Annotated in this window: 51 protein-coding genes and 1 pseudogene (1 of these 52 running past the window's edge); 27 read left to right on the forward strand and 25 right to left on the reverse strand. The window is 68.0% G+C overall.

Annotated elements, in window-relative coordinates:
- Positions 1 to 123: 123 nt before the first annotated feature.
- Positions 124 to 750: an outer membrane protein assembly factor BamE gene (locus HTY53_RS01300; protein WP_174104574.1), complete on the reverse strand. Its 627-nt coding sequence runs from the start codon at positions 748 to 750 to the stop codon at positions 124 to 126.
- Between the two features lie 195 nt (positions 751 to 945).
- Between HTY53_RS01300 and fur the strand changes: the two genes are divergently transcribed.
- Positions 946 to 1377, forward strand: coding sequence for a ferric iron uptake transcriptional regulator (gene fur / locus HTY53_RS01305; protein WP_174104575.1), 432 nt, complete (start codon positions 946 to 948; stop codon positions 1375 to 1377).
- Between the two features lie 28 nt (positions 1378 to 1405).
- Here the strand turns inward: fur and HTY53_RS01310 are convergent.
- From HTY53_RS01310 to tkt, 3 genes and pseudogenes are all read right to left on the reverse strand, one after another.
- Positions 1406 to 2359 (reverse strand): annotated as a pseudogene (locus HTY53_RS01310) (LysR substrate-binding domain-containing protein); the annotation flags it as partial.
- Positions 2360 to 2659: 300 nt separating this feature from the next.
- Complete coding sequence (gene gap / locus HTY53_RS01315) at positions 2660 to 3670, reverse strand: type I glyceraldehyde-3-phosphate dehydrogenase (RefSeq protein WP_174104576.1); 1011 nt, start codon at positions 3668 to 3670, stop codon at positions 2660 to 2662.
- 87 nt (positions 3671 to 3757) lie between these two features.
- Complete coding sequence (gene tkt, locus HTY53_RS01320; protein ID WP_174104577.1) at positions 3758 to 5788, reverse strand: transketolase; 2031 nt, start codon at positions 5786 to 5788, stop codon at positions 3758 to 3760.
- Here tkt and HTY53_RS01325 point away from each other — a divergent pair.
- The 4 genes from HTY53_RS01325 to HTY53_RS01340 all read left to right on the forward strand — a co-directional run bounded on the left by HTY53_RS01325 (position 5787) and on the right by HTY53_RS01340 (position 8802).
- Positions 5787 to 6764, forward strand: a complete 978-nt coding sequence (locus HTY53_RS01325; protein ID WP_174104578.1) for a spermidine synthase — start codon at positions 5787 to 5789, stop codon at positions 6762 to 6764. The two genes, tkt and HTY53_RS01325, sit on opposite strands and share 2 nt — an antisense overlap.
- A gap of 162 nt (positions 6765 to 6926) precedes the next feature.
- Positions 6927 to 7370, forward strand: a complete 444-nt coding sequence (locus HTY53_RS01330) for a VOC family protein (RefSeq protein ID WP_174104579.1) — start codon at positions 6927 to 6929, stop codon at positions 7368 to 7370.
- 18 nt (positions 7371 to 7388) lie between these two features.
- Positions 7389 to 8135 carry a 16S rRNA (uracil(1498)-N(3))-methyltransferase gene (locus HTY53_RS01335; RefSeq protein WP_174104580.1) on the forward strand — a complete coding sequence of 249 codons (747 nt, stop codon included), beginning with the start codon at positions 7389 to 7391 and terminating at the stop codon, positions 8133 to 8135.
- A 94-nt stretch (positions 8136 to 8229) separates the two neighbouring features.
- Positions 8230 to 8802 (forward strand): YidB family protein, encoded by a 573-nt coding sequence (locus tag HTY53_RS01340; RefSeq protein WP_174104581.1) that lies wholly within the window; start codon positions 8230 to 8232, stop codon positions 8800 to 8802.
- A gap of 145 nt (positions 8803 to 8947) precedes the next feature.
- Here HTY53_RS01340 and HTY53_RS01345 read toward each other — a convergent pair whose 3' ends face one another.
- The 3 genes from HTY53_RS01345 to HTY53_RS01355 form a co-directional block, all read right to left on the reverse strand.
- A complete protein-coding gene (locus HTY53_RS01345; RefSeq protein ID WP_174104582.1) occupies positions 8948 to 9556 on the reverse strand; it encodes a barstar family protein in 609 nt (202 codons plus the stop codon).
- Positions 9553 to 9903, reverse strand: coding sequence for a ribonuclease domain-containing protein (locus tag HTY53_RS01350; protein ID WP_174104583.1), 351 nt, complete (start codon positions 9901 to 9903; stop codon positions 9553 to 9555). Before HTY53_RS01350 ends, HTY53_RS01345 begins: the two co-directional genes overlap by 4 nt.
- Before the next feature lie 354 nt (positions 9904 to 10257).
- Complete coding sequence (locus HTY53_RS01355) at positions 10258 to 12606, reverse strand: NADP-dependent malic enzyme (RefSeq protein WP_254599731.1); 2349 nt, start codon at positions 12604 to 12606, stop codon at positions 10258 to 10260.
- A gap of 315 nt (positions 12607 to 12921) precedes the next feature.
- Between HTY53_RS01355 and thiL the strand changes: the two genes are divergently transcribed.
- The 3 genes from thiL (at position 12922) to HTY53_RS01370 (ending at position 15181) form a co-directional block, all read left to right on the forward strand.
- Positions 12922 to 13935 (forward strand): thiamine-phosphate kinase, encoded by a 1014-nt coding sequence (gene thiL, locus HTY53_RS01360; RefSeq protein ID WP_174104584.1) that lies wholly within the window; start codon positions 12922 to 12924, stop codon positions 13933 to 13935.
- Positions 13936 to 14055: 120 nt separating this feature from the next.
- Positions 14056 to 14622 (forward strand): phosphatidylglycerophosphatase A family protein, encoded by a 567-nt coding sequence (locus tag HTY53_RS01365; protein WP_174104585.1) that lies wholly within the window; start codon positions 14056 to 14058, stop codon positions 14620 to 14622.
- 61 nt (positions 14623 to 14683) lie between these two features.
- Positions 14684 to 15181 (forward strand): CinA family protein, encoded by a 498-nt coding sequence (locus HTY53_RS01370; RefSeq protein ID WP_149316625.1) that lies wholly within the window; start codon positions 14684 to 14686, stop codon positions 15179 to 15181.
- Between the two features lie 24 nt (positions 15182 to 15205).
- Here the strand turns inward: HTY53_RS01370 and pyrF are convergent, their stop codons facing one another.
- A complete protein-coding gene (gene pyrF / locus HTY53_RS01375; RefSeq protein WP_174104586.1) occupies positions 15206 to 16048 on the reverse strand; it encodes an orotidine-5'-phosphate decarboxylase in 843 nt (280 codons plus the stop codon).
- 252 nt (positions 16049 to 16300) lie between these two features.
- Here pyrF and HTY53_RS01380 point away from each other — a divergent pair, with 252 nt between their 5' ends.
- Both HTY53_RS01380 and corA read left to right on the forward strand, forming a co-directional pair.
- Positions 16301 to 17197, forward strand: coding sequence for a DMT family transporter (locus HTY53_RS01380; RefSeq protein WP_174104587.1), 897 nt, complete (start codon positions 16301 to 16303; stop codon positions 17195 to 17197).
- 552 nt (positions 17198 to 17749) lie between these two features.
- Positions 17750 to 18712 (forward strand): magnesium/cobalt transporter CorA, encoded by a 963-nt coding sequence (corA, locus tag HTY53_RS01385; protein ID WP_174104588.1) that lies wholly within the window; start codon positions 17750 to 17752, stop codon positions 18710 to 18712.
- A 34-nt stretch (positions 18713 to 18746) separates the two neighbouring features.
- Here corA and mtgA read toward each other — a convergent pair whose 3' ends face one another.
- The 8 genes from mtgA to mpl form a co-directional block, all read right to left on the reverse strand.
- Positions 18747 to 19448, reverse strand: coding sequence for a monofunctional biosynthetic peptidoglycan transglycosylase (gene mtgA / locus HTY53_RS01390; RefSeq protein WP_174104681.1), 702 nt, complete (start codon positions 19446 to 19448; stop codon positions 18747 to 18749).
- 130 nt (positions 19449 to 19578) lie between these two features.
- Positions 19579 to 20463 (reverse strand): shikimate dehydrogenase, encoded by an 885-nt coding sequence (gene aroE / locus HTY53_RS01395; protein WP_174104682.1) that lies wholly within the window; start codon positions 20461 to 20463, stop codon positions 19579 to 19581.
- Between the two features lie 18 nt (positions 20464 to 20481).
- The gene (locus HTY53_RS01400) at positions 20482 to 21351 is read right to left on the reverse strand and encodes an energy transducer TonB (RefSeq protein WP_174104683.1); all 870 of its coding nucleotides are present in this window, start codon (positions 21349 to 21351) and stop codon (positions 20482 to 20484) included.
- 60 nt (positions 21352 to 21411) lie between these two features.
- Entirely contained in the window at positions 21412 to 23610 is a 2199-nt protein-coding gene (locus tag HTY53_RS01405) for a ribonuclease catalytic domain-containing protein (protein WP_174104589.1), read from the reverse strand.
- A 228-nt stretch (positions 23611 to 23838) separates the two neighbouring features.
- Complete coding sequence (gene fabG / locus HTY53_RS01410) at positions 23839 to 24579, reverse strand: 3-oxoacyl-ACP reductase FabG (RefSeq protein WP_174104590.1); 741 nt, start codon at positions 24577 to 24579, stop codon at positions 23839 to 23841.
- A gap of 48 nt (positions 24580 to 24627) precedes the next feature.
- Positions 24628 to 25254, reverse strand: coding sequence for a chorismate--pyruvate lyase family protein (locus tag HTY53_RS01415; protein WP_174104591.1), 627 nt, complete (start codon positions 25252 to 25254; stop codon positions 24628 to 24630).
- A complete protein-coding gene (locus HTY53_RS01420) occupies positions 25247 to 25912 on the reverse strand; it encodes a YqiA/YcfP family alpha/beta fold hydrolase (protein ID WP_254599732.1) in 666 nt (221 codons plus the stop codon). The genes HTY53_RS01415 and HTY53_RS01420 overlap by 8 nt, the downstream gene beginning before the upstream one ends.
- 14 nt (positions 25913 to 25926) lie before the next feature.
- Entirely contained in the window at positions 25927 to 27309 is a 1383-nt protein-coding gene (mpl, locus tag HTY53_RS01425) for a UDP-N-acetylmuramate:L-alanyl-gamma-D-glutamyl-meso-diaminopimelate ligase (protein ID WP_174104592.1), read from the reverse strand.
- A 211-nt stretch (positions 27310 to 27520) separates the two neighbouring features.
- Between mpl and HTY53_RS01430 the strand changes: the two genes are divergently transcribed.
- The 10 genes from HTY53_RS01430 to HTY53_RS01475 all read left to right on the forward strand — a co-directional run bounded on the left by HTY53_RS01430 (position 27521) and on the right by HTY53_RS01475 (position 35806).
- Positions 27521 to 28231: a UDP-N-acetylmuramate--alanine ligase gene (locus tag HTY53_RS01430; protein ID WP_174104593.1), complete on the forward strand. Its 711-nt coding sequence runs from the start codon at positions 27521 to 27523 to the stop codon at positions 28229 to 28231.
- Positions 28232 to 28280: 49 nt separating this feature from the next.
- Entirely contained in the window at positions 28281 to 28856 is a 576-nt protein-coding gene (locus HTY53_RS01435; RefSeq protein WP_174104684.1) for a TlpA family protein disulfide reductase, read from the forward strand.
- 274 nt (positions 28857 to 29130) lie between these two features.
- Entirely contained in the window at positions 29131 to 29574 is a 444-nt protein-coding gene (gene aroQ / locus HTY53_RS01440; RefSeq protein ID WP_174104685.1) for a type II 3-dehydroquinate dehydratase, read from the forward strand.
- A 176-nt stretch (positions 29575 to 29750) separates the two neighbouring features.
- The gene (accB, locus tag HTY53_RS01445; RefSeq protein WP_174104594.1) at positions 29751 to 30212 is read left to right on the forward strand and encodes an acetyl-CoA carboxylase biotin carboxyl carrier protein; all 462 of its coding nucleotides are present in this window, start codon (positions 29751 to 29753) and stop codon (positions 30210 to 30212) included.
- Between the two features lie 150 nt (positions 30213 to 30362).
- Complete coding sequence (gene accC / locus HTY53_RS01450; protein WP_174104595.1) at positions 30363 to 31730, forward strand: acetyl-CoA carboxylase biotin carboxylase subunit; 1368 nt, start codon at positions 30363 to 30365, stop codon at positions 31728 to 31730.
- 99 nt (positions 31731 to 31829) lie between these two features.
- Positions 31830 to 32741: a 50S ribosomal protein L11 methyltransferase gene (prmA, locus tag HTY53_RS01455; RefSeq protein ID WP_174104596.1), complete on the forward strand. Its 912-nt coding sequence runs from the start codon at positions 31830 to 31832 to the stop codon at positions 32739 to 32741.
- On the forward strand, positions 32725 to 33528 hold the full coding sequence (locus HTY53_RS25005) for a DUF3426 domain-containing protein (protein WP_174104597.1): 804 nt from the start codon (positions 32725 to 32727) through the stop codon (positions 33526 to 33528). Before prmA ends, HTY53_RS25005 begins: the two co-directional genes overlap by 17 nt.
- Positions 33529 to 33608: 80 nt before the next feature.
- Positions 33609 to 34109 (forward strand): thiol peroxidase, encoded by a 501-nt coding sequence (tpx, locus tag HTY53_RS01465; RefSeq protein ID WP_064577233.1) that lies wholly within the window; start codon positions 33609 to 33611, stop codon positions 34107 to 34109.
- A gap of 261 nt (positions 34110 to 34370) precedes the next feature.
- A complete protein-coding gene (locus tag HTY53_RS01470; protein WP_174104598.1) occupies positions 34371 to 35318 on the forward strand; it encodes a carbohydrate kinase family protein in 948 nt (315 codons plus the stop codon).
- 20 nt (positions 35319 to 35338) lie between these two features.
- Positions 35339 to 35806, forward strand: a complete 468-nt coding sequence (locus tag HTY53_RS01475; RefSeq protein WP_174104599.1) for a hypothetical protein — start codon at positions 35339 to 35341, stop codon at positions 35804 to 35806.
- 400 nt (positions 35807 to 36206) lie between these two features.
- Here the strand turns inward: HTY53_RS01475 and HTY53_RS01480 are convergent, their stop codons facing one another.
- The 3 genes from HTY53_RS01480 to HTY53_RS01490 form a co-directional block, all read right to left on the reverse strand.
- On the reverse strand, positions 36207 to 36806 hold the full coding sequence (locus HTY53_RS01480; protein WP_174104600.1) for a histone H1-like DNA-binding protein: 600 nt from the start codon (positions 36804 to 36806) through the stop codon (positions 36207 to 36209).
- 14 nt (positions 36807 to 36820) lie between these two features.
- Positions 36821 to 37135, reverse strand: a complete 315-nt coding sequence (locus tag HTY53_RS01485; protein ID WP_174104361.1) for a hypothetical protein — start codon at positions 37133 to 37135, stop codon at positions 36821 to 36823.
- 451 nt (positions 37136 to 37586) lie between these two features.
- Complete coding sequence (locus HTY53_RS01490) at positions 37587 to 38048, reverse strand: hypothetical protein (RefSeq protein WP_174104601.1); 462 nt, start codon at positions 38046 to 38048, stop codon at positions 37587 to 37589.
- A 147-nt stretch (positions 38049 to 38195) separates the two neighbouring features.
- On the opposite strand from HTY53_RS01490, the gene HTY53_RS01495 reads away from it, so the two are divergent.
- From HTY53_RS01495 to HTY53_RS01510, 4 genes are all read left to right on the forward strand, one after another.
- Positions 38196 to 39497, forward strand: coding sequence for an MFS transporter (locus HTY53_RS01495; protein WP_174104602.1), 1302 nt, complete (start codon positions 38196 to 38198; stop codon positions 39495 to 39497).
- Between the two features lie 7 nt (positions 39498 to 39504).
- Positions 39505 to 40767 (forward strand): metal-dependent hydrolase family protein, encoded by a 1263-nt coding sequence (locus tag HTY53_RS01500; protein ID WP_174104603.1) that lies wholly within the window; start codon positions 39505 to 39507, stop codon positions 40765 to 40767.
- A gap of 221 nt (positions 40768 to 40988) precedes the next feature.
- Complete coding sequence (locus HTY53_RS01505; RefSeq protein ID WP_174104604.1) at positions 40989 to 41903, forward strand: LysR substrate-binding domain-containing protein; 915 nt, start codon at positions 40989 to 40991, stop codon at positions 41901 to 41903.
- A gap of 88 nt (positions 41904 to 41991) precedes the next feature.
- On the forward strand, positions 41992 to 42825 hold the full coding sequence (locus HTY53_RS01510) for an aldo/keto reductase (RefSeq protein WP_174104605.1): 834 nt from the start codon (positions 41992 to 41994) through the stop codon (positions 42823 to 42825).
- Between the two features lie 69 nt (positions 42826 to 42894).
- Here the strand turns inward: HTY53_RS01510 and HTY53_RS01515 are convergent, their stop codons facing one another.
- The gene (locus tag HTY53_RS01515) at positions 42895 to 43371 is read right to left on the reverse strand and encodes an Lrp/AsnC family transcriptional regulator (protein WP_174104606.1); all 477 of its coding nucleotides are present in this window, start codon (positions 43369 to 43371) and stop codon (positions 42895 to 42897) included.
- Between the two features lie 220 nt (positions 43372 to 43591).
- Here HTY53_RS01515 and HTY53_RS01520 point away from each other — a divergent pair, with 220 nt between their 5' ends.
- Positions 43592 to 47245: an indolepyruvate ferredoxin oxidoreductase family protein gene (locus HTY53_RS01520; protein WP_174104607.1), complete on the forward strand. Its 3654-nt coding sequence runs from the start codon at positions 43592 to 43594 to the stop codon at positions 47243 to 47245.
- An 89-nt stretch (positions 47246 to 47334) separates the two neighbouring features.
- Here the strand turns inward: HTY53_RS01520 and HTY53_RS24675 are convergent, their stop codons facing one another.
- Positions 47335 to 47769 carry a hypothetical protein gene (locus tag HTY53_RS24675; RefSeq protein WP_174104608.1) on the reverse strand — a complete coding sequence of 145 codons (435 nt, stop codon included), beginning with the start codon at positions 47767 to 47769 and terminating at the stop codon, positions 47335 to 47337.
- 258 nt (positions 47770 to 48027) lie between these two features.
- Here HTY53_RS24675 and HTY53_RS01530 point away from each other — a divergent pair, with 258 nt between their 5' ends.
- Both HTY53_RS01530 and HTY53_RS01535 read left to right on the forward strand, forming a co-directional pair.
- Positions 48028 to 48624: a BPSL1445 family SYLF domain-containing lipoprotein gene (locus HTY53_RS01530; RefSeq protein ID WP_174104609.1), complete on the forward strand. Its 597-nt coding sequence runs from the start codon at positions 48028 to 48030 to the stop codon at positions 48622 to 48624.
- Positions 48625 to 48833: 209 nt separating this feature from the next.
- Entirely contained in the window at positions 48834 to 49733 is a 900-nt protein-coding gene (locus HTY53_RS01535; protein ID WP_174104610.1) for a recombination-associated protein RdgC, read from the forward strand.
- 115 nt (positions 49734 to 49848) lie between these two features.
- Here HTY53_RS01535 and HTY53_RS01540 read toward each other — a convergent pair whose 3' ends face one another.
- The 4 genes from HTY53_RS01540 to HTY53_RS01555 form a co-directional block, all read right to left on the reverse strand.
- Entirely contained in the window at positions 49849 to 50625 is a 777-nt protein-coding gene (locus HTY53_RS01540) for a pentapeptide repeat-containing protein (protein WP_174104611.1), read from the reverse strand.
- Between the two features lie 257 nt (positions 50626 to 50882).
- Positions 50883 to 52163, reverse strand: coding sequence for a DUF445 domain-containing protein (locus tag HTY53_RS01545; RefSeq protein ID WP_174104612.1), 1281 nt, complete (start codon positions 52161 to 52163; stop codon positions 50883 to 50885).
- 184 nt (positions 52164 to 52347) lie between these two features.
- Complete coding sequence (locus tag HTY53_RS01550) at positions 52348 to 53550, reverse strand: ribonucleotide-diphosphate reductase subunit beta (RefSeq protein WP_149316597.1); 1203 nt, start codon at positions 53548 to 53550, stop codon at positions 52348 to 52350.
- A gap of 154 nt (positions 53551 to 53704) precedes the next feature.
- On the reverse strand, positions 53705 to 56006 hold the 3' portion of the coding sequence (locus tag HTY53_RS01555) for a ribonucleoside-diphosphate reductase subunit alpha (protein WP_174104613.1). The gene runs 638 nt beyond the window's last position; the window shows 2302 of its 2940 coding nt (coding positions 639-2940); the start codon falls outside the window, past its right edge — the gene reads right to left on this strand; its stop codon occupies positions 53705 to 53707.

The following is a 56006-nucleotide window of genomic DNA, read 5'->3' on the forward strand; positions in this document are numbered from 1 at the left end:
GGAAGACAGCAACGATGGCGGGCGCTGCGTGGCCGGCCACGCCGTGACGTGGTCCGATGGCAGCCGCCGCGCGCGCCGGCGCAATGGCGTTGGCAAGGGGCGGTGGCCCCCCGCGCCGGCGATTTACTTGACGGTGTCGGTCGGGCTGGCGCTGGCGGCGCGCTCGCTGGCGGGCTCGGCTGCGGGCTGCGAAGGCGCCGTACCGGCAGGCGCTGCGGCGGCCTCGGGCGCAGAGGCGGGCGGCGCGGCATCGGCAGGGGCCGGAGGCTGCTGGGCCTGCTGAGCCTGCTGTTGGCCCTGCGGCGCAGCGGACTTGGCCTGCGGCGTGCGCTTCATGCCGTCGATCTCGGCGATCAGCTCGTATTCCGACGGCAATTCGTCGCCACCGAAGCGCACCAGACGGTCATTGTCGAAGAACACCGTGAAGCGGCGCTGCTGCACGACTTGCGTGTTGCCGCGCTTGAACGAGAACACATAGTCCCAGCGATTGGCGTGGAATACGTCGGTCAGCAGCGGCGTGCCGAGCAGGAATTGCACCTGGTCGCGGGTCATGCCTTCGCGCAATTGCGCCGCGGCTTCGCGCGACACGAAGTTGCCCTGCACGATATTGATCCGGTACGGCGTGATCGCGTTGGCGATCTTGCGGGAAGTGCTGTCGTAGGTCGAGCAGGCGGCGGAGGCCAGCGTGATGGCTGCCAGAAGCGTGGTCAGCAGCGCCGGGCGCAGGGCGGATGTTCGAATGGAATCCATGTAACTCGCAGTTCTCGCTACCGAATGAAGGGAAAGTACCGGTCGGCGCGCATGGCGGCGCGTCCGGGTGGACACGCGTGCGTCGCCGCGTGAAGGGCTCAGCGCATTGCCGGCACCGGCGGTGCCGGGCGACTTTTGCCGGCAAAACCCTTATGATTCAACAATCCAGACATTGTACTCTAGGGAGTCACGCCCATGCCGAGTCCGGCGGAACTCAAAAATATCGGCCTGAAAGCGACCGTGCCGCGGCTGAAGATCCTCGAAATCTTCCAGACCAGCGAGCAGCGCCATCTGAGCGCGGAAGACGTCTATCGCATCCTGCTCAACGAGCATATGGATATCGGGCTGGCCACCGTGTATCGGGTGCTGACCCAGTTCGAACAAGCCGGCCTGCTGTCGCGCAACAACTTCGAATCGGGCAAGGCCATCTTCGAACTCAACGAAGGCAAGCACCACGATCACCTGGTCTGCCTCGATTGCGGCCGCGTCGAGGAATTCTTCGATGCCGAGATCGAACAGCGGCAGCAGAGCATCGCACGCGAGCGCGGCTTCGCGCTGCAGGAACATGCGCTGTCGCTGTATGGCAATTGCACCAAGACGGCTTGCCCGCATCGGCCCAAGCGCTGATGCGAAACACCGCGTGCGGCGACGCACGCGGCGGCAGCCCCGGCGCCGGCACGCCGACGAATTCGGCGACAACCTGACGGAACAGCCCGCGCGCCCACACCAGCATCGGGTGGGTGTTGCGGCTGCGGTGCCAGAACATGTTCAGACCGAGCGTGGTCTGGATTTCCGCGGGCAGCGGGAATGCGTTCAGGCCGTAGCTTTCGCAGGCGACATCCTTGGTCAGCGCGTTGACGGTGAAGATCATGTCGGTCTGCGCGGCCAGCTCGGCCTGGGCCCGCCACGAATGCACGGTCAGGGCCGCGTTGCGCTTCAGGCCGCGCTGCTGCAGCGCGTAGTCGAGCGGAATCAGAGAAGGGGCGGGCCGGCCGGTGCCGCCGGCCGAGGCCATGAAGATATGGCCGCATTCGAGATAGTGGTCGAGCGTGCAGGCAGTCTGCAGCAGCGGATGACCCTGCCGGGCGCAGACCCACAGGTTCAGCGAGGTCACCGTTTCCTCGACGATCTCCGGGTGGCCGGTCGGCAGCGCGCAGAACGCGAGGTCCAGCTCGTTGGCGCGCATCGAGGCCACATCGGCCTCCCACGAATGCGATTCGACCAGCCGGATATGCAGTTCGGGGGCAAGCTGCGTCAGGCGCAGCACGAAGCGGTTGAAGACCGTATCGCCGAGTTCGGCGGCAAAGCCGATATGCAGCGTGCCGGAGGCGACCGCCGGATCGAAATTGTCGACGTCGCCCTCGTTGATCGAGGACCACAGGTCGAGCATCTCGCGAATCTTCGGACCCAGTTCGAGCGCACGCGGCGTCGGCGTCAGGCCATGCGGGACGCGGATGAACAGCGGATCGTCGAAGATCTCGCGCAAGCGGCCCAGCGAGTGGGACACCGCCGGCGCGGTCATATGCATCTTCTCCGCGACATAGGTCGCGTTCCGCTTGCTGAGCAGCTCGGTGAAAATTACGAGCAGCTTGGTGTCAACGTTCACCATGATCACGCCCAGTTCAGGTTTGAAACGCGTGGCCAAGCGAGCGCACGCCCGGACACTGAGGCAAGTGTAAGATCAAATCGCCACTTCGGGGAAGCGAAAGCGTCATTTTTACTTGCCGGGGAACCCCTCTGTAGCAGGGTCCCTGTGCCGCATTTACCATATTTTACAGTCCGAGCGTGCGGTAACGCACAGGGAGGCCGCAGACCAAGCCGCGTCCGGACCATGAAAAACGGCGCCCGAAGGCGCCGCTTCCGAGTCGCCGCCAAGGCGGTGACATCTACCCTTTACTTCCGGGCCGATTTACTTGGCGTTCATCAGCGCCACGGTGGTATCGAGCATCCGGTTGGAGAAGCCCCACTCGTTGTCGTACCAGCTCGACACCTTGACCAGGTTGCCGGACACCTTGGTCAGCGTCGCGTCGAAGGTCGACGAGGCCGGGTTGTGGTTGAAGTCGACCGACACCAGCGGTGCGGTGTTGTAGTCGAGGATGCCCTTGAGCTCGCCTTCGGACGCGGCCTTCAGGATCGCGTTGACTTCATCGACGGTGGTCTCGCGCGCGGCGACGAACGACAGGTCGACCAGCGACACGTTGATGGTCGGCACGCGGATCGCGAAGCCGTCCAGCTTGCCGTTCAGTTCCGGCATCACCAGGCCGACCGCGGCGGCGGCGCCGGTCTTGGTCGGGATCATCGACTGGGTCGCCGAACGGGCGCGGCGCAGATCCTCGTGGTAGACGTCGGTCAGCACCTGATCGTTGGTGTAGGCGTGCACCGTGGTCATCAGGCCGGTCACCACGCCCAGCTTCTCGTGCAGCGGCTTGACCAGCGGGGCCAGGCAGTTGGTGGTGCACGAGGCGTTCGAGATCACCGTGTCCGAGGCCTTCAGCACGTTGTGGTTGACGCCGTAGACGATGGTCGCGTCGACGTCCTTGCCGCCCGGCGCGGAGATGATGACCTTCTTGGCGCCGCCGGCCAGGTGAGCCGAGGCCTTTTCCTTCGAGGTGAAGAAGCCGGTGCACTCCATCACCACGTCGACGCCCAGCTCGCCCCACGGCAGTTCGGCCGGGTTGCGGTTGGCCAGCACGCGAATCTTGTCGCCGTTGACGACCATGTAGTCGCCCTCGACCGACACGGTGCCCGGGAACTTGCCATGGGCGGTGTCGTACTGCGTCAGGTGGGCGTTGGTCCTGGCATCGCCGAGGTCGTTGATCGCGACGATCTCGATGTCATGCTTCTTGCCGCCTTCGTAGTGGGCGCGCAGCACGTTGCGGCCGATACGGCCATAGCCGTTGATGGCAACCTTGATAGTCATGGTACGTCTCCTGAACGGGAAGTAGAAAAAGCTGCGGGCGCCCGGGCCGGCGACGGCAGCGCCGCCGCGCCCGCACGTCCCTCGAAGTCAGATCACGCTCTTGACGGTATTCGCCACGTTCTCGACGGTGAAACCGAAGTGCTTGAACAATACGCCAGCCGGCGCCGATTCGCCGAAGGTGTCGATGCCGACCACCGCCTGCACCTGGTACTTCCACCAGAAGTCGGTGACGCCGGCCTCGACCGCCACGCGGGGCACGCCCGCCGGCAGGACTGTCGACTTGTATGCCGCATCCTGCTTGTCGAACACAGTCGTCGAGGGCACAGACACGACACGCACACGAATGCCTTCGGCCGCCAGCTGGTCCGCCGCGCCGACCGCCAGGCCGACTTCGGAGCCGGTGGCGACGATCACCGCATGCGGCAGGCCGGTACGCGGATCGACATTGTCGCGCAGCACATAGCCGCCGCGCGCGATGTTGGCGCGGGTGGCGTCGTCGCGCTTCTGGAACGGCAGGTTCTGGCGGCTGAAGATCAGGCAGCTCGGGCCGTTCTCGCGGCGGATCGCCTCGGCCCAGGCCACCGCGGTCTCGGTGGTATCGGCCGTGCGCCAGACATCCATGTTCGGGATCAGACGCAGGCTGGCGACGTGCTCGATCGACTGATGGGTCGGACCGTCCTCGCCCAGGCCGATCGAGTCGTGCGTGAACACGAACAGCGTGCGGATCTTCATCAGCGCCGCCATGCGCAGCGCATTGCGGCTGTAGTCGGAGAACGTCAGGAAGGTGCCGCCGTAGGGGATGTAGCCGCCATGCAGCGTGATGCCGTTCATGATCGCGCTCATGCCGAACTCGCGCACACCATAGTTGATATGGTTGCCCCAGGCATCGACGCGCACCGCCTTGCTGCCCGACCAGTTGGTCAGGTTCGAGCCGGTCAGGTCGGCCGAGCCGCCGAGCAGTTCCGGCAACACCGGCGCCAGCGCCTCGATCGCGTTCTGGCTGGCCTTGCGGGTGGCGATGGTCTCGGCCTTTTCCTCGCACTTGGCCAGGTACGCTTGCACCGCGGCGTCGAACGCGCCGGGCAGTTCGCCGCGCATGCGGCGCTCGAACTCGCCGGCTTCGTACGGATAACGCTCCGAATAGCCCTCGAACAGCGCGGCCCAGGCCTTCTCCAGCGCGGCGCCATTGGCCTTGGCGTCCCACGCCGTGTAGACCTCCTCCGGCAACTCGAACGGCGCGTGGCTCCAGCCCAGCGCCTCGCGCGTGGCCAGGATCTCGGCGCCGCCCAGCGGGGCGCCGTGCACGTCGTGGCCGCCCTGCTTGTTCGGCGAGCCCTTGCCGATCACGGTGCGGCAGCAGATCAGCGTCGGTTTGTCGCTGGCCTTGGCCTGCGCGATGGCCGCGTCGATGGCGTTGACGTCATGGCCGTCGACCGCGCGGATCACGTTCCAGCCGTAGGCCTCGAAGCGCTTCGGGGTGTCGTCGGCGAACCAGTGCTCGACGTCGCCGTCGATCGAGATGCCGTTGTCGTCCCACAGCGCGATCAGCTTGTTCAGCTGCAGCGTGCCGGCCAACGAACAGGCCTCGTGGCTGATGCCTTCCATCAGGCAGCCGTCGCCGAGGAAGACATAGGTGTAGTGGTTGACGATGTCGAAGCCGGGACGGTTGAACTCCTCGCCCAGCAGCCGCTCCGCCAGCGCCATGCCGACCGCATTGGTGATGCCCTGGCCCAGCGGGCCGGTGGTGGTCTCGACGCCCGGCGTGATGCCGTATTCCGGATGCCCCGCGGTCTTGCTGTGCAGCTGGCGGAAGTTCTTCAGTTCCTCGATCGGCAGGTCGTAGCCGGTCAGATGCAGCAGCGCGTACAGCAGCATCGAGCCGTGGCCGTTGGACAGCACGAAGCGGTCGCGGTCGGCCCACTTCGGATTGACCGGGTTATGCTTCAGATGGCGGCTCCACAACGCGACGGCGATATCGGCCATGCCCATCGGCATGCCCGGGTGGCCCGAATTGGCCTGCTGGACGGCGTCCATCGCCAGGACGCGGATCGCATTGGCCATCAGCGACGCGGGCTGGCTGGCATAAGGGCTGGTGGCTGGGTGTGCGAGGTGAGACATGCGGCGGGAAATTGGCGGCGGGAAAAGCGCGATTTTACCAGAAGGAGGCGACGTTTCCGGTACCGCGGCGCCGCGCTCGGCGGGTTCCGAAGCGGCCCTCGAATGGCGCGAATGGGTGGCGGGAGGCGTTGGCGCCACACTGGCCGGCGTTACCCTCAAGGCGTCGGTACGATCTGCCCATCAGCACATCGAGATTGGCGAGCATCCGCTGTTCGGCCACGTGTTCCGGCTCGATGGCCGCATCATGAGCGCGGAAGCCGACGCGTTCATCCAGCATGAAGTGATGATCCATCCGATGGCTGCCGCCCATGGTGCGGCCACCAGCGCGCTGGTCATTGGCGGCGGCGACGGCGGCTCCGCGCGCGAGCTGCTGCGGCTGCCTGGCATGCGGGAGGTCGTGGTGGCCGAACTCGATGCCGACGTGGTGCGGCTGGCGCGGCGCTGGCTGCCGGGCATTCACCACGGCGCCTTCGACGACCCGCGCGTGACGCTCGACATCGGCGACGGCCTGGCCGTGATGGAAGGGCTGCGCGATGCCGGCCGTCGCTTCGACCTGCTGGTGTTCGATCTGACCGAGGCCGACGACGGCGGCCCCGCTGCGGAACTGTTCGGCACGCGCGGCCTGCAGGCGGCGCATGACTGCCTGGCACCGGGCGGTGCCATGTCGCTGCATCTTGGGCCGCCCTTCCACCGCCCCGAGACCGCGCGGCTGCTGTGGCGGCGGCTGCGCGACCACTTCCGCCTGGTACAGCCGATGACCGTGGCGATTCCGGTCTATGGCGCGCTGTGGGCGATCGCCGTTGCCAGCGACACCCTCGATGTGCGCGGCGCGGAGCCGGGCACGCTGGCCGCGCGGCTCGCCGAGTGGAAGCTGGACGGCGCGCTGCGCTGCTATCACGCCGGGCTGCACGCGGCGCTGTTCGCGCTGCCACGCCATCTGCAGCCGCTGTTCGACGGCGGCGCCACATCGGCATGATATGCTCGGCTGACCGCTCCACCGCTGGCTCCACCGGCTTCCGGTACGCAGGCGCGGCGTTGGCGAGCAGTGGTTGCCTATGCGATGCCGCCACCGTGGAGCGCGCGCGCAAGTGCGCCCACCCCGGCGCCAATGCCGCACGGAATCCGGGAGGACACCATCATGACCAAACCTGCCAACACGCCCTGGCTGATTCCCTACCTGACGGTCAGCGACGCGCGCCGCGCGCTCGACTTCTACAGCCGTGCCTTCGGCTTCGCGCCCGGCAATGTGGTGGACGAGAATGGCGTGCCGACTCACGCCGAGATGCACTACCACGACGAGCTGGTGGTGATGTTCGCCCCCGAAGGCGCCTGGGGCAGCACCGCGCGCACGCCGCGCTCGACCGGCATCGAGTGTCCGCAGACCTTCTACCTCTACTGCGACGATGTCGACACGATGCACGCGCGCGCGGTCGCGGCCGGCGCGATCAGCCTGATGGCGCCGGGCGACCAGTTCTGGGGCGATCGCTATTGCATGGTGGAGGACCTCGACGGCTACCGCTGGGGCTTCGCCCGGCCGCTGGACCAGGCCGTCTCCGCCGCCACCGGCTCGCAGGCCGCCTGACCGATTTCTCTGGACTCGATGCCACCCCGTTTCTACGTCGATCAACCGCTCGCCCCCGATACCCTGCTGCCGCTGCCCGAGGCGGTGGTGCGCCATGTCCAGGTGCTGCGCCTGCATCCCGGCGAGCCCATCACGCTGTTCGACGGACGCGGCGGCAGCCATGCCGCGACGCTGGTCGAGATCGGCAAACGCAGTGCGACCGCACAAATCGGCGCGCGCGATACCGCCGAATGCGAACTACCCTTCCGCGTGACCCTGGCCCAGGGCATCGCCGGCGGCGACAAGATGGACTGGCTGATCGAAAAGGCCGTGGAACTTGGCGTCGGCGCGATCCAGCCGCTGCAAACCGCGCGCGCGGTGGTGCGCCTGAGCGGCGAACGTGCGCAGAAGCGCCACGCGCACTGGCAGGCCCTGGTGACCGCGGCGTGCGAGCAATGCGGCCGCAATCGCTTGCCGGCGGTGTCGCCGGTGGCTAACTTGGAGGCGTGGCTGACGGCGATCCCGCCTGACGCGGGCCAGCGTCTGCTGGTGTCGCCGCGCGCCGAATCCACGCTGGTAGCGCTTGCGCAGGCACACCGCGCCGACTGGATTGCCGGCGGCGTCACGCTGCTGATCGGACCCGAAGGCGGCCTGTCGCCCGAGGAAGAACGCGCCGCACTGGCGCAAGGTTTCACGGCGGTGTCGCTCGGACCGCGCATCCTGCGCACCGAGACCGCCGGTCTGGCCTGCCTGGCCGCGCTGAACGCGCTGCTGGGCGGTTTCTGACGGCACCGCGCCGTCGACCGCTGTCGAGCCGACCCGGTCCGCGCAGCACGGCACCGGCCGGTCCGATAACCGAATCAACAACAAGGAGCTGAAGATGGGACTGCTCGATAGTGTGCTTGGCGGCGTGCTCGGCCAAACCAACCCGGCGCAGGCCGGCGAATCCGGCCAATCCGGCATGAATCCGAAGATGATGCTGGCGCTTGGCCTGCTGGCGATGCTCGCGATGCGCGGCCGCCAGGACGGCGCCGATGCCACGCAGGACCCGGCCGGCATGGCCGGCGGCCTGGGCGGCATTCTCGGTGGGCTGGCCGGCGGCGGTGGCGGACTCGATCTGGGTTCGCTGCTTGGCGGCCTGCTCGGCGGCCAGGGCGGCGCGGCCGGCGAAGCTCAGACGATTGGCGCGGCGGCCGGCGGCATCGGCGCGCTGCAGCAGATCCTGGCGCAGGCGGGACTGGGCGAGCAGGTCTCCTCGTGGATCGGCACCGGCCCGAATCAGCCGGTGTCGCCGTCGTCGCTGGCCGACGCGCTGCAAGGCACCGGCGCGCTCGACACGCTGTCGTCGACCACCGGCCTGTCGCGCGACGACGTCGCCGCGCAGCTCAGCGCCGGCCTGCCGGAACTGATCGATCAGCTGACCCCGCAGGGACAGGTCCCGCCCGCAGCCTGATCGTCCCGCGCGATTCGAGGCGGCCCCCGTGCCGCTCGCGACGCAAAAAAGCCCGCCGGTCTGGCGGGCTTTCTTCTGAGCCTTGACACCTTCTGCGATCGGCGGTCCCTGCGCGGCAACGCGCGGGGTACCGAAATCAAAGCGCTCAGGCGAACGAGTAGAACACGCGGAATTGCACGCGGCGCTCGGCCCAGAACTCGGCGGCGTCGCGGAACACGTCGAGCAGCGTCTCGCGCGCTTCCTTGTCGAACTTCTGCGCGCAAGGCAGGCCTTCGAGGACGATGACGAAACCGGGCTGGGTGCCCGCCTTGTGGATCATGTCGGTCAGGCAATCGGCAAGCGCATCGAAGTTCTTGCCGAAGTGCTTCGGAAACAGGAACGCCGTGGCGATGGTTTCCAGCACTTCGCCCTTCGTCGTGCAATGCGCGCAATTGGCGTAGAGGAAATGCTGGCCGAGGTCCGCGGCCGCCTGTGCCAGCTCGGGCACACGGAAGGCGCGGATCGACTGAACGATGTTGGGTCGCACGGTCTTGAACAGGTTCAGCGCGGCTTCTCTGCCGCAGGCCACTTCGGCGTTGCCGTCCTGCGGCGACGCGGGCGGCAGTTTATTGTGCGCGACCTCGTAGCGGGGCATCATCAGCACACTGTCATAAAGGTTCTGGGCATGTTGTTGAGCCCGCTGCCAGCCATCTCCGGCGCCGCGCTCTTCGCGGGCGGCAAGGGCGTCGCCCAGTCCGAAAATGTCAGTCATCATCTGATTATCCGTTTGAAGCTGTTGTAGTGGTCTTCCGTGTAATAGCAGTCGTTGACGGCACGTGGTTCGCCGCCACAGACGATTCGCTTCGCACCCCGATTCCGGCTGCCCGGTCGGGCAACCGTGTATTCACGGTAATAGCCGCGCTGCCGCCGAGGCAGGATGCGTTCGTAATTGCCGAACCGCGAGCCGTCCTTGGCATAGGGGTACGGCCCCCCGGCCTCGATGCGCTGCAGCGTCTGCTGTGCCTCGTTGGGCAGTTGCTGCACTGCAATGGTTCCCAGCGTATCCGACAGCACCGGCGGCGGCTGCTTTGCCTGCGCCGGTTGCGCCAGCGTGGCGGCCATGACAAGCGCCGCCAGGGTATGCAAGGTTCCGCGCGCGACCCGTCGGAGCGAAGGCTGGACCCGTTGCAGGATCTTGTCGGAGCGCGGTGCGCGTTGCGGCAAAGAAGTCGGGGAACCCACGTTGTCTGGTCTGGTGGCGCAGCAATCCAACGCCAAGCGCGGTCGACGGATCGCTTGCATCGAAGGCGCTAGGTTACGCGCAAGCTGTTAAATAATCAATCCCCGCGCCCGGGTGGCGGCGAAAATCTGAATTGTTTCAAGGCGTTAATGGTATGTATGCGCACACTAACTGAGTTTGAAGGGCGGTAAAAAAGCCGGGGCATGCCCCGGCTCCGGCACTCACCCGGCGAGTTCTTACCGCTTCGCCGCCGCGTCCACCACCACCAGCGACGTCATATTGACGATCCGGCGGACAGTGGCCGACGGCGTCAGGATATGCACCGGCGCATTGACGCCCAGCAGGATCGGGCCGATCGCGACGTTGTTGCCGGCGGCCGTCTTCAGCAGGTTGTAGGAGATATTGGCTGCGTCGATGTTCGGGCACACCAGCAGGTTGGCTTCGCCCTTGAGCGTGCCGTCCGGCACCAGCTGGTCGCGCAGCTTCTGGTCCAGCGCGCAGTCGCCGTGCATCTCGCCGTCGATTTCCAGTTCCGGCGCGCGTTCGCGCAGGATCGCCAGGGTTTCGCGCATCTTCTGCGCCGACGGCGCCTCGGACGAGCCGAAGTTCGAATGCGAAAGCAGCGCGATCTTGGGCTCGATGCCGAAGCGCTTCAGCTCCTCGGCCGCCATGATCGTGATCTCGGCCAGTTCCGACGCGGTCGGGTCGACATTGACGTGGGTGTCCACCAGGAAGATCTGGCGGCCCGGCAGCACCAGGCCGTTCATCGCCGCGTAGACCTCGTTGGTGCCGCCCAGCACCTGGTCGATATAACGCAGATGCGCGGCGGTATTGCTGACCGTGCCGCAGATCATGCCGTCGGCCTCGCCCTTGTGCACCAGCATCGCGCCGATCAGCGTGGTGCGGCGGCGCATTTCGAGCTTGGCGTACTGCGGCGTCACGCCCTGGCGCGCCATCATCCGGTAGTAGGTGTCGGAATAGTCGCGGAAGCGCTCGTCGTGCTCGGGGTTAACCACGGTGAAATCCACGCCCATGCGCAGGCGCAGGCCGAAGCGTTCGATCCGGTGCGTCAGCACGGCCGGACGGCCGATCAGGATCGGATTGGCCAGCTTTTCATCGACGATCACCTGCACTGCACGCAGCACGCGCTCTTCCTCGCCCTCGGCGAACACGATGCGCTTCTTCTCCATCGCCACCTTGCGGGCGGCGGCGTAGATCGGCTTCATCAGCGTGCCCGAGTGGTAGACGAACTGCTGCAGCTGCAGCTTGTACGCCTCCATGTCCTCGATGGGGCGGGTCGCCACGCCGGAATCCATCGCGGCCTGCGCGACGGCCGGCGCCACCTTGACGATCAGGCGCGGATCGAAGGGCTTCGGAATCAGATACTCGGGGCCGAACGACAGATCCTGGATGCCGTAGGCGGTGGCGACGATGTCGCTCTGCTCCTGCCGTGCCAGTTCGGCGACGGCATGCGCCGCGGCGATTTCCATCTCGCGGGTGATAGTGGTCGCGCCCACGTCCAGCGCCCCGCGGAAGATGAACGGGAAGCACAGTACGTTGTTGACCTGGTTCGGGTAGTCGGTGCGGCCGGTGGCCATCACCGCGTCGGGACGCACTTCCTTGACCAGCTCCGGCATGATTTCCGGATTCGGGTTGGCCAGCGCCAGCACCAGCGGGCGCTCCGCCATCCGCTGCACCATGTCCTGCTTGAGCACGCCGGCCGCGGACAGGCCGAGGAAGATGTCGGCGCCGTCGATCACTTCGGCCAGCTTGCGCTTGTCGGTCTTCTGCGCGAAGCGCGCCTTCTCCGGATCCATCAGCTCGGTGCGGCCCTCGTAGACCACGCCGGCCAGGTCCGTCACCCAGATGTTGGACAGCGGCAGGCCGAGATCGACCAGCAGATCCAGGCAGGCCAGCGCCGCGGCGCCCGCGCCCGAGGCGACCAGCTTGACGTCCTTGATGTCCTTGCCGACCACGCGCAGCCCGTTGATGACCGCCGCGCCGACCACGATCGCGGTGCCGTGCTGGTCGTCGTGGAAGACGGGAATCTTCATCCGCTCGCGCAGCTTGCGCTCGACGTAGAAGCATTCCGGCGCCTTGATGTCTTCAAGATTGATGCCGCCGAATGTCGGCTCGAGCGACGCGATGATCTCGACCAGCTTCTCCGGGTCCTTCTCGTCGATCTCGATATCGAACACGTCGATGCCGGCGAACTTCTTGAACAGGCCCGCCTTGCCTTCCATCACCGGCTTCGATGCCGCCGGGCCGATGTCGCCCAGGCCGAGCACCGCGGTGCCGTTGGTGACCACGCCGACCAGATTGCCGCGCGCGGTGTAGCGGAAGGAATTGGCCGGATCGACGACGATCTCTTCGCAAGCGGCCGCAACGCCCGGCGAGTAGGCCAGCGCCAGGTCGCGCTGGTTCGACAGCGGCTTGGTCGGCGTGACCGAAATCTTCCCCGGGGTCGGAAACTCGTGATACTCGAGGGCGGCTTTGCGCAGCGCCTCGCGCTGCTGCTGTTTCAGTTCGTCTTGCGAAATTGCCTGCGAATTCGGCTGCGAAGCGGGCTGCGAAGGACTGGTCATCGGCGCATCTTCCGGTCTGTGGAGCCGTGTTTGACGAAGCGGAAAACGGTGGGAACACACCCTCGCGGGCCGGCTCCACCTGCCCGCTGTCTCCTGGCTGTCTCTCGATCGAGCCCCGCATTTTATATTGTGAAATTTTATTTCACAATAAGCGTTTTGCGAGAGGCACCTTTGCGTTTCGGTACAATATGCCGGATGTGGGCGGCACTGACCAGCCGCGCAAGCCGTCCCCGGCCTCGCCCGGCGGCGCTCTCCCAGGACTCTCCGGGCCTCGTGCCGCGCCCCCGCCGGGCGGGTTTCCGAGCCGACTCCAGCATGCCTCCGACCGACCGCGACTCCGCCGCGCACCCTCCCGCGCACCATTCCGCGCAGTTGTCTGAATTCGAACTGATCCGCCGTTATTTCACACGTCCGGCCCGCAAGGCGGTGCTCGGCGTCGGCGACGACTGCGCGCTGCTGGACCCGCGCCCCGGCCATCTGCTGGCCGTCAGCACCGACATGCTGGTCAGCGGCCGGCACTTCTTCCCCGACGTGCCGCCGCGCGCGCTGGGGCACAAGGCGCTGGCCGTCAATCTGTCCGACCTGGCGGCGATGGGCGCCGAGCCGCGCGCGTTCACCCTGGCGCTGGCGCTCCCAGAGGCCGAGCCCGCGTGGCTGGCCGAGCTCGCCGCCGGCATGCTGGAACTGGCCGACGCCCATGGCTGCGAGCTGGTCGGCGGCGACACCACGCGGGGCCCGTTGACGCTGTCGCTGACCGTGTTCGGCGATGTGCCGCGCGGCAGCGCGCTGCGGCGCGACGCTGCCCGGCCCGGCGACGATATCTGGATCTCCGGCACGCTGGGCGACGCCCGACTGGCGCTGGGCGATTGCCGCGGCGAATGGCTGCTGCCGGAGCCCGACTTCACGCTGGTGCGGCCGCGCATGGACACGCCGACCCCGCGCGTCGCGCTGGGCATGGCGCTGCGCGGACTCGCCCACGCCGCGCTCGACATCTCGGACGGGCTGGTCGGCGATCTGGGCCATATTCTGGAGCGCTCGCAGGTCGGCGCGCTGCTAGACGTCGACGCGCTGCCGCGTTCCGAGGTCATGGCGCACCAGCCGCACGATTGCCAGCTCGAATGCGTGCTGGCCGGCGGCGACGACTACGAGCTGTGCTTCACCGCCCCGGCCGGCGCGCGCGAGCCGCTGGCGGCGCTGGCCGAACGGCTCGCGCTGCAGCTGACCCGGGTCGGCACGATCACCGCCGAGCCCGGGCTGCGTCTGGTCGATGGCGGTGGCGCGCCGGTCGCCTTCCAGGTCCGAAGCTTCGATCATTTCGCCAACCCCTGACAGCGGGACGGCGGCATGTCATGATGCCGCCATGCTGCGGAGCGCGGCGCCACCCGGTCGCCTTCCGCGCCGGCGGGTTCTGCCCCCGACCGCGATATAACAAACGAGCCAAATACCTTGATGTCCGCCTATCCTCCCGGTTCGGCGTCTCCCGATCCCGCGATGACGCTGGAGGCGGGTCAGACCGCCAAGATCCTGCGCCCGACGGCGCGCTTCATGCTGTCCCATCCCGCGCATTTCATCGCGCTGGGCCTCGGTTCCGGCCTGTCGCCGGTAATGCCCGGCACGGTCGGCACGCTGTACGGCTGGCTGTCCTTTGTCGTGATCTCGCTGTGGGTGCAGCCCTCCGCCTGGCTGTGGATCATCGGCGGCGGCTTTCTGCTCGGCCTGTGGGCCTGCGCACGGACCGCGCGCGCGATGGGCGTGCACGATCACGGCAGCATGGTGTGGGACGAGATCGTGGCGTTCTGGCTGGTGCTGGCCTTCGTGATGCCGACCGGCTTCTGGGGTCAGTTCGCCGCCTTCCTGTGGTTCCGGATCTTCGACATGGCCAAACCCGCGCCGATCGCCTATTACGACCGCACGCTGAAAGGCCCGGGCCTGCGCGGCGGCTTCGGCGTGATGTTCGACGATCTGGTCGCGGCGTTCTACACGCTGCTGGTGTTCGCGCTGTGGCGCTCGTTCTGAGCGCATCCGCGCCGCCGCATCCGAACCGTATCGATTCACCGCCAGCACGAGAGCCGTCATCATGTCCATCAGCCGCTTGCTCGACCAGCTTGCCGTCCAGGCCGGCATCGCCCTCAAGGAAAAATCGCTGATGGTGGCCACCGCCGAGTCCTGTACCGGCGGCCTGGTGGCGGCCGCCATCACCGACGTCGCAGGCTCGTCCGGCTGGTTCGAACGCGGTTTCGTGACCTACTCGAACGAAGCCAAGAGCACCATGCTGGGCGTGCCGGCCAAGCTGATCCGCGATTTCGGCGCGGTCAGCGAGGAAGTCGCCCATGCGATGGCCGAGGGCGCGCTGCTCAACAGCCGCGCCCAGGTGGCGCTGTCGATCACCGGCGTGGCCGGCCCGACCGGCGGCACGCCGGAGAAGCCGGTCGGCATGGTCTGCTTCGGCTGGAGCAATCGAATCGTGACCCGGGTCGAGACCCAGCGCTTCAAGGGCGACCGCCAGCAGATCCGGCGCCAGGCCGCCGAGCATGCGATGCGCGGCCTGCTCGATCTGGTGCGCAACGAAGCCTGAGCGCCGCGGCGCCCGGCCCCTGGTTCAACCCTGCCGGAAGCGGTTGATCGTGTCACGCGTCTGCAGCGCGGCGCGGCGCGCGGCGGCGGCGAAGTCCTTCTCGCGGCTGGCGTACAGAATGGCCCGCGACGAATTGATCATCATGCCGGTACCGTCGGCGCTGCGGCCAGCCTTGACCGTGGCCTCGATATCGCCGCCCTGGGCACCGATGCCGGGAATCAGCAGCGGCATGTCGCCGACCAGCTCGCGCACCTTGGCGATTTCGTTGGGGAAGGTCGCGCCGACCACCAGCCCCATCTGGCCGGTGGTGTTCCAGCGCGCCGCAGCCTGTTCGGCGACCAGTTGATAGATCGGCTTGCCTTCGACCTGCAGGAACTGCACGTCGGAGCCGCCCGGGTTCGAGGTCCGGCACAGCACGATGACACCGCGCTCCGGATAGGCGAGGTACGGCTCCACCGAATCGAAACCCATATAGGGGCTGACCGTGACCGCGTCGGCCTGATAGCGCTCGAACGCCTCGATCGCGTAATGCTGCGCGGTCGAGCCGATGTCGCCGCGCTTGGCGTCGAGGATTACCGGGATGCCGGGATGGGCGTCGTGGATATAGTGGATCAGCTGTTCGAGCTGGTCCTCGGCGCGCTGCGAGGCGAAGTAGGCGATCTGCGGCTTGAAGGCGCAGACCAGGTCGGCGGTGGCGTCGACGATCTCCCGGCAGAACGAGAAGATCGCGCCGCCGGCGCCGGTCAGCGACAGCGGCAGCTTGCCCGGGTCCGGATCGAGCCCGACGCACAGCAGCGAATCGTTGCGCCGCCAGGCCTGGGTCAGCTGCTCGGTGAACGGGACGGGAGGAACGTAAGGACGGGTCATGGATCGCTCGAATGCGTGGCATCCGCGCCCGGGATGGGCGGCGGCGGACCGTTGGCCATCATGCGCCGGCCCGCGGGCCTGTCCAGGGAATATCGCGGGAATATCCCGGGCAATATCGTTAGGCAAGCGCGCAGTCGGCGACGGTCGGGTCGTTGCCGGCAATTTTACCCGTTGCATGCTATCTTCCTTGCGCTTTTCCCACCGACGAACCCAATAGAAAGAGCGGTAACGCACCGGTAACCGCCTCCCTCCATGACTCTCGATCGCCGCAACCTTGCCCTGCTCGTCGCCCTGACGCTCGCCTGGGGCGTCAACTGGCCCGTGATGAAGATCGGCGTGGCGCATTTCCCGCCGCTGGGTTTCCGCCTGCTGTGCATGGCCGGCGGCCTGATCGCGCTGGGACTGGCGCTGCGCGCCAAGGGCATCCCGCTGACGCTGCCCCGCGAGACCTGGGGCACGGTGTTCAAGCTCGCGCTGCCGAACATGGTGATCTGGCATCTGCTGGCGATCGGCGCGGTCAAGATGCTGTCGTCGGGCCGCGCCGCGATCCTCGGCTACACGATGCCGATTTGGGCCGTGGTGTGGGGCCTGCTGCTGTTTCGCGAGCGCATCTCCGCCTGGGCCTGGGTCGGCATCGGCTGCGCGCTGGCCGGCACGCTGCTGCTGATGTCGAGCGAATTCGGCGCGCTGACCGGCAGCCCGACCGGCACCGTGATGATGCTGGCCGCGGCGGCCGGCTGGGGCTACGGCACCCAGCTGATGAAGCGCACCCCCGTCGATATCCCGCTCGGCACGCTGACCTTCTGGATGCTGGCCGTGGCCCTGCCCTTCCTGCTGGCCGGCACGCTGCTGTTCGAGGACGGCTGGCGCATGCCGAACGCGATCGAATGGGCGGCGATCCTGTACAACGCGGTGGTCGTGTTCGCCTTCTGCCATCTGGTGTGGTTCGCGCTGGCCCGCTCGCTGCCGCCGGTGGTCTCCAGCCTGTCGATCATGTTCATCCCCGTGGTTGGCGTCTTCTCGGGCATGTGGATGCTCGGCGAGCAGCCGCACTGGCAGGACTACGCCGCCATCGTGCTGATGTTTGCCGCGCTGGCCTCGGTGCTGCTGGTGCCGCTGCTGATGCCGCGGCTGCGCCGTCGCGCCTGAGGGCCGGCCCAGCGGTACCGCAAGGTCGCAGCCCGGCCACGGGGGCGCTTCATTGAGATTTCACTTAACAAACGCGGTCGCGTTGGGCTACACTCGCGCCCATCCATAATCCCGGAGAAATTACGTGGGCAGTAGCATCGGGTGTTCGAGTTGCCGCGGCAAAGCCGCGACCTCTACGAATGCCATGTCTCTGCGGGCTGCGTAACGACGACCCCGTCCGGACCACCCAAGGTCGGACGCTCGCCGAACCCGCCCGCAGCACACTGCGGGCGAGTGTTTTTCCGTACTGCCACCGGCGGCCATCGATTCGGTCGATTCGATCGATCCGACTCATTCGATCGATCCAGCAAGGCCCACCGCGTGGTTGCGGACTTCCCTCTCCCGGCTTGCCAGCCATCAACGGCAAACGCCATCGCCTTGTGCGGCCCGTGCGCGCAGCGCGATCACGCTTGCCTTCGAGCCCGCCATTCGCTGTCGCGAAGGGTGCGGCCCGGCCGTGCCGCAAGCCTGCCTGCCGCTTTTCTTCATCGCACGGCATAAGGAATACCGGGGATGATCAATCTGTTCGTCCTGCAGAAAGGCCGGCTCGCCCAGGAGCAGGTCGACGACCGCAACGAGTTGCTGCAGCACAAGCCCATCTGGATCGATGTCGTCAGCCCGGACGACGAGGAACTGGACTGGATCAAGGAAGCCTACGGCGTGGCCCTGCCCGAGCTCGAGGATCTCGGCGACCTCGAAGCCTCGGCGCGTTATTTCGAGGGCGAGGATGAGAACATCCATATCCGCACCGACTTCCTGCTGGACGAGGACGAGGTCTCGCGCAACGTGCGCGTGGCCTTCGTGCTGACCCCGAACGTGCTGTTCTCCATCCACGACGAGGATCTGCCGGTGTTCCGGCTGGTCCGGCTGCGCGCGCGCATGCGGCCCGGCTCGGTGCGCAATGCGAAGGACGTGCTGATGGATCTGTACGCGACCGACGCCGAATACTCGGCCGACTCGATCGAGGAAATCTACGAACGGCTGGAGGACGCCAGCAAGCGCGTGCTGGCCGAGAACGTGACCGACGCCGCCGCCGCGGATGTGCTCGAGACCATCGCGCGCGAGGAAGACCGCAACGGCCGCATCCGCCGCAACGTGATGGACACCCGCCGGGCGTTGTCCTTCCTGATGCGCAGCCAGCTGCTGTCGACCGAGCAGCAGGACGAGGCGCGCCAGATCCTGCGCGATATCGATTCGATCGAGAACCACACCGCGTTCCTGTTCGACAAGATCAACTTCCTGATGGACGCCACGGTCGGTTTCATCAACATCAACCAGAACAAGATCATCAAGCTGTTCTCGGTGGTGTCGGTGGCGCTGATGCCGCCGACCCTGATCGCCAGCGTCTATGGCATGAACTTCAAGGTGATGCCCGAGCTAGACTGGGCCGCCGGCTATCCGTGGGCGATCGCGCTGATGGCGGTGTCGGCCGCAATTCCGCTGATCTATTTCCGCCGCAAGGGCTGGCTCAGCTGACGGCCGCAACGACCTGCCGCGCTGCCGGATTCCCTCAATCCGGCAGCGTGGCCGACCCCATCCGGCGCGCGATGATGCCGGCCTTGGCGCGGAAGTTCAGGCGCACATGGGCGCAGTACTGCTTCTTGTCGAAGCATTTCGGCGCCGGCAGCGCCGCCGCCAGGCGCGCCGCCTGACCCACGCTCAGGCGCCCCGCGCCGGTCTTGAAATAATGCCGCGCGGCGGCCTCCGCGCCGAACACGCCCTCGCCCCACTCGACCGAGTTCAGATAGATCTCGAAGATGCGCTGCTTGTCGAGCCAGAACTCCAGCATCCAGGTGATCATCAGCTCCTGCCCCTTGCGCAGGTAATGCTGCTCGGGCGACAGGAACAGGTTCTTGGCGAGCTGCTGCGTGATGGTCGACCCGCCGCGCACGATATGGCCGCGCTTCTTGTTGCGCTCCCATGCATCGAGCATCGCGTCGAGGTCGTAGCCCGGATGATTGACGAAGTCGGCGTCCTCGCTGGCGATCACGGCCCGCTTCAGATTGCGGGAGATCTCGCCATACGGGACCCACTGCCGCTCGATGCCGCAGCTCCAGACGTTCCAGCCGCACAGGCGCCAGCGCTCGGCGCGCATGAACGAGGTCGGGCCGGGATCGACCACCTGCCATGCCGCGATCTGCAGGAAGAAGTAGACCTGCATCGCCACCACGCCGGCGAGCACGCTGCCGACCAGCCACGCGAGCCAGCGCAGCGGCGCGGAAGCGCCAGCGCGCGCGGAAGCGGCGGCGGCACGGGAACGGACGGCGCGTTTGCGATTGGCCAAGGCGGAACTCGCGTCGGTCGGTCGATCGGCGTAGCGGGAAGAACGGGATGCGCGGGGCTCAGCGTCCGGCCTGGGCCTCGGCGCGCAGCACGGCCCGCAGTTCGTCGAGCACGGACGCGGTGTCGGGATGCACGCCGCGCCAGAGATAGAACGCCTGCGCCGCCTGTTCGACCAGCATGCCGAGCCCGTCGGCGGTGCGCGCGCCCTGCGCCGCCGCGTATTGCAGGAACACGGTGGGCTCCGCGCCGTACATCATGTCGTAGGCCAGCACGCCGGCGCCGAGCAGCGCCTCGGGCACCGGCGGCACATCGCCCTGCAGGCTGCCTGCGGTCGCATTGATCACCACCTGGCAGCCATCCTCCTCGGACAGTCCTGCCAGCGCATCGAAGCCCCCGCCCCACAGTTCGACGCCGGCCTCGCCAGCCGCCTCGGCGAAGTTCTCGAGCATCTCGCTGGCACGGTCCGCGGTGCGATTGGCCACCACGATGCGCTCGGGGCGACAGTCGATCAGCGGCAGCATCGCACCCATCGCGGCACCGCCGGCCCCCAGCAGCAGGATCCGCTGTCCTTCGAGCTCGGCGCCGAGATGGTCGACGATGTCGCGCACCAGGCCGATACCGTCGGTGTTGTCGCCGTGCAGCAGGCCGTCCTCCATCCAAAGCGTGTTGACCGCGCCGGCGGCTTCCGCGCCGGGCGTCAGTCGGTCCGCCAGTTCGAACGCCTGGACCTTGAACGGCGTCGTCACGTTCAGGCCCTGGCCGCCCTCGGCAAAGAACTGGCGCACGGTATCGGCAAACCCATCGAGCGGCGCCAGCAGACGTTCGTAGCTGAGCGCCTGCCCGGTCTGGCGCGCGAAGGCGGCGTGGATCTGCGGCGAGCGGCTGTGTGCGATCGGATTGCCGACCACCGCGTAGCGGTCCACAGCGAGATCTGCATTGGGCATTTCGGTAGAGGTAGACATTTATCGGCCTTGCAGCCGGGTTTCGAGCCCGCTGCGCGAGAACTTGAACGTCGAAATCACTTCGAGAATATCGTAGCGGGCCCGCATCTCCGGCGAAAACTCGCCGAACGGCGCCGCGGCGCGCACGATCGCGATGGCCTGGCGGTCGAGCGCGGGGTTGCCGGAGCTCTTGACCAGCTCGACACCGTCGACGCGATAGCCGCCGCGCTCGTAACCGAGCCGGCCGTGCCGGTCGACGTTGATCACCAGGATCAGTTCGCCGTACAGCGGCTGGCCCCCGCGGCGCGGAAAGTCGGCGGTGCCGCGCGCCTCGATCTTCCTGCGCAGGCGGTCGTAGTAGCGCGCGTAGACCACCTGCTGCGCGCTGGTTGCCGTGATCTGGTGGCGCTTGGGCCGGCGCGCGTAGTGTTCCAGATTGCGGCCGATCTCGGCCTCCAGACGCGCCATCTCGTCGAGCGAATCGTGCTCGTCCTGCCCGCGCGCCGGCGTATCGAGCCGCCGTTCGCCCGGGCGCAATGGCTGGCTGTGGACCGGCGGCGCGCTCTCGCGCAGCTGCGTCATCAGTCGCTGCTGGCGCTCCTCGAGCAGATCGACGCGGCGCTGCACCTGGCGCACCAGATCGCCCTCGCGCGGGATGGGCTGCGCCGGCAGCGGGGTGCTGGCGCGCTGCCATTCATGGTCGCCCCCGCCATCGAGATCGGCCTGGGCCAGCGCGGCGGGCTTGAGCGGCTGCTGGCCGGACTTGGCGTTGACCAGCACCACGTCGAGCGCGGTATCGCTGCGCTTGATCTCGAAGGCCTGCGGCGCGCCGAAGCGCACTGCCAGCAGCAGCGCATGCACGGCCAGCGAGATCGCGATGGCCCTGGCCATCGTGCTGCTGCCTTGCCACCACTGGCGGGAAGCGCGGGCGAGGTTCACGGCGGGCCTGGATCAGGAGGCAGCGGAGCCGCTGTTGCCGGCGCTCTTGGCAGCGCCGTCGCGTCCATCGGCGCTGTCGTCGGCGTTGTCGTCGGCGCTGTTGTCGGCGCTGTTGTCGGCGCTGTTGTCGAGGATGGCTTCGGCCGGCGGTTCGGTACCGGCACCGTCCAACGTCTCCGGCACCGTCTCGGCACCCTGCTCGGCGGCCTCTTCCGCGGCCTGCTCGGCGGCCACCTCGGCGGCGGCTTCGGCGGAGACCTCCGCCGATTCCTCGTCGCCCTCGAGTTCTTCGGCCGGCAGCTCGCCTTCGCCGGCGAACACTTCCAGCACCCGGCAGCTGACTTCCAGCGTCAGCTCGTCGGTGCCCGCGATCTCGAGCAGCACCTGGGTGCCGCGGGCGGCCTGCGCGAGTTCGGGCACGCGCGTGACCAGCGGAATCTCGGCAAAGCGCACCGCGCCGTCCTTCAGCACGGTCGCCATCATGCGCTCGCGCTTCTCCTGCACGAGCCAGCGCAGGCACCAGTAACGCTCCATGGTCGACTGGTGCTCGGCATAGGCGGCATAGGTGCCCTCGAAGTCCGCCACCGCGGCCAGCAGATCGGCGTCCTTGGGCTTGAACGGCGCCACCAGCTTGGCGGTGACGCCGTGCTGCGCGGCCGCGATGATCTGCCACTGGTTGACCAGATCGACGTAGCGGCGCAGCGGCGAGGTGCTCCACGCATACTGCGCGACGCCCAGCCCTTCGTGCGGTGCCGGATAGGTCTGCATCCGGGTTCGATGCATGCCCCAGGCCTTCTGCGTGCGGTAGATGCCCGGCACGCCATGGTCGGCAAGCAGCTTGCCCCAGGTGCTGTTGGCCAGGATCATCAGCTCGGCGACGATCTTGTCCAGCGGCGAGCCCCGCTTGCGCTGCTCGATGCGCACGCGCTGGCTGCCGTCGGCCTGCTCGTCCAGATAGAAGCTGTAGTCGGCGCGGCTGTGGGACTCGGGCCGCAGGCCGCTGGCGATGCGCGCGCGCTGGCGCTCGTCGTACAGAAAATTGGCGAAGCCCCACAACGCGGTCAGCGCCTCGCGGAACGGATAGTCGCCGCTGCCCTCGGTCAACGCCTGTTCGGTGACGACGTCATCGAGCAGGTTGTGGCGAAGATTGGCGGCAATCTGGACCATCTCGGCACGGGTCTCGCTGGCCAGGATCTGCTGCGCGGCCGGGTCGTAGACCACGTACAGCGACAGCGCCGGGCACTGCCGCCCTTCCTGCAGCGTGTAGCGCTCGACCACCGCGTCGGGCAGCATCGTGATCTTGTCGCCGGGAAAGTACACGGTCGACAGCCGCTGCCGGGCGACCGCGTCGAGCGGATCGCCGCGGCGGATGCCGAGTCCCGGCGCCGCGATATGGATGCCGATGCGCAGGCGCCCCTCGTCCAGCGGCATCACCGACAGCGCGTCGTCGATCTCGGTGGTGGTCACATCGTCGATCGAGAAGGCCTCGACCGGCGCGAGCGGCAGGTCTGCGCCCGGCTCCGGCACCGTGATCTCCGGGAAGCCGGTGCCCTTGGGGAAGCATTCCGACAGGAAGCGGGCCTCGTGCAGCGCGCGCGCGTTCGGCACGCCGCCGACCTCGATCATCAGCCGCATCGGCGACTTGCCGAGCGCGGTGCAGGCGGCATCGAGGGCCTTGTATTCCAGGCTGTTCTTGTCCGGCTTGAACAGCAGCGTCAGCACCTTGCCGCGGAACGCCTCGGGCAACACGCCGGCCTTCAACTGCTGTTCGTATTCGCCCTGCACCAGCGCCTGCTGGCGCTTGCGTTCGAGCCCAGCCAGCGCTGCCTTCAGCTGGTCCTCGGGCGCGCGCTGGTAGCGGCCGCGGCCCTTGCGGCGGAAGTAGACCGGATTGCCGTGCAGCGCCATCGCGAGGGCCGCCTGCTGCGCGGGGCTGGCCGCGGCGCCGTAGTACTCGGCGGCCAGTTCGGTGAAGCCGAACTCCTGCTCGGGGGCGCATTCCCACAGGAAATCGAGATCGATCTCGCCGGTCAGCGCCGCGGTCTGCGACATCAGCTCGGCCGCGCTCGGCTGCGCGAACTGCAGCAGCACGTCGCGCGACTTGACCTTGGTGCGCTTGCCCGCGGGCAATTCGACCTGATAGGCCTCGCCTTGCTGGTTCAGCACGGTACCGGCGCGGATCTCGCCGCCTTCCTCGAACAACAACTGCATGGGATCGGGTCTTTCAGATATGCCGGAAACCGGGCGTCGGCGAGGCGCGCTGCCCGCCTCGGAAATGGATAAGCGTCACCGCCCGGCACGGGCCGGGCGGGGGTCATGGGCCGCGCGCATCGGGCGCGGCGGCCGGTCGTCAATGATACCGTACCGGGCTGCCGCGGCCGTCTGCCCGGCCACGCAATAAATCGTGTCCGGCAGGGCCCGCGGCCCGCAAGCGCGACGTCAGAGCGACATGCCGCCGCTGGCCTCGATCGCGGTGCCGTTGATATAGCTGGCGTCGTCGCTGGCAAGGAACGCGTAGATGCTGGCGATCTCCTCTGGCTCGGCGAGCCGGCCCAGCCAGCAGGCCTGTTTCATGCCGTCGAGCACCTTGTCCGGCACCGTCTGCAGGATCTCGGTGGCGACGAAGCCCGGGCACACCGCGTTGACGCGCACGCCCTTGGGCCCGAGTTCGCGCGCCCAGGTCTTGGTGAAGCCGATGACCCCGAACTTGCTGGCCGCGTAATTGGTCTGGCCGAAATTTCCATACAGGCCGACCACACTGGAGGCGTTCAGGATCACGCCGCGACCCTGCTCGATCATCGCCGGGGCGACGGCCTGCGCGCAGTGGAACACGCCCTTCAGGTTGACGTCGATCACCGCGTCGAACTGCGCCTCGGTCATCTTGACCAGGCGCGCGTCCTTGGTGATGCCGGCATTGTTGACCAGGATGTCGATGCGCCCGTGCTCGGCCAGCGTCGCCGCGACCATCGCGTCGACCTGGTCGCGCTGCGTCACGTCGACCTGGTGCGCGCCGACGGTCGCACCCTCGGCGGCCAGCTGCGCGGCCGCCTGCCGGGACCGCTCGGCGTTGACGTCGCACAGGATCACGATGGCGCCCTCGGCGGCGAAGCGCCGCGCGGTCGCAAGGCCGATACCGGCGGCGGCGCCGGTGACGATGGCAATCCGTCCCTGAAGTTTCATCGTTGCGTTCTCGTGGTAGTGGGGTTGGCTGTCGTTATCGCTTTTTTTTTATCGCGGCGGCCGCATCGGCACCGGCATGCCGGACGCGGTGCGCGGCGCCGGCCGCGTGGCCAGGTCGGGCAGGAACACCTCGGTCACCAGCATCACGCCGGCGCCGCGCCGGAACACCGAGCGCCGCGCCGGCAGCATGATCGACGCCAGCTCTTCGCCGAATTCGGGCAGCGCGCGGCGCAGCCGCTGCGCCAGCGGATGATGCGGCAGCAGGCGAGCGAACTCGAAAGGGTCGCGGCGCACGCGCGGATCGACGAACAGCGCGCCGCCCAGCGGCCGGTCGCCCAGTCCGCCGAGAAACGGCCAGTCGCGCCGGGCATGGCGCGGATGGACGATGGTGTGGCCGAACACCGCCGGCGTGTTGTCGCAGACCAGCAGCACGTCGCGGGCGATCACGGGCAGCGGCGCGCCAAGCCCCAGCATGTGCCACTCGTCGGCCAGCGGGCGCTCCATCCGCTGCGACAGCTTGCTGACGCGAAAACGGGACGAGGCGGTGATCAGGCGCGCGGTCAGCGAGCCTTCGCCGGTGATCCAGCGCCGCAGATTGGCCCCCAGCGCTGCGTCGAACGGCAGATGCCCGCTCCAGGCACAGCGGCGCACGCGCGCCGCAGATGCATCAGGCATTGCCGCCGTCCTTGCCCGCGATGTCGTTGTCGATGCCGTTGTCTTTGCCGCTGTCGTTGTCGATCCCGTTGTCGTCGCCGTAGCCGCAGAAGTCGAGCACCTCGTCGACATAGTCGGCGAACTCGCTGATGCCATGGTCGCTGCCCGCGATCACGCGGATGCGTGCGCCCGGGCAGGACGCCACCATCTCGCGGTAATCGAGCACCTCGTCGCCGGTCGCGGCGATCAAATAGAAGCGCTCGGGATGGCTCAGCGTATCGACGCGCAGATCCAGCAGTTCCTGCAGATGACGGCGCTCGACCTTGACGGAGCCGCCGCCATGCCACAACGGCTGCTCGCCGAGATGGCGTTCGAGATCGGTCCACGGGTGCACGGCGGGATTGAGCAGCACCGTGGGGCAGCCGTGCCGCTCGCCGAGCCAGCGCGCGTAGTAGCCGCCGAGCGAGGAGCCGACGATGGCCAGCGGCCGATCGCTCTGCTCCGAGAGACGCGCCGCGGCGATCGCGGCCTCGGCCTGTTCGATGGCCCGCGCCGGCGATACGTCCAGCATGGGGCAGGCGTAGTAGCGACCAAGACCCCGCTCGCGCAGCCGTTGCTGCACCAGTTGCGCCTTGAACGAGCGCGGCGAGGAACGGAATCCGTGCAGATACAACAGCATCGGCGCCGCTCCGCTCAACCGTTGGCCGGCGTGGCCAGCGCGTCCAGCAGCTTCTGATGGACGCCGCCGAAGCCGCCGTTGCTCATCACCAGCACGTGGTCGCCCGGCCGCGCCGCGGCGCGTACCGCGGCCACCAGCGCACCCAGATCGTCGAAGGCCGCGGCGCGCTCGCCCAGCGGCGCCAGCGCCTCGGCCAGGTCCCAGCCCAGCGCGTCCTTGCCGCTGGGCGCGCCATAGCCGAACACCAGGTCGGCCAGTTCCAGGCTGGCCGGCAGCTGGGCCTTCATCACGCCCAGCTTCATCGTATTGGAGCGCGGCTCCAGCACCGCCAGGATGCGCGCCGCGCCGACGCGCCGGCGCAGGCCGTCGAGCGTGGTCTGGATCGCGGTCGGATGGTGGGCAAAGTCGTCGTAGACGGTGACGCCGTCCGCCACGCCGCGCACTTCCATGCGGCGCTTGACGTTGGCAAAGCGCCCCAGCGATTCGATCGCCTGCGCCGGCGGCACGCCGACGTGGCGGGCGGCGGCGATCGCGGCCAGCGCGTTCATCCGGTTGTGCACGCCCTGCAGCGCCCATTGCACGCGGCCGACCACGGCCTCGCCGTGCCAGACATCGAAGGCGTCGAGCGCAGCGCCCGGCTCGGTGGCATCGCTGGCGCGCCAGTCGCCGGTGCCGAACTGCTCGACCTCGCTCCAGCAGCCGCGCTCGATCACGCGCGCCAGGCTCTCCTCCAGACCGTTGACCAGCAGCCGGCCCTGGCGCGGCACGGTGCGCACCAGATGATGGAACTGGGTCTCGATCGCAGCCAGATCGGGGAAGATGTCGGCGTGATCGAATTCGAGGTTGTTCAGGATCGCGGTGCGCGGCCGGTAATGAACGAATTTGCTGCGCTTGTCGAAGAAGGCGGTGTCGTACTCGTCGGCCTCGATCACGAAGAAGTCGGACGGCGTGACCCGGGCCGACACGCCGAAGTTCTGCGGCACGCCGCCGACGAGGAAGCCGGGCTCGTAGCCGGCGTCCTGCAGGATCCAGGCGAGCATCGACGTGGTCGTGGTCTTGCCATGCGTGCCGGCCACCGCCAGCACCCACTTGCCGCGCAGCACATGCTCGCCCAGCCATTGCGGGCCGGACACATAGGGCAGATTGCGGTCCAGGATCGCTTCCATCAGCGGATTGCCGCGCGAGACCACGTTGCCGATCACGAACAGGTCCGGCTCCAGCGACAGCTGGGCCGGATCGAAGCCCTCGATCAGTTCGATCCCCTGCGCCTCGAGCTGCGTGCTCATCGGCGGATAGACATTGGCGTCGCAGCCGGTGACGCGATGGCCGGCCTGCCTGGCCAGCAAGGCGAGGCCGCCCATGAAGGTGCCGCAGATACCGAGGATATGAATATGCATGGGGATCGGTGAACAGCCGGATGGAAAGCGAGGGTTGATGGCGCGAGCCCGCGGCGAATGGCCAATGCCGGCTCGACTGCGGGGTTCGATGGCGGGCAACGGCGGCGGGCAAGGATGCGCGGGACCTGGCATCGGCGCGGCCGACCGTGTCGCAGTGCCGCATTGTACCGTGCGCATCGGGCCGGGTCCGCAGCGGGAGTATCATCGCGAAATGTCACGACGTACCCCCATCGATCCGGCGCGCGTGCGCAACGAGATCGCGCAAGCCGCCGCCCGGATGATCGCCGAAGACGGCGCCGACTACGCCACCGCCAAGCGCAAGGCCGCCCGCCAGTTGCTCGGCGACGCCCGCATCGGCGGCGACTGGCTGCCCGACAACGAGATGGTCGAGGACGAGGTGCGCGCCTATCAGGCGCTGTTCCATGCCGACAGCCAGCCGCGCATCCTGGCGCTGCTGCGCCGCGTGGCGCTGCTCGCGATGCAGGATCTGGCCGCTTTCCGTCCGTATCTGGCCGGGGCGGTGCTCAACGGGACCGCGACCGAACATTCCGACATCCACCTGCAGTGCTTCTGCGACAGCCCCAAGGACGTCGCGCTGCATCTGCTGAACGCCGGCGTGGATTTCGATACCAGCGAGACCCGGCACTTCGCCAACCGCGGCGAGGTCGAGACGCTGAGCTTCCTGTGGCGCGGCCAGTGGCCCGCGCTGCGCGAGGCGCGCCTGCTGGCCGGCGAGGTCAGGACCGAACTGGGCGCGCCGGTCGGCATCCATATTGCGCTGTACGACGCCAATGACGAGCGCGGCGCACGCGGCGAGCCCGGCGGCCGGCCGCTGCGGATCGACGTGGGCGCCCTGCGCACGCTGATCGCCGCCGACGAAGCGGCGGCCCGCGATGCGGCCGCCGACGGCGATTCGATATAAACTGCGCCGATCTCGCGCCATTCTTCCGTCTTCTTTAGCCGATGCCACGATGAAAGCCGATCCGTCGACATCCCCGCCTCCGTCCTCGCCAGCCCAGCCGGTGCGGCGCGGCCGCCTGTTGTTCTGGGTCGCCATCGCCGTCGCGGCCGCCATCGCCGGGGCCGTGGTGGGCCACCGCGTCTTTTCTCCGCAGCCCGCCAGCGACCAGGCCGTCGAAGCGCTGTACCGCACCGAGCTGCCCGACGCGGAGGGCAAGCCGCTGCGCCTGGACACGCTGCGCGGCAAGACCGTAGTCGTCAATTTTTGGGCGCCCTGGTGCGGTCCCTGCGTCGAGGAGATGCCGGACCTGACCGCGCTGCACAAGGAATATCAACCGCGCGGCGTCGAATTTGTCGGCATCGGCATCGATTCGGCCAGCAATATTCGAGAGTTCGTCCAGAAGGTGCCGGTTGCCTACCCGCTGGCGGTGGCGGGATTTGCCGGCACCGAGTTGACCCGCAGCTTCGGCAATGCCGCCGGCGGCCTGCCTTATACGGTGGTGATCGATCCGCAAGGCGTAGTGCGGATGCGCAAGATGGGTCGAGTGATGCCCGACGAGCTGCGGGCCGTGCTGCCGAAAAGCTAGCTTGCGGCGCGCTGCCGGCAGGCCCGAGGAACGCCGTTTTGCCGGCTTTTGCGGCGAATCCGGCGGCAATTGCGGCGATCTGGAGCGGCGTGCCGCCAAGAATGACCGGATGCGGCGTGCACTGCCCCTCATCGGCGGAATACGCGGATCCGCCTTGTACCGTGTGCTAGACAAATCCCTCTAAGCTACGGTAATCTCCGCGCAATTTCGTAGAACTGGTCGAGCTGCCGTGACCGATACCCGTCCAAGCCCAAGCGCTGCCCGCTACCGTCAGGTGCTGGTCCTGCATGGACCGAACCTGAACCTGCTGGGCACGCGTGAGCCGCAGACGTATGGCACGACCACCCTGGCCGACATCGATGCCGCCCTCGGACGGCGCGCCGCGGCCGCTGGCATCGGACTGGCGACGTTCCAGTCCAACCACGAAGGTGCGCTGATCGACCGCATCCATGCCGCGCGCGAGCAGGGCGTGGATTTCATCATCATCAATCCGGCCGCCTACACGCATACCAGCGTGGCGCTGCGCGACGCGCTGGCGGGCGTGTCGATTCCGTTCGTCGAAGTTCACCTGTCGAACGTGCATCGACGCGAGAGCTTCCGCCACCGGTCGTATTTCTCCGATCTGGCGGTCGGCGTGATCTGCGGGCTCGGTTGGCAGGGCTACCTGCTGGCGCTGGACTACGCGCTCGGGCAGGAACAGGCGCCGCCCGGGGCCTGACCCCGCGTCGACAGAGATAGAAACAGACTCAGTACCCTTGGCGCGCGCCGGTGTGCGCGCCCTCGCCGGCCGCGTGGCGTGCCCGGCGCGGCGGCGCGATTGCCGGCCGCAACGATTTCTCCGGGCGCCGCCGCCATGGCGGGCGCTCCGGACAACCCGATTCAGGAGGATAGAAGATGGACCTGCGCAAGCTGAAGACGCTGATCGACCTGGTGGCCGAATCCGGCATCTCGGAGCTGGAGGTCACCGAGGGCGAAGGCAAGGTGCGCATCGTCAAGGCGCCGCCCCAGGTGCTGGCCCAGCCGATGCCGATGCAGGCCGCCCCGGCGATCGCCGCCGCGCCGGCTCCGGCCGCCGCGCCCGCCGCGATGCCCGTCGAAACGGCCGCGCCCCAGCTGCCCCAGGGCCATGTCGTGACCTCGCCGATGGTCGGCACCTTCTATCGCGCGCCGTCGCCCGGCGCGGCTCCCTTCGTCAACGTCGGCGACACGGTCAAGGAAGGCCAGACCGTCTGCATCATCGAAGCGATGAAGCTGCTCAACGAGATCGAGTCCGACAAGGCCGGCGTGATCAAGGAAATCCTGGTCGAGAATGGCCAGGCGGTCGAATACGGCCAGCCGCTGTTCGTCATCGGCTGATTCTGAGGACGGCACGCCCCGCCGTGCGCCCGCCTGATTGCGGGCGCGTCGCGTGGCGGCGTGCGCCGCTGGCCGCCGGACGCCTCGCTCGCCGCAGGCGTCCGTTGCCGGCCCGGGCGTGACCGCCCTTCTGCTGCGCAGAGAGAGACTATGTTCGAAAAAATACTGATCGCGAACCGCGGCGAAATCGCCCTTCGCATCCAGCGCGCCTGCCGCGAGCTCGGCATCAAGACCGTGGTGGTCTATTCCGAAGCCGACAAGGAGGCCAAGTACGTCAAGCTGGCCGACGAAGCCGTCTGCATCGGCCCGGCGCCTTCCCCGCAGTCCTACCTCAACATGCCCGCCATCATCTCGGCGGCCGAGGTCACCGACGCGCAGGCGATCCACCCGGGCTACGGCTTCCTGTCGGAGAACGCCGACTTCGCCGAGCGCGTGGAAAAGTCCGGCTTCGTCTTCATCGGCCCGACCCCGGATTGCATCCGCCTGATGGGCGACAAGGTGTCGGCCAAGCAGGCGATGATCAAGTCGGGCGTGCCGTGCGTGCCGGGCTCCGAGGGCGCGCTGCCCGAGGACCCGAAGGAAATCCTGGCCACCGCGCGCCGGGTCGGCTATCCGGTCATCATCAAGGCGGCCGGCGGCGGCGGCGGGCGCGGCATGCGCGTGGTGCACACCGAGGCCGCGCTGCTGAACGCCGTCAACATGACGCGCGAGGAAGCGGGCCGCGCGTTCGGCAATCCGGAGGTCTACATGGAGAAATTCCTGGAGAACCCCCGGCACATCGAAATCCAGGTGCTGGCCGACCAGCATCGCCAGGCGATCTGGCTGGGCGAGCGCGATTGCTCGATGCAGCGCCGCCACCAGAAGGTCATCGAGGAAGCGCCTGCCCCGCACATTCCCCGCCGTCTGATCGACCGGATCGGCGACCGCTGCGCCGAGGCGTGCAAGAAGATCGGCTATCGCGGCGCCGGCACCTTCGAGTTCCTGTACGAGAACAACGAGTTCTACTTCATCGAGATGAACACGCGCGTGCAGGTCGAGCACCCGGTCACCGAGATGATCACCGGCATCGACATCGTGCAGGAGCAGATCCGCATCGCCTTCGGCGAAAAGCTGCGCTTCCGCCAGAAGGACGTGCAGTTCCGCGGTCACGCGATCGAATGCCGCGTGAACGCCGAAGATCCGTTCAAGTTCACCCCGTCGCCGGGCCGCATCACCGCCTGGCACGCGCCGGGCGGCCCCGGCGTGCGGGTCGACTCGCACGCGTATGATGGCTATTTCGTGCCGCCGCACTACGATTCGATGATCGGCAAGCTGATCACCTACGGCGCCACCCGCGAGCAGGCCATCGCCCGCATGCGGATCGCGCTGTCGGAGATGGTGGTCGACGGCATCCTGACCAATGTGCCGCTGCACCGCGAGCTGATGCTCGACGCCAACTTCGTCGAAGGCGGTACCAGCATCCATTATCTGGAGCACCGCCTGGCCCAGAAGAGCGTGGCCAAGGGCGAGAAGGTCTGAGCGGGTCTGAGCAGAGCCGAACAGAGCAGAGCAGAGCAGTATCGGCAGTTTGACGGCCGCCCCGCCTACCACGGCAGGCGGCCAGCATGGGGATAGCGCGTGGCATTTCAGGAATGTGTAATCGAGATTGCCCAGGATCAGGCCGAGGCCTGGTCCGACGCGCTGTTCGAACTGGGCGCCCTGTCGGTGTCGGTGGAGGACGCCGACGCCGACACGCCCGATGAGCAGCCCCTGTTCGGCGAGCCGGGCATGGAGCCGACCCGGCTGGCGTGGCAGCACTCCCGGCTGGTCGCGCTGTTCGGCGAGGATACCGATCCCACCGTGATACTGGCCGCCGCGGCCAACGCGCTGGGCTGCGCGGTGCCCGCCAGCGAAGTGCGCAGCGTCGCGGACCAGGATTGGGTGCGGCTGACACAGTCGCAGTTCGAACCGATCCGCATCGGCGAGCGCATCTGGGTCGTGCCGTCCTGGCACGATGCCCCCGAGCCCGACGCCGTCGTGCTCGAGCTCGATCCCGGCCTGGCCTTCGGCACCGGCAGCCATCCGACCACACGGCTGTGCATGCAGTGGCTGGAGCAGAACCTGACGCCGGGCGAAACCGTGCTCGACTACGGCTGCGGCTCCGGCATCCTGGCGATCGTCGCGAAGAAGCTCGGCGCCGGCGACACACTCGGCGTCGATATCGATCCGAACGCGGTCGAGGCCTCGCGCTACAACGCCGAGCGCAATCGCGTCAGCGCTGCCTTCGCGCTGCCGGACGATGCCGCGGCATTGGCAACCTCGTCCGGGGCCGCGACCTACGACCTGGTAGTCGCCAATATCCTGTCCAACCCGCTGAAGCTGATGGCCGCGATGCTGAGCGCGCGCGTACGGCCGGGCGGCCGGCTGGTGCTGTCGGGCGTGCTCGAACGGCAGGCCGACGAGGTCGCCGCCGCCTATGCGCCGTGGCTGCCGCTGACGGTCTGGCGCAGCGACGAAGGCTGGGTGTGTCTGCATGGCACCCGCCCCTGACGCCGACACTCCCGAACTCCCGGAAGACGCCCGGCGCGAGGCCGGGCCGCAGCGTGCCGGCCGCAGTGCGGGCACCGATGCCAGTACCTTCAGCGCCGGCGGCTATCTGCGCGCACCGGCGGCCGAATCCAGCGAGATCGCCCCGAGCGCGATCGCACGCGAACAGGCCATGCGCCGCTGGCAAGGCGGCGCCGCGCCCGACACCGTTCCGTTCTCCACCGATCTGTCCGGCAGCCCCGAAGAGGCCGCACTGGCGGCGCAACGTGCGGCCGCGCGCCGCCGCCGCCTGCGCTGGGTCGCGGCCGCGGCGGCGCTGACCGTACTGCTCGCCGTGGTCGCCGCCGCACTGCTGTGGCGCACCGAGCTGGCCGGACGCGTGCCCGCGCTGCGCCCGTGGCTGGGGGCCGCCTGCGCGCCGCTGGGCTGCCGTGTGCCGCCGTCGAAGCAGCTGTCCGCGCTGCGCATCGATGGCTCGCAGCTGCAGATGCCCGATGCCGGCGCCGACGACTATCTGCTGACGATGACGCTGCGCAACGAGGGTCGCGCGCTGGTGGCGCTGCCGGCGATCGAGCTGGTGCTGACCGACGCGCAGGATCGTCCGCTGCAGCGGCGCGTGCTGATGCCGGCCGACTACCTGCCGCCCGCGCAGCGTGCGCGCGATCCGGAGGGCGCTGCGGGCCTGCAGGCGGGCGCCGAGCTGCCCCTTCAGGTACGATTCCGGACTCGGCTGCGCGCGGACAACTACCGCGTGTCGGTCTTTTATCCGAGCATCGCTGGACATCCCTGAACCATCCCCGAATTCCCCGGGATGCGCCGCCGCGGCATCCGGCCGCGCGCGCCGCGTCCCCATTCAACCCAGGAGCGACCATGAGCACTGTGACCCTCGGCGGCAACCCGATCGAAGTCGGCGGCAAATTTCCCCAACCCGGTGACAAGGCCCCCGCGTTCTCGCTGGTCGGCAAGGATCTGAAGGACGTCACGCTGGCGGACTTCGCCGGCAAGCGCAAGGTCCTCAATATCGTGCCGAGCCTGGACACGCCGGTGTGCCAGGCGTCGGCCCGCAAGTTCAACGAGAAGGCCAGCGCGCTGGCCGACACCGTGGTGCTGACGATCTCGGCCGACCTGCCGTTCGCGATGGGCCGCTTCTGCACCGCGGAAGGGCTGAACAATGTCGTGCCGCTGTCGACGATGCGCGGCGCGCAGTTCAAGAACGACTACGGCGTCGACATCAAGAGCGGCCCGCTGGCCGGCGTGACCGCCCGCGCGGTGGTGGTGCTCGACCAGAACGACACGGTGACCTACAGCCAGCTGGTGCCGGAAATCAAGAACGAGCCCGACTACGACGCGGCGCTGGCCGCGCTGAAGTAAGCGCGGCGTTGAACCGCACGCGGCATCGACCACGCGCGCGTGCGGTCCCCCTCTCCCCCTCAGGGGGAGAGGGTCGGGGAAAGGGAGGTGGTTTCAGACTGCAGCAGCATGGCCACCGCTCTTTGCTCTTTGCTCTTTGCTCTTTGCTCTTTGCTCTTTGCTCTCTGCCCTCTCCCCACCGCTCTCCCGCAAGCGGGAGCGGGGAGAAAAACAAGCAGCATCACCAGCGATCCACCAGAACCAAAACACCTTGGAGCATTCATGCCCAGCCTGATCTGCGGCTCCGTCGCCTACGACACCATCATGACGTTCGAAGGCAGGTTCCGCGAACACATCCTGCCGGACCAGATCCACATGCTCAATGTGTCTTTCCTGGTCCCCGGCATGCGCCGCGAGTTCGGCGGCTGCGCCGGCAATATCGCCTACAGCCTGAAGCTGCTCGGCGGCGAGCCGGTGGTGATGGCGACGGTCGGCGAGGACGCCGGCCCGTACCTGGACTATCTGCGCGAGCTGGGCATCGGCACCGAACATATCCGCACGCTGCCCGGCACCTTCACCGCGCAGGCGATGATCACCACCGATCTGGAGAACAACCAGATCACCGCCTTCCATCCGGGCGCGATGAGCCAGTCGCAGCTGTCGCAGGTTCAGGACGCGCTCAAGGGCGAGCGGCCGCCGAAGCTGGGCATCGTCGCGCCGGACAGCCGCGACGGGATGCTGCACCACGCCCGCCAGTTCGCCGAGGCCGGCATTCCGTTCATCTTCGACCTGGGCCAGGCGATGCCGCTGTTCGACGGCGAGGACCTGCGCCAGTTCGTCGAGCTGGCCAGCTACGTGACCGTCAACGATTACGAGGGCCAGGTGCTGTTGTCGCGCACCGGCTGGAGCAGCGCCGAGGTGGCGTCGCGCGTGCGCGCCTTCATCGTGACGCACGGCGAGCGCGGCGCCACCATCCATGCCGATGGCCGGCAGTACAATATTCCCGCCGTGCAAGCCGAACGGGTCATCGATCCCACCGGCTGCGGCGACGCCTTCCGCGGTGGCCTGCTGTACGGCATCGAGGCAGGCTTCGACTGGGAAACTACCGGCCGGCTCGCGAGTCTGATGGGCGCGATCAAGATCGCGCACCAGGGACCGCAGAACTACAAGCTCTCGCGCGAGCAGATCGGTCAGAAGTTCGAGTCGGCTTTCGGCTACCGTTACGCGTAAACCCTTGCTGGGGAATCACCATGCAAACCCTTATCCGAACCTGCGGCGTCGCGCTCGTGGCGGCCGCCAGTCTCGTGGCCGGCTGCGCCACGCAATCGAACTCCGCCAGCATCTATACGCCGGGGCAATCGCAGCGTGAACAGACGCTGCGCTATGGCGTGGTCGAGAGCGTGCGCGAGGTGATGATCCAGGGCCAGCAATCGGGCGTCGGCACGCTGGCGGGCGGCGCCATCGGCGGCATCGCGGCCGGCAGCTCGATCGGCAGCGGCAGCGGCTCGGTGGCGGCCGGCATCCTCGGCGCGGTGCTCGGCGGCATGGCGGGCAGCGCGATCGAGAACCGCGTCGACCAGCGTCGCGGGCTCGAGATCACCGTGCGCCTGGACAACGGCGAGATGCGTGCAATCACGCAGGACGCCGACGAGATCTTCCGACCGGGCGAACGCGTGCGGCTGCTGTCCTCGGGCGGCGTCACGCGCGTCACGCACTGAGCATCGCCACCAAGCGGCGCTTCACCGGCCGTCGATCGAGACGCCGCCTCCTTCGGGAGGCGGCGTTTTTTTTTGTAGTCCCATCCCGACGGCGTGCTCCCTCTCCCCCTCAGGGGGAGAGGGCTGGGGAGAGGGAGGTGGTTTCAAACGGCAGTGGCATGGCCACCGTCCTTGCCCTCTCCCCCGGCCCCTCTCCCGCAAGCGGGAGAGGGGAGCAGTCCTGTGGGTTATCGATCGGTGCATCCGCCCAAATGAAAAACCCGCCGCGGCTTGCGCCAGCGGCGGGTTGGCAGGACCGGGGTCATGCCGACCGGATACGCGGTATCCGGTCACCTGGGCACGCGAAGGTGCCCCGAGGATTCCCGCAGGAATCGAGCGCGCACGGGTCGCGCTTCAACGCTTACGGACGGCTGCCGGTCGGGAACGGCCAGGCTGCGGCCGGGCTCAGCGCGGTCTTGGCGGCCGGCGCCGGAGCCGAGGCGGGCGCGGAGGCAGGGGCCGAGGCAGGCTGGGCGGCGGCCTTCTTGCTGGCCGCCTTCTTCGCCGGCGCCTTCTTCGCGGCAGCCTTCTTGGCGGGCGCGGCCTTCTTGGCGGTCGCCTTCTTCGCGGTGGTCTTCTTGGCCGCGGCCTTCTTGGCCGGTGCCGCCTTCTTCGCCGCTACCTTCTTGGTTGCGGCCTTCTTGGCGGGGGCCTTCTTCGCTGCGGCCTTCTTGGCCGGTGCCGCCTTCTTCGCCGCTACCTTCTTGGTTGCGACCTTCTTGGCGGGGGCCTTCTTCGCTGCAGCCTTCTTGGCCGGTGCCGCCTTCTTCGCCGCTACCTTCTTGGTTGCGACCTTCTTGGCGGGCGCCTTCTTCGCTGCGGCCTTCTTGGCCGGTGCGGCCTTCTTCGCGGCGACCTTCTTCACCGCGGTCTTCTTGGCCGGTGCGGCCTTCTTGGCGGCTGCCTTCTTGGCGGGCGCAGCCTTCTTGGCCGCAGGTTTCTTCTTCGCAGTCGTTGCCATGGATGACTCCTTCACTAGAGCGTGAATATCGAATGTCCAAAATTGGCGACCCGACCGACCCGAGGCGTTAATGCCTGCAAACCCCCGGCTTGCAAACCCCAGTCGAGCGAGCGATTCATCGGCGTGCCGCAATACGGCTGCCGCACGCTAATGAATTCCTTGGCAGGCGCTTCGCGCAGGGCGAAGCTTCCGTGGCGACGTGCAACGCGATGACCCGCGCGCAACGCTCGCCGCGTCCTGCAGTATTCGATCCGCTCGCGCGTCGTTGCCCGACGACCCGCGGCTTCAAAGTAGGAGTATTCCGACGGCAGAGCTGCATTCGCGGTCATGGCCCGCGCCAGGCAGACGCCGTGTTGTTCGAGGTAGCCAACCCATCCCGTCAATGGGTCACGGGAGACTGTACGCGTTGTAAGAAGCCAGCCCGGTCTGGTCTGCGTCAAAGTTCTGGTGCTCCTCGGCTACCTGCATCACTGCATCGATTCGCGTCGCGGTTGTTGTTCGAGTTCTTCGCTTCGCGATGTCTTGCTTCATGCAATGAAGAGAGACTCTTGTCAAGGCGAATCATAATTCGTTTGGTCGGTGATGTTAAGAAAAAAGTTCCAAAAAATCACGCCATCGGATGCACGCGCATTGCGATGACGAACGCATCGATGCGATGACATGCGCGACGCGCTGTCGAGACACGCATCGCATGCCGCGACGACGCGCTGCGAGACCCTCGCCTTCGATCGCATCGCGGCCTCTTCGCAATGACGACGACGCGCTGTTCCACCTGCGCGCTCACACCTGGCAGCGAGCTGCTGCACGACCTTTCGCTGGCCTTGCGAACACGCAGAGAAGACACGAGGGAGAACCCGCATGCTTGCCGGAAAGCCGCTTGAAACAAGGCTTTGCGGAACACAGCGCGAACGCGTCGCAGCTGTCGTGCACCGGCTTCGCGCAGTGCGACGCGGTCTCGCCGAAGCGCATCGCGGCACCGCGCGACACGGTCGTTGCGAGTCCGACCACGAGCGCATCGAAGAGGACAAGCACGGTCGCGACATCGAGGCCGGCCTCGCGCCTTGGCATCGCATCGCGCGTCGTCGCGCAGCGTGCGTGAGCGTCGATCGAGTGATGCGTCGACGCAACGCTTTGCCATCGCGAGCACGGTGTCGACGTCCGCTCGATAGCCGCCGACCTTCGTCCATCGCCATCGATTGCCAATCGCTGGCCATCGATCTTCGAACGCCGCCGGTCTGCCATGCATGCGCCGACCGCATGCGGACATGCGCAGATTTCGTTACCGGCTGCGCGGACCCTGCTTCTAACATCGGCCGTCGGGCCCGCTGCGCCAGCCGCAGACGGGCATCCGTTCATCTCGGAGGAGGAAACCATGCAGAGGAGAACACCATGCAAGCGAGCGTAGCCCACGCCGACGCGCTGCCCACCACTCATGCCCGGGAACGCCGCCGCGCCATCGTCGCGACGGTGATCGGCAACGGCCTCGAGTGGTTCGACTTCACGGTCTACAGCTTCTTCGCGGTCATCATCGCCAGGCTGTTCTTTCCGACCGGCAACGACCTGTCGTCGCTGTTGCTGGCGGTCGCCACCTTCGGCGTCGGCTTCTTCATGCGACCGGTCGGCGGCATCGTGCTGGGCATCTACGCCGACCGGGTCGGCCGCAAGCAGGCGCTGTCGCTGACCATCCTGCTGATGGCACTGGGCACCACCATCATCGGCATCGCCCCGACCTACGACCAGATCGGCGTCTTCGCGCCGCTGCTGATCGTGGTCGCGCGCCTGATGCAGGGCTTCTCCGCCGGCGGCGAGATGGGCGGCGCGACCGCCTTCCTGACCGAGTACGCGCCGGTGCGCCAGCGCGCCTTCTATTCGAGCTGGATCCAGGCGAGCATCGGCGTCGCGGTGCTGCTCGGCGCCGCGGTCGGTACCTTCGTCACCAGCGCGCTGAGCCCCGAGGCGCTGAACAGCTGGGGCTGGCGCCTGCCCTTTCTGCTGGGCATCGTGATCGGTCCGGTCGGCTACTACATCCGTCATCACCTGGACGAGACGCCGACCTTCCGCGACAACGCCGAGCGCTCCGACTCGCCGCTCAGGGAGATCGTGCAGACCTACCCGCGCGAGACCACGGCGAGCTTCTCGATGGTGATCCTGTGGACCGTCTGCACCTACGTGCTGCTGTTCTACATGCCGACCTACTCGGTCAAAGTGCTCCAAGTGCCGCAGTCCACCGGCTTCATCGCGGGCATGGTCGGCGGCCTCGCGATCATGGTGTTCTCGCCGATCGTCGGATGGCTCGCCGACCGCATCGGCCGCCGCACGCTGCTGTCGGGCTCGGCGCTGCTGATCCTGCTGCTGGCCTATCCGATGTTCTTCTATATCAACCAGGTGCCGGGCCTCGTATCGCTGCTGGTGTTCCAGCTGGTGTTCGGCGTGCTGATCGCCGCGTACACCGGCCCGATCCTGGCGGCCTTCTCCGAACTGTTTCCGGCCAAGGTGCTGTCGACCGGCCTGTCGGTCGCCTACAACCTGGCGGTGACCATCTTCGGCGGCTTCGCCTCGTTCATCATCACCTGGCTGATCGCCAGCACCGGCAGCACCATGGCGCCCGCCTTCTACGTGATGATCGCCGCCGCCATCAGCTTCGTCGGCACGCGCTTCGTCCGCGAGCCGGCCTATCTGCAACGACACTGATTTACCGATGACCAGAATCCTGCTTCAGGGCGGCAACGTCCTCGACCCGGCGCACGGCAGCCTGCTGCGCCGCCACGACGTACTGATCGAGGGCGAGCGCATCGCCGCGGTATCGGCCACGCCGCTCGACCTGCCCCATCCGTCAGAAACGTCCGACATGCCCGATCTGCAGCGCATCGACGTCACCGGCAAGACCGTGATGCCGGGGCTGATCGACTGCCACGTGCACGTGCTGGCCTCGCTCGCCAACCTCCGCCTCAATGCGACGCAGCCCAACGTGCTGGTGGCGATCCGCGCGCTGCCGATCATGCGGGCGATGCTCGAGCGCGGCTTCACCACCGTGCGCGATGCCGGCGGTGCCGACTGGGGCCTGTCGCAGGCGGTGGCCAGCGGCCTGATCCCGGGTCCGCGCATCTTCCCGTCGGGCAAGGCGCTGTCGCAGACCGGCGGGCACGGCGACTTCCGCCCGCGCGGCGACACGCTCGAGCCCTGCTCGTGCGCGTTCCGCGCCGGCGCGATTGCGCGCGTGGTCGACGGCGTCGACGCGGTGCGGCTGGCGGTGCGCGAAGAGATCCAGAAGGGCGCGACCCAGATCAAGATCATGGCCTCGGGCGGGGTCGCCTCGCCGACCGATCCGATCGCCAACACGCAGTACAGCGAGGACGAGATCCGCGCCATCGTCGCGGAGGCCGAGGCCGCGCAGACCTATGTCGCGGCGCACGCCTACACGCCGCGCGCGATTGCCCGCGCGGTGCGCTGCGGCGTCCGTTCGATCGAGCACGGCAATCTGGTCGACCGCGCCGCCGCCGAGGTGATGCGCGAGCATGGCGCCTTCGTGGTGCCGACCGTGATCACCTACGAGGCGCTGGCGCGCGACGGCGCGCGGCTGGGCCTGCCGGCCGAGTCGGTGGCCAAGATCGAGACCGTGCGCCAGGCCGGCCACGACTCGCTGCGCATCTACGCCGAGGCCGGCGTGCCGATGGCCTTCGGCTCGGATCTGCTCGGCGAGATGCATCAGTGCCAGAGCGAGGAGTTCCGGATCCGCGCCGACGCGCTCGGCAACCTCGAGGCGATCCGCTCGGCGACCTCGATCGCCGCCGCGCTGCTGCAGCGCGAAGGCGAACTCGGTACCGTGCGCGCCGGCGCACTGGCCGACCTGCTGGTGGTCGACGGCGATCCGCTGGCCGACATCGGCCTGCTGATGGGTCAGGGCGAACACCTGGCACTGGTGATGCAGGGCGGGCGGATTCATACGCGCAGCGCGCAGTAGCGCTGCGGTACGTCCACCTTTGTCGTTCTCCCTCGCCCCCTCATGGGGGAGAGGGTTGGGGAGAGGGGGTGGATTCGAACCGCGATGGCATGATCGCCGCCCTTTCCCTCTCCCCCCCACCCCTCTCCCGCGAGCGGGAGAGGGAAGCCCCTGCGCGGGCGCGCTCGATGCCCTGGCCCATCGCTCCACTATCATGGCGGCTTGACCGACCGGACGCCGCCATGCGCATTTCCCCGCTTCCTCCGCTGCCCTGCCTGATCGCCTTCGAGGCGGCGATGCGGCACGGCAGCTTCACCCGCGCTGCCGCCGAGCTGCATCTGACGCAGAGCGCGATCAGCCGGCAGGTCGCGCAGCTCGAACAATTCCTCGGCAAGAAGCTGTTCGTGCGCGAGCCGCGCGCGCTGCGGCTGACCGTCAGCGGCCAGCGCTATGCCGAGGTGGTACAGCGGCTGCTGGTCGGCTGCGCCGAGGCGACCGAGGACGTGATGAAGCGCAAGGGGCATACCGAACTGTCGGTGGCCTGCTCGTCCGGCGTGGCGGTGCTGTGGCTGACCCCGAGGCTGGCGCGCTTTCGCGCCGCCCATCCGGACTTCCACCTGCGCCTGGTCGTCAACGACAGCCTCGCCTCGATGTCCGGGTCCGAGTTCGATATCGGCCTCTATTATTTGCGCGAGGGTCCCCCGCCGGCCTTCGCGGCGCGGCGGCTGTTCGACGAGGAAGTGTTCCCGGTCTGCGCGCCCGGCTACCTGCGCGGCCGCCGCCTGAAGCCCGCGGACCTGGTCGACGAGACGCTGCTGGTGCTGGAAGACGCCCAGCGCCAATGGATGTCCTGGGAGACCTGGCTGGCGCAGAACGGCCTGCCCGATGCGCGCCCCAGCCATCGCGTGGTGGCCAACCAGTATCCGATCCTGCTGCAGCTGGCGATCGAGGGCCACGGCATCGTGCTGGCCTGGCGCCATATGATCGATGCCTGCCTGCGCGACGGCCTGCTGGTGCGCGCGACCCAGGCGAGCGCGACGCTGGGCGGCGGCTACTACGCGGTCTGGCCACGCGAGCGCGCCGAGCCGGCGGCGGCGCGTGCCTTCCGCCAATGGCTGGTGCAGCAGAGCGGCATCGACGGCCGTGCAGGCGAATGACGTGGGACACGCGTGGATGGCCGCGGCATCGACCGCCAACGACATGCGCTGACCCAGCCCAACCCCCAGACACAAGGAGCGATGCGCCATGAAAGACGTGCTGCTGCCCTGCGGTGAACGCGTGCCGGCCCTCGGCATGGGAACCTGGAATATCGGCGACGATCGTGCGCGCCGCGCCGAGGAGATCGCCACGCTGCGGCTTGGCCTGGATCTCGGCCTGCGCCTGATCGATACCGCCGAGATGTATGGCGAGGGACTGTCGGAGGAGTTGGTCGGCGAAGCGATCGCCGGCCGGCGCGACGAGGCGTTCCTGGTCACCAAGGTCTATCCGCACAACGCCGGACGGCGCGACGCGGTGGCGGCCTGCGAACGCAGCCTGCGGCGGCTGCGCACCGACCGCATCGATCTGTATCTGCTGCATTGGCGCGGCGGCGTGCCGCTGGCCGAGACCATGGAGGCCTTCCTCGCGCTGCAGCAGGCCGGCAAGATCCGCCACTTCGGCGTCAGCAATCTCGACCTCGACGATATGCGCGAGCTGTGGAAGGTGCCGGGCGGCGACCGGGTCCAGACCAACCAGCTGCTGTACAACCTGGGCCGGCGCGGCATCGAATGGGATCTGCTGCCGTGGCTGCGCGAGCGCGGCGTGCCGGTGATGGCCTACTCGCCGATCGAGCAGGCCCGGCTGCTGCGCCATGCCGGCCTGAAGGCGTTCGCCGCGCGCCACGGCATCGCGCCGGCGCAGGCCGCGCTGGCCTGGCTGCTGGCGCGCGACGGCGTGATCGCGATTCCGAAGACCGGCCGGCGCGACGCGCTGCGCCAGAACGCCGCGGCGCTGTCGATCACGCTCGACGCCGCGCAACTGGCCGAGCTCGACGCCTTGTTTCCGCCGCCGCACGGGCCGCGTCCGCTGGAGATGCTGTAGCGCGCCGCGAGCGCTGGCCCGGAAGAAGGACCGGGGCACCGCGGCATGCGGACAACTCGGGCGCACGACTCAGGCGCCGATCGGCAGCGGCGCCCCGCTCTTGACCTCGCACAGCACGATGCTGGAACGAATGCCGGTCACGCCCGGCAGCCGGAATATCACGTCGTGCAGGAAGGCATCGTAGGCGCGGATATCCGGCGTCAGCACCTTCAGCAGATAGTCGGCCTGGCCGGTGGTGCGATAGCACTCGACGATGGCCGGGCAGGTGCGCACCGCGGCTTCGAATTCGTCGACCACGGTCTCGCTGTGGCGCGTCAGATTGATCTCCGCCAGCACACAGTTCGACAGCCCGACCCGCTCGCGGTCGACCCAGACCGTGTAGTTGCGGATCACCCCGCTCTCCTCCATCGCCTTGAGCCGCTTCCAGCAGGGCGTGACCGACAGGCCCACCGCGCCGGCCAGTTGCTGCAGCGACTGGCGCGCGTCGCGCTGCAGTTCCGCGAGGATGCGGCGGGAGTATTCGTCCAGAACCTCTTCGTTCTTCATATCGGTCGATATCGAGATGGGTTTTCTCCAATCTAGGCCCTGGCGGCAAAATTGAGAAATCCATTTCTCCGATCGCGTGCCTAACATGGTCTTCAGGACATGGGCGGCAAGACGGCCGGCACACCGGGCGCGCATCGCCGCCGGGATGCTGCCGGGACGCCGTCCGGACGCCGCCGGCAGGCCGAAGAAGAGCTGGCCGGCGGGCCAAAAGGAGACTGCGATGGACGCTGCGACGGAACCCGGCACGCTGCGCGCCGACTATCGACTGTCGGACAACCTGACCGCGCCCGCGGGCCAGGTCTTTCTGAGCGGCACGCAGGCGCTGGTCCGCCTGGTGCTCGAACAGGCGCGACGCGACCATGCCGCGGGCCTGGGCACCGCCGGCTTCGTCAGCGGCTATCGCGGCTCCCCGCTCGGCATGGTCGATCAGGCGATGTGGAAGGCCGCGCCGCTGCTCGATGCCGCCGGCGTGCGCTTCCTGCCGGCGATCAACGAAGAGCTCGCCGCCACCGCGGTGCTCGGCACGCAGCAGGTCGAAGGCGATCCGCAACGGACCGTCGATGCGGTGTTCAGCCTCTGGTACGGCAAGGGTCCCGGTGTCGATCGCGCCGGCGACGCGCTCAAGCATGGCAACGCCTATGGCAGCTCGCCGCACGGCGGGGTGCTGGTGGTCGCCGGCGACGACCACGGCTGCGTGTCGTCGTCGATGTCGCACCAGAGCGATTTCGCGATGCAGGCCTGGTCGATGCCGGTGCTGGCCCCGGCCGATGTCGCCGAGTATCTGGAGTTCGGTCTCTACGGCTGGGCGCTGTCGCGCTACTCGGGCAACTGGGTCGGTTTCACCGCGCTGTCGGAGACGGTCGAAAGCGCGATGACGGTCGACCTCGATCAAGTCCATGCGCGCGTGGCCTGCTGGCAGGATGCGGACGCGATACGCCGGGCCACCGGGCACATGCCGCCGCCCGACGGCCTGCACTATCGCTGGCCCGACCTGCCATCGCCGCGCATCGAAGTGCGGCTCGGTGCCAAGCTCGACGCGGTGCGCGCCTTTGCTCGCGTCAACAGCATCGACCGCATGGTGGTCGATGCCGACGAGGCGCGTGCGGGCATCGTGACCTGCGGCAAGGCGCATCACGATCTGATGGAAGTGTTCCGGCGCCTGGGCATCTCGACGCAGGCGCTGGCGGACGCCGGCATCCGCGTCTACAAGCTGGGACTGGCCTATCCGGTCGAGCCGACCCGGCTGCTGGCCTTTGCGCGCGGCCTCGAGGAGATCCTGGTGGTCGAGGAAAAGGGTCCGCTGGTCGAGCGGCAGCTGCAGGCGCTGTTCTATAACGCGCCCGACGGCGTACGCCCGGCGATCGCCGGCAAGCTCGGCATCGATGGCCGGCCGCTGCTGCCCGAGCGCGAGGAGATGCGGCCATCGCGGCTGATGCAGCCGGTGGCCGACTGGCTCGCCCGACTGAGCCGGGGCCTGGACCGGCGCGCGCTGGTGCCGCAGTTCAGCGAACACGCGCTGCTGTCCAATGCGGCCGATGGCATCCGCCGCCAGCCCTACTTCTGCCCCGGCTGTCCGCACAACACCTCGACGCGGGTCCCCGAAGGCTCGCGCGCGCAGGCCGGCATCGGCTGCCACTTCATGGCCAGCTGGATGAACCGCGAGACCTCGGGGCTGATCCAGATGGGCGGCGAAGGGGTCGACTGGGTCGCGCACAGCCGCTTCACGGCCACGCCGCACGTCTTTCAGAACCTGGGCGACGGCACCTACTATCACTCCGGCTATCTGGCGATCCGTCAGGCGGTGGCCGCGCGCACCAACGTGACCTACAAGATCCTGTGCAACGACGCGGTCGCGATGACCGGCGGGCAGCCGGTCGACGGCCCGCTCGACGTCGAGGCGATCGCGCGTCAGGTCAGCGCCGAAGGGGTGGCGCGCGTGGCGGTGGTCAGCGACCGCATCGGTGTGCATCGCGACCGCCGGGATCGCTTTCCGTCGGGCACGACCTTCCATCCGCGCGAGGCGCTCGATGCGGTACAGCGCGAACTGCGCGAGGTGCCGGGCGTGACCGTGCTGCTGTACGAGCAGACCTGCGCCGCGGAACTGCGCCGCCGCCGCAAGAGCGGCCGTGCGCCGACGCCGGCGCGGCGCGTCTTCATCAACGAGGCGGTGTGCGAGGGCTGCGGCGACTGCAGCGTGCAGTCCAACTGCCTGGCGGTGCAGCCGGTCGAGACCGCACTGGGGCGCAAGCGCCAGATCGATCAGGCGAGCTGCAATCACGACGAATCGTGCATCAAGGGCTTCTGCCCTAGCTTCGTCACCGTCGAGGGCGCGACGCTGCGCCACCCGGTCGGGCATGAGCGCAGCGCGACCGCATTGCGGGAACGCGCCGCGGCGCTGCGCGAGCCGGCGCCCCGGCTCGGCCCCGGGCCCTTCGATATCCTGGTGGTCGGGGTCGGCGGCACCGGCGTCGTGACGGTCGGCGCGCTGATCGCGATGGCGGCGCATCTGGAGCGGCGCGTGGCCAGCGTGCTCGACTTCATGGGGTTCGCGCAGAAAGGCGGCGCGGTGCTGTCCTTCGTGCGGCTGGCGCAGAGCCGCCAGTGGCTCAATCAGGCCCGCATCGACGCCCAGCAGGCCGACGCGGTGCTGGCCTGCGACCTGGCGGTGGGCGCGTCTCCGGACGTACTGCAGACGGTGGCGCCGCGACGCACGCAGATCGTCGCCAACACGCATCCGACGCCGGTCGCCGAATTCCAGCGCAATCCCGATGCCGACCTGCATGCCGACGCGCTGCTGGCCAAGCTGCGCCACGCCACGGGCTCGGGCGGCATCGACACGCTGGACGCACAGGCGCTCGCGACCGCCTTCCTCGGCGATACGGTGGCGGCCAATATCGTGGTGCTGGGCTTTGCCTGGCAGAAGGGGCTGGTGCCGGTTTCGCTGGCGGCGCTGACGCGGGCGATCGAACTGAACGGCGTGGCGGTGGACGCCAATCTCGAAGCGCTGGCGCTGGGGCGCTTGGCGGCGGGCGATCCGCTCGCGCTGAGGCGGCCGGCCGCGGGCGAAGGCGAACCCGATGGCCTGTCCCTGGCTCCGCCGGAGCCCGCTGCAACGTCGGCCACGCCGCTGCCGCGCCTGATCGCCGAGCGCGTGGCCCTGCTGACCGCCTACCAGGATGCCGCCTATGCCGCGCGCTATACCGCGCTGGTCGAGGCCGTTCAGGCCGCGGAGAGCGCGCTGGGCGAGCCTGGGCGCGAGCGCCGGCTGACCCGTGCGGTGGCCGAGCAGTTCGCGCGCCTGATGGCGTACAAGGACGAATACGAGGTCGCGCGGCTGCACAGCGACCCGGCCTTCCGGCAGGCGCTGCGCGAGCGCTTCGACGGCCCGCTGCGGCTGCGCTTCCATCTGGCGCCGCCGCTGCTGTCCCGGCCCGGCAAGCATGGCGAGCCGCCGCGCAAGATCGCGTTCGGGGCCTGGCTATGGCCGGTGATGGGATTGCTGGCCAAAGGCAAGCGGCTGCGCGGCACCCGGCTCGATCCGTTCGGCAGCACCGCCGAACGCAGGCTGGAGCGGCAGGCCATCGTCGACTACGAAGCGCGCATCCGCGCCTTGCTGCCGGCGCTGACGGCAGCGCGGCTGCCGATCGCGGTCGAGATCGCGCAATTGCCGGCCAAGGTACGCGGCTTCGGCCACATCAAGCTGGCCGCGCACGCGGTCGCCGCCGCCCGTGCGGCCGAGCTGCTGCACCGCTTCGACGCCCAGCGCTATCCGCGACCGGACAGCGCGCATGGCGCCAATGGCGCGGGACAACTGCGCGGAATTCCGATCCGGCAGGCCGACGTGAAAACGGCGCGCAGTGGCGCGCCGCATTGAGGCATGTCGGATGGGCGTGTCGGGCGGCCCCTCGGCTGGCCGCCGCGCAAGGGACACCGCGGAAGGAACGCCGCGGCAGGAACGCCGGCTTACTGGCGGGCGGCGACGGCGCGGTGGTACTCGACGTGGCGCAGCAGATAGGCGCGCACCTTGTCCTCGGTATCGCGGCCCACCCGGTCGGCCGCCTGGCGCGCCGAACGCTTGCCGTGAGCCGACGACATCTGGCCATCCAGATACTCGCGGAACGACGTGCGCACGGCATCGAGTTCGCCGCGGCAATCGCGCAGCGCATCGTTGACCACGGCTTGCGTGGTGCCCGACTTGGCGGAGCGGGACTCGGCCTTCTCGCGCGCGCATTCGGTGTACTGCTGGCGCTTCTTCTGCCATTCCGGGGTCGGTCCGAGCGCGGCCTGCGTCTCGGCGGCGGCGACGGTGGCATTGGCGGCCTGCTGGTCCGCGGGCGAATGCGAGGCGCAGGCGCCGACCAGCAGGATGGCGGGGATCAGGGCAAGAACTTTAGGCATGCCGCATGGTAGCGCCAGCCCTCCGGCAAGGTAACCGCCGGTTACATCGCGTTGCAATGGTGCCGCAGAAAGTGCTTTGTAGGACAGACACCACACCGCCTGCGTCTGTCGTCCTACAGCAGTCCCCGCAAGCGCTTTGTATATTGCACAAACGGAGGGCAGCGTGATGGCGGTCCGTCGCCCGGATCAACGACCGTTCGGCGCACACGCCATCCTTGGTTGGCATCGCAGTGATTGACAGGAACAAAGGAGAACAACATGGAACGTAGGGCATTCCTGAACGCCAGTGCGGGTCTCGGTTTGGCGGTGGCCGGCAGCGGCCTGCTGTTGGGCGCGTGCACCACCACGCGGGATTCGGCCTCTTCCCCGGCCGAAAAGACGACGCGCCGCCGTGAAATCGATTCCGGCGTTCAAAACACGCTGGACCGGCTGTACAGCTCGGTCAACGGCTCGCGCGAGCTGGCCTCGCGCGCTCGCGGCATCCTGGTGTTCCCGCGCACGCTGTCGGCAGGCTTCTTCGTCGGCGGCGAATATGGCGACGGCGCGCTGCGCGTGGGCAATACCACCCGCGGCTATTACCGGACCATCTCGGGCTCGCTGGGCTGGCAGATCGGGGCGCAATCGAAGGCGCTGATCTTCATGTTCATGAACCAGCAGGCGCTGGACAAGTTCCTCGCCAGCGAGGGCTGGACCGCCGGGGTCGACGCCACCGTGGCGGTCGCCAAGGTCGGCGCCAACGGCGCGCTCGATACCAATACCGTGCAGCAGCCGGTGGTGGGCTTCGCGCTGACCAATGCCGGCCTGATGGCGGGCCTGAGCCTCGAGGGCACCAAGATCACCAGGCTGGACCTGTAAGGCAGCTGCCTTGCAGTGCCTCGCGTCCGCGGCTCTTGGCAGGGGGCCGCGGCGCTTTTTCGTGTCCGTTGCACCGGCGCCCCTGCTGCCTTCCCTGCCGCCCGCTTTGGTGCCTTGATTGCCGTCGCTGCGCCGACGTACGCGACATCGGCCACGCCAAGCCGCTAGAATTCGTCCCTTTCGCCAACCGGCCAAGGTACCGAATTCTCATGTGGTTCAAGAATCTTCAGCTGCACCGCTTCTCCGCACCCTGGAACAAGGACGCCGACGAGGTCGAGGCCTGCCTCGCCTCGCACGCCTTCTATCCAGGTACCAGCCTCGAAATGCAGACCCAGGGATGGGCCTCGCCGCGCGATAACGGCGCGCTGGTGCATCGCGTGGGCAAGCAGATGCTGCTGACCATGCGTGCCGAGAAGAAGCTGCTGCCGGCCACCGTGGTCAATCAGGTCACCAAGGCCCGCGCGGCCGAACTCGAGGAGCAGCAAGGCTACAAGCCGGGCCGCAAGCAGCTGCGCGAGCTCAAGGAGCAGATCACCGAGGAGCTGCTGCCGCGCGCCTTCAGCATCCGGCGCGATACGCGCGTCTGGATCGATCCCGAGCGGGGCTGGCTGGCGATCGACGCCGCCTCGGCGATCAAGGCGGACGAGGTTCGCACGCTGCTGTTCAAGGCGCTGGACCCGCTGCCGCTGACGTCGCTGCAGGTCAACCAGTCGCCGGTGGCGGCGATGACCGGCTGGCTGGCCGACGATGCGGCACCGGCCGGCTTTACCGTCGATCAGGAGATCGAACTGCAGGCCAGCGCCGAGAGCAAGGCCACCGTCCGCTATGTCCGCCATCCGCTCGATGCCGAAGAACTGCGCCGCCATATCGCCGCCGGCAAGCGCTGCACGCGCCTGGCGATGACCTGGAACGATCGGGTCTCGTTTGTGCTGACCGACGCGCTGGCGATCAAGCGCGTGGCGCCGCTCGATGTGGTCAAGGAGCAGATCGACGGCACCATGAGCGACGAGGACGAACGCTTCGACGCAGACTTCGCGCTGATGGCCGGCGAGCTGTCGGCCATGCTGGGCGATCTGACCGAAGCGCTCGGCGGGGAACGAAAGCACTGAGGAGGGCCCGTCGAGGTCCGAGGCGAGGCGAGGCGAGGCGAGACGAGACGAGCCGAGACGAAACGGGACGAGACGAGACGAAACGAAACGGGACGGGCCTGATGCTGCCTTGAACTCAGCGCGCCTGACGCGGTTCGGCGCGCGCGGGGGCGCATCGCTCCAGCACGGCCTCCAGGCCCGGCATGCCGGCAAACAGGGGATGCACGGACACCAGCGCGGCCAGCTCGGACGGCAGCATGGCGCGGTCCCGCCGCGCCAAGGTCGCGGCCTGCTGCAGGGCGCCCAGCACCTGCTCCATCAGCTCCCGCCGCAGCCCCGCATGGCGCGTGTCGATGGTCGCGATCGATTGCAGCGCCAGCGCCAGCACGCTGGGCCGCGCCACCCGTGCCAGCGTCTGCGCTGCGATCGTGATGCGCGCCCCGTCGAGCCGGGCACCGCTGAAATCGGTCCACGCCAGGCTGATGTCGCGCAACGTGGCCCGCTGCAGATTGGCGCCGTTGAAACGCAGGTGCGATACGCCTGCGACCGCCGGATCGGCACCGGCCAGATCGGCGTTGCTGAAATCGAAGGCCAGCGCCGTCAGCGGCGCCTCGTCGGGCGGGTCCAGGCTCAGGCGGCGCAGCAACGCGCTGCGGTGCGCGGCGGTCGACGACGGGGCACGCGTGGCGTCGTCTGCGTGCATCCCGACCAGCCGCCGCGCCAGGTCCAGGAAGCGCTGCCAGCTGCGCTGTCGCGGCATGGCATCGTGGGCCGCCGGCGCGGTCTGGGCCGCGTCATGCACCGCGATCTCGATACCGGCGCCCACCGGTCTCGTCGACGCAGTGGGGATCGCGCCGGTCTGCTCCGACGCGGAAGGCACGGCAACGCCGCGATGGATACTGGGAATGGTCATGTCGGCTCTCCCGCTGTGGAATCAGGCTGCTGGGTCGAATGATCGATTCGAATGGTCGAATCGAATGGGAGCCATTGTTCCTGCCGCGCCAGCGTCAGACCATGCCGTTAGGACAGCAGACTATCGATTTTGGTCCGCTCCTTGCGGCGTTGGTGACCGAGGCCTCACGACGATGGACCGTCCAGGAAGGAAGCCCGCGTAGATCGGCGCGCACCTCAGGGTAAACACGAGTCCGGCAGCAAAGCCCGGCAGCCCGCTCAGAGCATGTCGCCCAGGTGCGATACCAGAAAGAGCAGGATGCCGATGCAACAGCCCACCACCGTGCCGCTGATCCGGATGTACTGCAGGTCGGGGCCGATGCTCAGTTCGATCTGCCGGGACATGTCGGTCGCGTCCCAGTTGCGCACCGTGTCGCTGATATGGGACGTCAGGAATTGCGCGAACTGCGGTGCCGCCGTCCCGGCGAACGACTCGGCGTGGTCGTTGAGGGAGCGACGCAGTTCCGGATCCTGCGCCAGCTTCTGGCCGAACCACAGCCCCACGCGCTCGACCTGTTGCTCCAACAGCGGGGAGCTGGTCTGCAGGTCGGCGCACAGCCAGTCGCGCAGCGCGGCCCACACACTGCGCGCATAGTCGGCCAGTTCTGGATTCTGCAGCACGAATTCCTTCAGCTCCTCGCCTTTCCGCAGGAACGCCTCATCGGTCCTGAGCTTCTCGATCAAGGCTTGCAGCGCCTTGTCGAAGGCCGCGCGCAGCTCGTGCGCCGGCATCCGGGCGACCTCATCGAGAAAGTCGATCACGTTGGTGCGCGCCGCCTCGGCAGCCTTGTCGCCCAGCCATTCGGTCGGCAGCACGATCTGCTTCCACTTGTGCTCGCTCTTGAGCCAGGTGACCACGCGCTGGGCGATCAGCTGCTGGGTCTCGTGCCGTCTCAGCAGGTCGATCGCATGTTTGAGGACGGCGTCGAGCAGTTGCTGATGGCTGCCGCCGCGGGTCAGCATCTCGAGCACGGACCCCAGCGCCTGCGAGAAATCGATGCGGCCGATGACCGTACGCGCGGCATCGTTGAGGAATGCCTGGATACGCCGGTCGTCCACCAAATCGAGCAGGACGCGCATCAGGTCGGCCGCGTGCCGGCCGATGCGCCGCGCATTGGCCGGCACGCTGAACCAGGTGGCGAGCCGTTGGGCCGGATCGCTGCGCCGGATCAGGTCCGTGACGACCTCGGGGTTCAGGAACTTGTCGCGGACGAAGGCGGCGAGATTCTCGGCGATGCGGTTCTTGTTTTTCGGGATGATCGCGGTATGCGGGATCGGCAGGCCAAGCGGCCGCCGGAACAGGGCCACGACCGCGAACCAGTCCGCCAGACCGCCGACCATCGCCGCCTCGGCGCCGGCCCTGAGCAGCCGAACCCAGAATGCCGGCGGCAGGAACAGCGTCGCGACAAACACTGCCGCCGCCGCGCCCACGCAGGCCAGCGCCACATATTGCATGCGCTTCAGTTCGGCTTCCTTGCCGGCGTTCCGGCCTTGCTGCATGGCGTCTCCTTGCGCTGCCACAGTTCGCGGGGCAAAAAAAATGGGACGTTTCGGTTGAAACGTCCCATTTTTACCGCATTCCCGCTACTGGCCGGATACTGGCCCGGTTGCTGGCCGACTCCAGGCCGGCTGCAGGCCGACTACTGGCCGACAGCTTCACCCCGCGGGCAAACGCAGCGTCGCATCAATCCCAGGACAGCGCACCGCCCGTCTGGTACTCGATCACGCGCGTCTCGAAGAAGTTGCGCTCCTTCTTCAGGTCGATCATCTCGCTCATCCACGGGAACGGGTTTTCCTCGTTCGGGAACAGCGGATCGAGGCCGATCTGCTGGCAGCGGCGATTGCAGATGAAGCGCAGATAGCTCTTGAACATCGGCGCGTTCAGGCCCAGCACGCCGCGCGGCATGGTGTCCTCGGCGTAGCGGTATTCGAGGTCGACCGCCTTCCGGAACAGGCCGACGATCTCTTCCTTGAACTCCGCCGTCCACAGATGCGGGTTCTCGAGCTTGATCTGGTTGATCAGGTCGATGCCGAAATTGCAGTGCAGCGACTCGTCGCGCAGGATGTACTGGTACTGCTCGGCCGCGCCGGTCATCTTGTTCTGCCGGCCCATCGCCAGGATCTGCGTGAAGCCGACATAGAAGAACAGGCCTTCCATGATGCAGGCGAACACGATCAGCGACTTCAGCAGCTTCTGGTCGTTCTCGGGCGTGCCGGTCTTGAACGACGGATCGGTCAGCGTGTCGATGAACGGGATCAGGAACTCGTCCTTGTCGCGGATCGATGGCACCTCGTGATAGGCGTTGAAGATCTCGGCCTCGTTCAGCCCCAGCGACTCGACGATGTACTGGTAGGCGTGCGTGTGGATCGCCTCTTCGAAGGCCTGGCGCAGCAGGTACTGGCGGCACTCGGGCGCGGTGATCTGCCGGTAGGTGCCCAGCACGATATTGTTGGCGGCCAGCGAATCGGCGGTGACGAAGAAGCCCAGGTTGCGCTTGATGATGCGGCGCTCGTCCTCGGTCAGGCCGTTCGGGTCCTTCCACAGCGCGATGTCGCGCGACATGTTGATTTCCTGCGGCATCCAGTGGTTGGCGCAGCCGGCCAGGTACTTCTCCCAGGCCCATTTGTACTTGAACGGCACCAGCTGGTTGACGTCGGTGGCGCCGTTGATCACGCGCTTGTCGGCGGCGTTGACGCGGCGCGTGCTCTGCGCGGCCGCGGCGTTCGGGTTGTTGCCGAGGATGCCGGCGCCCGGCTGCGTCGCGGCGGGCGGCAGCACGCCCTGCTGGTCGGCCGTTGCCGCCACGGCGGGTTGCAGCGCAGGTTGGGGAGCAGGCTGCGGGGCAGCCTGCGGATTGGCTTGAACGTCGTCGTCCCAGCTCAGCATGGTGTTGTTCTCCGTGTAACGCTCTGGTCAGCCGGTCCCGCTGCGCGCAGCGCAGGCATGGGGACCGGCATCGGGTCCAGTATTGGGTCCGGTATCGGTGCCGGCCCGCGCCGCGAGGCGCAGCGGGCCGGCGTCGCCCGGTTGATGGCAGTCCTTACTGGCAGGCTTCGCACTCGTCGAACCCCGGATCGCCCGGGCGCATCGTGCAGACCGCGCCTTCGGCTTCGGGCATCGCCGGGGCCGAGGCGGCAACCTGGTCGATCGACGAGGCCGACACACCGCCGGTGGCAGCACCCGACGACACCGCGTTCAGCGAACCGCGCGACACGGTCGACTTCTCGACGTGCGTGGCCGCGATGGTGCGCAGGTAGTAGGTCGTCTTCAGGCCGCGGATCCAGGCCAGCTTGTAGGTATCGTCCAGCTTCTTGCCCGACGCGCCGGCCATGTAGATGTTCAGCGACTGGGCCTGGTCGATCCACTTCTGGCGGCGGCTGGCGGCCTCCACCAGCCAGGTCGGCTCGACCTCGAACGCGGTCGCGTACAGGTCGCGCAGGTCCTGCGGGATGCGGTCGATGCGGGCCAGCGAGCCGTCGAAGTACTTCAGGTCGGCGACCATCACCTCGTCCCACAGGCCGCGTGCCTTCAGGTCGCGCACCAGGTAGTCATTGACCACCGTGAACTCGCCCGACAGGTTCGACTTGACGTACAGGTTCTGGAAGGTCGGCTCGATGCAGGCCGACACGCCGATGATGTTCGAGATCGTCGCGGTCGGCGCGATCGCGATGCAGTTCGAGTTGCGCATGCCGTGCTGCTTGATGCGCGCGCGCAGCTTGTCCCAATCCATCGTCGACGACTGGTCGACCTCGAGGTAGCCGCCGCGTTCCTCGGCCAGCAGCTTCAGCGAGTCCTGCGGCAGGATGCCGCGATCCCACAGCGAGCCCTCGTAGGTGCTGTAGCGGCCGCGCTCTTCGGCCAGCTCGGTCGAGGCCTGGTAGGCGTAGTAGCAGACCGCCTCCATCGAGGTGTCGGCGAACTGCACCGCGGCGTCGCTGGCATACGGCACGCGCAGCACGTGCAGGCAGTCCTGGAAGCCCATGATGCCCATGCCGACCGGACGGTGGCGCAGGTTCGAATTGCGCGCCTTGTCGACCGCGTAGTAGTTGATGTCGATCACGTTGTCGAGCATGCGCATCGCGGTGCGGATGGTCTTCTCGAGCTTGGCGTGATCGAGCACGTGGCTGCCGTCGGCCTGCTGCTTCAGGTGGGCGACCAGGTTGACCGATCCGAGGTTGCAGACCGCGATCTCGCTGTCGTTGGTGTTCAGCGTGATCTCGGTGCACAGGTTGGAGCTGTGGACCACGCCGACGTGCTGCTGCGGGCTGCGGATGTTGCAGGGATCCTTGAAGGTGATCCACGGATGGCCGGTCTCGAACAGCATGCCCAGCATCTTGCGCCACAGCTGCATCGCCGGGATCTTCTTGAACAGCTTCAGTTCGCCGCGCGCGACCTTCTCCTCGTAGCCGAGGTAGGCCTTCTCGAATTCCTTGCCGACCTTGTCGTGCAGGTCCGGGCAGGTCGACGGCGAGAACAGCGTCCATTCGCCGTTCTCCATCACGCGCTTCATGAACAGGTCCGGAATCCAGTTCGCGGTGTTCATGTCGTGCGTGCGGCGGCGATCGTCGCCGGTGTTCTTGCGCAGCTCAAGGAATTCCTCGATGTCCAAGTGCCACGTCTCCAGGTAGGCGCAGACCGCGCCCTTGCGCTTGCCGCCCTGGTTGACCGCCACGGCGGTGTCGTTGACCACCTTCAGGAACGGCACCACGCCCTGCGACTTGCCGTTGGTGCCCTTGATGTGCGAGCCCAGCGCGCGCACATTGGTCCAGTCGTTGCCCAGGCCCCCGGCGAACTTCGACAGCAGCGCATTCTCCTTCAGGCCCTCGTAGATGCCTTCCAGATCGTCGGAGATCGTGGTCAGGTAGCACGAGGACAGCTGCGAGCGGCGCGTGCCCGAATTGAACAGCGTCGGCGTCGAGGACATGAAGTCGAACGACGACAGCAGGTTGTAGAACTCGATCGCGCGGCCTTCACGGTCCTGCTCGTTCAGCGCCAGGCCCATCGCCACGCGCATGAAGAAGGCCTGCGGCATCTCGATGCGGGTCTCGTCGATGTGCAGGAAGTAGCGGTCGTACAGCGTCTGCAGGCCCAGGTAGTTGAACTGGAAGTCGCGCGAGGCGTCCAGCGCCGCGCCCAGGCGCGCCAGGTCGAAGGTCGCCAGCTTCTCGTCGAGCAGTTCTGCCTCGATGCCGCGGGCGATGAACTTCGGGAAGTAGTCGGCGTAGCGGCTGCCCATCTCGGCCTGGGTCACTTCCTCGCCGAGGATTTCCTTGCGGATGGTGTGCAGCAGGATGCGGGCGGTGACCTGGCTGTAGGCCGGGTCCTTCTCGATCAGCGTGCGG

This window comes from Cupriavidus gilardii (assembly GCF_013314895.1).
GTDB lineage: Bacteria > Pseudomonadota > Gammaproteobacteria > Burkholderiales > Burkholderiaceae > Cupriavidus > Cupriavidus gilardii_C.

What these genes read in the sequence shown, in the direction of transcription:
- HTY53_RS01300 (WP_174104574.1), bottom strand. Translation starts at nt 750, where the DNA reads ATGGATTCCATTCGAACATCCGCCCTGCGCCCGGCGCTGCTGACCACG.
- fur (WP_174104575.1), top strand. Translation starts at nt 946, where the DNA reads ATGCCGAGTCCGGCGGAACTCAAAAATATCGGCCTGAAAGCGACCGTG.
- gap (WP_174104576.1), bottom strand. Translation starts at nt 3,670, where the DNA reads ATGACTATCAAGGTTGCCATCAACGGCTATGGCCGTATCGGCCGCAAC.
- HTY53_RS01325 (WP_174104578.1), top strand. Translation starts at nt 5,787, where the DNA reads ATGCGGCGGGAAATTGGCGGCGGGAAAAGCGCGATTTTACCAGAAGGA.
- tkt (WP_174104577.1), bottom strand. Translation starts at nt 5,788, where the DNA reads ATGTCTCACCTCGCACACCCAGCCACCAGCCCTTATGCCAGCCAGCCC.
- HTY53_RS01330 (WP_174104579.1), top strand. Translation starts at nt 6,927, where the DNA reads ATGACCAAACCTGCCAACACGCCCTGGCTGATTCCCTACCTGACGGTC.
- HTY53_RS01335 (WP_174104580.1), top strand. Translation starts at nt 7,389, where the DNA reads ATGCCACCCCGTTTCTACGTCGATCAACCGCTCGCCCCCGATACCCTG.
- HTY53_RS01340 (WP_174104581.1), top strand. Translation starts at nt 8,230, where the DNA reads ATGGGACTGCTCGATAGTGTGCTTGGCGGCGTGCTCGGCCAAACCAAC.
- HTY53_RS01345 (WP_174104582.1), bottom strand. Translation starts at nt 9,556, where the DNA reads ATGATGACTGACATTTTCGGACTGGGCGACGCCCTTGCCGCCCGCGAA.
- HTY53_RS01350 (WP_174104583.1), bottom strand. Translation starts at nt 9,903, where the DNA reads ATGGCCGCCACGCTGGCGCAACCGGCGCAGGCAAAGCAGCCGCCGCCG.
- HTY53_RS01355 (WP_254599731.1), bottom strand. Translation starts at nt 12,606, where the DNA reads ATGACCAGTCCTTCGCAGCCCGCTTCGCAGCCGAATTCGCAGGCAATT.
- thiL (WP_174104584.1), top strand. Translation starts at nt 12,922, where the DNA reads ATGCCTCCGACCGACCGCGACTCCGCCGCGCACCCTCCCGCGCACCAT.
- HTY53_RS01365 (WP_174104585.1), top strand. Translation starts at nt 14,056, where the DNA reads ATGTCCGCCTATCCTCCCGGTTCGGCGTCTCCCGATCCCGCGATGACG.
- HTY53_RS01370 (WP_149316625.1), top strand. Translation starts at nt 14,684, where the DNA reads ATGTCCATCAGCCGCTTGCTCGACCAGCTTGCCGTCCAGGCCGGCATC.
- pyrF (WP_174104586.1), bottom strand. Translation starts at nt 16,048, where the DNA reads ATGACCCGTCCTTACGTTCCTCCCGTCCCGTTCACCGAGCAGCTGACC.
- HTY53_RS01380 (WP_174104587.1), top strand. Translation starts at nt 16,301, where the DNA reads ATGACTCTCGATCGCCGCAACCTTGCCCTGCTCGTCGCCCTGACGCTC.
- corA (WP_174104588.1), top strand. Translation starts at nt 17,750, where the DNA reads ATGATCAATCTGTTCGTCCTGCAGAAAGGCCGGCTCGCCCAGGAGCAG.
- aroE (WP_174104682.1), bottom strand. Translation starts at nt 20,463, where the DNA reads ATGCCCAATGCAGATCTCGCTGTGGACCGCTACGCGGTGGTCGGCAAT.
- HTY53_RS01400 (WP_174104683.1), bottom strand. Translation starts at nt 21,351, where the DNA reads ATGGCCAGGGCCATCGCGATCTCGCTGGCCGTGCATGCGCTGCTGCTG.
- HTY53_RS01405 (WP_174104589.1), bottom strand. Translation starts at nt 23,610, where the DNA reads ATGCAGTTGTTGTTCGAGGAAGGCGGCGAGATCCGCGCCGGTACCGTG.
- fabG (WP_174104590.1), bottom strand. Translation starts at nt 24,579, where the DNA reads ATGAAACTTCAGGGACGGATTGCCATCGTCACCGGCGCCGCCGCCGGT.
- HTY53_RS01415 (WP_174104591.1), bottom strand. Translation starts at nt 25,254, where the DNA reads ATGCCTGATGCATCTGCGGCGCGCGTGCGCCGCTGTGCCTGGAGCGGG.
- HTY53_RS01420 (WP_254599732.1), bottom strand. Translation starts at nt 25,912, where the DNA reads ATGCTGTTGTATCTGCACGGATTCCGTTCCTCGCCGCGCTCGTTCAAG.
- mpl (WP_174104592.1), bottom strand. Translation starts at nt 27,309, where the DNA reads ATGCATATTCATATCCTCGGTATCTGCGGCACCTTCATGGGCGGCCTC.
- HTY53_RS01430 (WP_174104593.1), top strand. Translation starts at nt 27,521, where the DNA reads ATGTCACGACGTACCCCCATCGATCCGGCGCGCGTGCGCAACGAGATC.
- HTY53_RS01435 (WP_174104684.1), top strand. Translation starts at nt 28,281, where the DNA reads ATGAAAGCCGATCCGTCGACATCCCCGCCTCCGTCCTCGCCAGCCCAG.
- accB (WP_174104594.1), top strand. Translation starts at nt 29,751, where the DNA reads ATGGACCTGCGCAAGCTGAAGACGCTGATCGACCTGGTGGCCGAATCC.
- accC (WP_174104595.1), top strand. Translation starts at nt 30,363, where the DNA reads ATGTTCGAAAAAATACTGATCGCGAACCGCGGCGAAATCGCCCTTCGC.
- HTY53_RS25005 (WP_174104597.1), top strand. Translation starts at nt 32,725, where the DNA reads ATGGCACCCGCCCCTGACGCCGACACTCCCGAACTCCCGGAAGACGCC.
- tpx (WP_064577233.1), top strand. Translation starts at nt 33,609, where the DNA reads ATGAGCACTGTGACCCTCGGCGGCAACCCGATCGAAGTCGGCGGCAAA.
- HTY53_RS01470 (WP_174104598.1), top strand. Translation starts at nt 34,371, where the DNA reads ATGCCCAGCCTGATCTGCGGCTCCGTCGCCTACGACACCATCATGACG.
- HTY53_RS01475 (WP_174104599.1), top strand. Translation starts at nt 35,339, where the DNA reads ATGCAAACCCTTATCCGAACCTGCGGCGTCGCGCTCGTGGCGGCCGCC.
- HTY53_RS01480 (WP_174104600.1), bottom strand. Translation starts at nt 36,806, where the DNA reads ATGGCAACGACTGCGAAGAAGAAACCTGCGGCCAAGAAGGCTGCGCCC.
- HTY53_RS01485 (WP_174104361.1), bottom strand. Translation starts at nt 37,135, where the DNA reads ATGACCGCGAATGCAGCTCTGCCGTCGGAATACTCCTACTTTGAAGCC.
- HTY53_RS01490 (WP_174104601.1), bottom strand. Translation starts at nt 38,048, where the DNA reads ATGGCAGACCGGCGGCGTTCGAAGATCGATGGCCAGCGATTGGCAATC.
- HTY53_RS01495 (WP_174104602.1), top strand. Translation starts at nt 38,196, where the DNA reads ATGCAAGCGAGCGTAGCCCACGCCGACGCGCTGCCCACCACTCATGCC.
- HTY53_RS01500 (WP_174104603.1), top strand. Translation starts at nt 39,505, where the DNA reads ATGACCAGAATCCTGCTTCAGGGCGGCAACGTCCTCGACCCGGCGCAC.
- HTY53_RS01505 (WP_174104604.1), top strand. Translation starts at nt 40,989, where the DNA reads ATGCGCATTTCCCCGCTTCCTCCGCTGCCCTGCCTGATCGCCTTCGAG.
- HTY53_RS01510 (WP_174104605.1), top strand. Translation starts at nt 41,992, where the DNA reads ATGAAAGACGTGCTGCTGCCCTGCGGTGAACGCGTGCCGGCCCTCGGC.
- HTY53_RS01515 (WP_174104606.1), bottom strand. Translation starts at nt 43,371, where the DNA reads ATGAAGAACGAAGAGGTTCTGGACGAATACTCCCGCCGCATCCTCGCG.
- HTY53_RS01520 (WP_174104607.1), top strand. Translation starts at nt 43,592, where the DNA reads ATGGACGCTGCGACGGAACCCGGCACGCTGCGCGCCGACTATCGACTG.
- HTY53_RS24675 (WP_174104608.1), bottom strand. Translation starts at nt 47,769, where the DNA reads ATGCCTAAAGTTCTTGCCCTGATCCCCGCCATCCTGCTGGTCGGCGCC.
- HTY53_RS01530 (WP_174104609.1), top strand. Translation starts at nt 48,028, where the DNA reads ATGGAACGTAGGGCATTCCTGAACGCCAGTGCGGGTCTCGGTTTGGCG.
- HTY53_RS01535 (WP_174104610.1), top strand. Translation starts at nt 48,834, where the DNA reads ATGTGGTTCAAGAATCTTCAGCTGCACCGCTTCTCCGCACCCTGGAAC.
- HTY53_RS01540 (WP_174104611.1), bottom strand. Translation starts at nt 50,625, where the DNA reads ATGACCATTCCCAGTATCCATCGCGGCGTTGCCGTGCCTTCCGCGTCG.
- HTY53_RS01545 (WP_174104612.1), bottom strand. Translation starts at nt 52,163, where the DNA reads ATGCAGCAAGGCCGGAACGCCGGCAAGGAAGCCGAACTGAAGCGCATG.
- HTY53_RS01550 (WP_149316597.1), bottom strand. Translation starts at nt 53,550, where the DNA reads ATGCTGAGCTGGGACGACGACGTTCAAGCCAATCCGCAGGCTGCCCCG.